Genomic DNA, 55,766 nt, shown 5'->3' with positions numbered 1-55,766 from the left:
CCTCGGTGGCCACGACGTGGTGCTGCGCGGTCCGCGAGCCCTGCAGGAACAGGGTCGGGGTCGTGACCGAGGCGTACCCCGTGACGTCCGGCCCGTGACCGTCGATGACGCGCAGTTCGCGCACCCAGGTGGGTGCCAGTTCGGCCATCCGGGACCAGATCGGGGTTCCGCGTAGCCGATCGACCCCCGCGGCGGGGACGCGGAGGATGTCGATCATGGCGATGGTGAGCGCGCGGTCGAGGTCCCCGGCGTCCACTGCTGCCGCATACGGTGCGAGGGCGGCTCCGGCGAGCGGCCCGGCGACCGGCACCGGCGGTTCGTAGAGGACGAGTCCGGGCACGTCGACTCCCGAGGCGACCGCCGCGAGGGCGCACAGTGCGCCGTAGGAGTGCCCGACGAGCGAGGCGTCCGGTCCGGCGGCGTCGAGAACCGCGGCGATGTCGGCGATCTCGGTGTCGATCGAGTACGCGTCGGCGTCGCCGCTGAGCCCGCGCCCGCGCCGGTCCACGAGATGGACGGTGAAGCGGTCCGCCAGGACGGAGGCCACGCGCGACCATTCGTCCCCGGTCGCGATGCTGCCGTGCACGACGACGAGACCCGGTCCCTGCCCGAGCCTGCGGAATCCGATCGTCGTTCCGTCCCGGGACTCGATGTGGACGACCATGTCACCTGCCTTTCGTCGGGGTCTGCCGGACCGTCCGAGCCTACGACCCGAGCCGACCGACATGGCGACTTGAACGGTGTTCAAGTATGGTCACCGCTCATGACCGCACATCCCGCCCTGGCGTGGCTCGACGACACCGCGGCGGCGCGACGCGCAGCGGGTCTGCACCGCGACCCCGTCGTCCGCACCCCCGGCTCGACCGTCGTCGACCTCGCCTCCAACGACTATCTCGGCCTGACCCGCCATCCCGAGGTCCTCGCGGGAGCCACCGCTGCCCTGCGGCGATGGGGAGCCGGCGCCACCGGATCGCGGCTGGTCACCGGCACCACCGCCGAACACGAACTCCTCGAACGCGAACTCGCCGACTTCGTCGGGGCCGACAGCGGCCTGGTGTTCTCGAGCGGATACGCCGCGAACCTCGGTGCCGTCGCCGCCCTGGGTGGCAAGGACGCACTGCTCGTCTCGGACGCCGGCGGTCACGCCTCGCTCGTCGATGCGTGCCGGCTGTCCCGCTCGAGGATCGTCGTCACCCCGCACAACGACGTCGACGCGGTCGCGCACGCCCTCGCGACCCGCACCGAGGCCCGAGCGCTCGTCCTGACCGACTCGGTGTTCAGCACCGACGGCGACCTCGCGCCGCTGCGGGAACTGCATCGCGTCTGCCGAGCGCACGGCGCGTTGCTCCTCGTCGACGAGGCCCACGGCGTGGGAGTCCGCGGCGCGGGGGGCCGCGGACTCGTCCACGAAGTGGGCCTCGCCGGCGAGCCCGATGTGGTCGTCACCGCGACGCTGTCGAAATCCCTTGCCTCCCAGGGTGGAGCCGTCCTCGCCGACGGGCGTGTGCGGGAACATCTCGTGGACACCGCCCGCACCTTCATCTTCGACACCGGACTCGCCCCGGCCGCCGTCGGTGCCGCCCGGGGTGCGCTGAAGGTGCTGCGCGCCGAACCCGCCCGTGCCGCTGCCGTGCTCGAGCAGGCCGCGCACCTCGCCCGTCTCACGGGCGTCGAGGTGCCGCCGTCCGCCGTGGTGTCGGTGATCCTCGGCGACCCGCACGTCGCCGCCGACGCCGCGGCGAAGTGCCGCGACCGCGGCGTGCACGTCGGCTGCTTCCGGCCGCCCTCGGTTCCGGCCGGCACCTCGCGGCTGCGCCTGACGGCACGCGCGAACCTCACCGTCGACGAACGCGCCCTTGTCGACGAGGTGCTCACCGACGTCCTCGCGGGAGCCCGGGCGTGAGCATCCTCGTCGTCACCGGCACGTCGACCGATGTGGGCAAGACCGTCGCGACCGCGGCACTCGCCGCGAACGCCGTGGCCGCGGGACTTCGGGTCGCGGTGTGCAAACCCGCCCAGACGGGCGTGACGGACGACGGGACGGGCGACCTGCAGGAGATCCGGCGATTGGCCGGGGACCGTGTCCGGCTCGTCGAACTCGCGCGGTATCCCGATCCGCTCGCACCCGACACCGCCGCGCGGCGCAGCGGACGCCCGATGCTCACCCTCGACGAAATCGTCGACACCGTCCGGATGCTCGACGCCGAGTACGACCTCACCCTCGTCGAAGGTGCTGGAGGCCTGCTCGTCCGGCTCGGTGCGGGCGGCTTCACCCTCGCCGACGTCGCGGCCGCGCTCGGAGCGCCGACGGTGATCGTCGCCGCCGCGGGACTGGGCACGCTCAACCACACCGCGCTCACCGTGGCCGCGCTCCGCTCTTCGGGGGTCGAGTGTCCGGGGGTGATCATCGGATCCTGGCCTGCTGCACCGGGTCTGGCGGAACGGTGCAATCTCGACGACCTCCCCGACGTCACCGGCGTCCCCGTCGTGGGCAGGATCCCGGCCGGCAGCGGCGCCCTCGACGCCCGCGTCTTCGCCACCCGTGCCTCTCGGTGGTCGGATCTGCCGCTCCCGACGAAACGGCGTGCGGGCGGATCTTCCGCTGTACTGTGATGGATGCCACACTGCAACTGGCCTGTTCCCATCGTGTCGGCCGGCGCGACATGCCGATACCCGCTACGGAAGGGACATGTCGACCGCTCGGCCCGGAGGTACGGATGTCCATCAGCGAATTGCAGGAACTTCAGCGCACCGCCGCCCACCTGCGCCAATGCCTCGGATCCCTACGATCGCGTTACGGGGACGCAGCCCCGGTGAAGAGGCTGTCGAACGACGTCGAACGTCTCGACATCGACATACGCGACTTCGCCGAACATCCTCCGCGCGAGGTCGTCAACAGCCTCGGTGAACGCATCCCGATTCCCGATACGCCGTACGACGACTCGTTGTTCCGCGGAACGGATACGGACGACGAAGGTCTCGGCGGGCTGCACGGCTCGCGGTGAGCACCTCCGAGGCGACGCCGGCGGCGCGCGGTGAGCCGGCCACCGGCGTCCGCTCCGAGGGCCGGGCACGGATCACCGCGCGGACGCTGCGGATCGACCGCTGGTGGCAGACGCCCGCACTCACCGTCCTCGGTCTCGGTGTGTTCGTGGTGTACGCGACGATCCGCTCGTTCGTGCGCAGCGCCTACTACGTCGAGGACTACCACTACCTGACGCCGTTCTACTCGCCGTGCGTGAGCGCATCCTGCGTGGACGGCGCCCGCCATTTCGGCACGTGGGTCGGCGAACTCCCGATGTGGATCCCGCTCGCCTTCCTGTCGCTGCCGTTCCTCCTCGGCTTCCGGCTGACCTGCTATTACTACCGCAAGGCCTACTACCGATCGTTCTGGTTGTCGCCGCCGGCGTGCGCGGTCGCCGAACCGCACCGGCGCTACACCGGCGAGACGCGGTTCCCGCTGATCCTGCAGAACTCGCACCGCTACTTCTTCTACGCCGGCTTCGTGGTGTCGCTGATCAACACCTACGACGTCGTCCTGTCCTTCCGCGGTCCGAACGGATTCGGCATCGGACTCGGCAACCTGATCCTGCTGGTCAACGTCGTGCTGCTCTGGGGTTACACGCTGTCGTGCCATTCCTGCCGGCACGTCACCGGTGGAAGGTTGCGGCACTTCTCGAAACACCCCGTGCGCTATCGGATCTGGACGTTCGTCTCGAAACTCAACGCCAGGCACATGCAGTTCGCGTGGATCACGCTGGGAACCCTGATCCTCACGGACTTCTACATCATGCTCGTGGCGAGCGACACCATCGCCGATCTGCGGTTCATCGGCTGACGCGCACGGCACGACACCGGCCGCGCCGGAGGAGGGGGAACACGGATGGTGGATGTCGAACGGCACAAGGTCGACGTCGTGGTGATCGGAGCAGGCGGCGCCGGGCTACGCGCGGTGATCGAGGCGCGGCAACGCGGCTTCTCCGTCGCCGTGGTGTGCAAGTCGCTGTTCGGCAAAGCCCACACCGTGATGGCCGAAGGCGGATGCGCCGCCGCGATGGGCAACGCCAACCCCCGCGACTCCTGGCAGGTGCACTTCCAGGACACGATGCGCGGCGGCAAGTTCCTCAACAACTGGCGGATGGCCGAACTGCACGCTCGCGAGGCCCCCGACCGCGTGTGGGAGCTGGAGACCTACGGAGCACTGTTCGACCGCACCCCCGACGGCCGGATCAGCCAGCGCAACTTCGGCGGCCACACCTATCCGCGACTCGCGCACGTCGGCGATCGCACCGGACTCGAACTCATCCGCACGATGCAGCAGAAGATCGTGTCGCTGCAGCAGGAGGACCACGCCGAGCACGGGGACTACGAGGCCAGGGTGCGGGTCTTCGCCGAATGCACCATCACCGAACTGCTGAAGGACGCGGAGGGACGCATCGCCGGCGCGTTCGGATACTGGCGCGAGACCGGACGATTCGTGTTGTTCGAGGCGCCCGCGGTCGTCATCGCCACCGGCGGTATCGGCAAGTCGTGGAAGGTCACGTCGAACTCGTGGGAGTACACGGGCGACGGTCACGCCCTCGCCCTGCGCGCCGGCGCCACCCTGATCAACATGGAGTTCGTCCAGTTCCACCCGACGGGGATGATCTGGCCGCCGAGTGTGAAGGGCATCCTCGTCACCGAGGGTGTGCGCGGCGACGGCGGAGTGCTGAAGAACTCCGAGGGGGAGCGGTTCATGTTCTCCTACATCCCGCCGGTGTTCAAAGGCCAGTACGCGGAGACCGAGGAGGAGGCCGACCGCTGGTACGAGGACCAGGAGAACAACCGCCGCACGCCCGACCTGCTCCCGCGTGACGAGGTCGCCCGCGCCATCAACTCCGAGGTCAAGGAGGGCCGGGGCACCCCGCACGGCGGAGTCTTCCTCGACATCGCCTCGCGGATGCCGGCCTCCGAGATCATGCGCCGCCTTCCGTCGATGCACCACCAGTTCAAGGAACTCGCCGACGTCGACATCACCGCCGAGGCCATGGAGGTCGGCCCGACCTGCCACTACGTGATGGGCGGCATCGAAGTCGATCCCGACACCGGCGCCGCCGCGGTCCCTGGGTTGTTCGCCGCCGGGGAATGTTCCGGCGGGATGCACGGATCGAACCGGCTGGGCGGGAACTCGCTGTCCGATCTGCTGGTCTTCGGTCGCCGGGCCGGTCTCGGCGCCGCCGACTACGTGCAGGGCCTCACCTCGCGCCCGATCGTCGCCGAGACCGACATCGACACCGCTGCCCGTGCGGCACTCTCGCCGTTCGACCCGGCCGATGCCGGCCGCGCCGAGAACCCGTACACCCTGCACACCGACCTGCAGCAGGTCATGCAGGATCTCGTGGGCATCATCCGCCGCGCGGACGAGATCGAACGCGCCCTGCACGAACTCGACACGCTGCGCACACGGATCCGCAACGTCGCGGTGGAGGGACACCGCCAGTTCAACCCGGGCTGGCATCTCGCCCTGGACCTGCGGAACATGCTCCTCGTGTGCGAGTGCGTCGCGCGGGCGGCGTTGCAGCGCACCGAGAGCCGCGGGGGACACACCCGCGACGACCATCCGTCGATGGACCCCGAATGGCGTCGCACCCTGCTCGCCTGTCGCCTGGACGGCGGCGACCCGTTCGTTCCCGACGTGACGGTCACCGCCGAACGGCAGCAACCGATGCGTCCCGACCTGCTGGAGCTGTTCGACATCGACGAACTCGGGAAGTACTACACCGACGAGGAACTCGCGGACCATCCCGGACGGAGGGGTTGAGATGGGTTACCAGGCGGCGTTCAGGATCTGGCGCGGCGACGCCGACGGCGGGGAACTGCGGGACTACACCGTCGAGGTCAACGAGGGCGAGGTCGTCCTCGACATCCTGCACCGCCTGCAGGCCACTCAGGCACCGGATCTCGCAGTGCGCTGGAACTGCAAGGCGGGCAAGTGCGGATCGTGTTCGGCGGAGGTCGACGGCCGCCCGCGCCTGACGTGCATGACCCGCATGTCGCTGTTCGATCCCGACGCGACGATCACCGTGACCCCGATGCGCACCTTCCCGATCATCCGCGATCTCGTCACCGACGTCTCGTTCAACTACCGGAAGGCACGCGAGATACCGGCCTTCGCGCCACCTCCCGATCTGGCGCCGGGGGAGTACCGGATGCAGCAGGCCGACGTGCAGCGCTCCCAGGAGTTCCGCAAGTGCATCGAATGCTATCTGTGCCAGAACGTCTGCCACGTGGTGCGCGACCACGAGGAGAACAAGGAGGCCTTCGCCGGTCCCCGCTATCTCATGCGCATCGCGGAACTCGAGATGCACCCGCTCGACGTCGCCGACCGGCGCGACGTCGCGCAGGACGAGCACGGCCTGGGCATGTGCAACATCACCAAGTGCTGCACCGAGGTGTGCCCGGAGAACATCCACATCACCGACAACGCGCTGATCCCGATGAAGGAACGCGTCGCCGGCCGCCGCTACGATCCGATCGTGTGGCTCGGCAACAAGCTGTTCCGGCGCTGAGCAGGAAGCAGGGACCGGGCGGACGCAGGGACCGGCTCAGTTCACGCGTTCGGCGACCAGCGGAACCAGCTCGTCGAGCGCGAACGGAACCGACAGCACCGAGTTCGTCGAGAACGCCGCAGAGATGTCGGAATCGCTGTCGAGCACGAGGAACCGGCCGTCGCGCACCGCCGGGATCTGCTGGAAGACCGGGTTGTCGGTTACCTCGGCGGCCGGCACGTAGATCGGCAGCACGATCAGCAGGTCGGCGTCGAGCATGTTCAGGTTCTCGTCGGAGACGGTGATGAAGAAGTCGTCCGTCGCCGCGGCCTGCACCTGCGGATTGTTCACGAAGCCGAGCTCGGTCATGAAGTCGACGCGCGAGTCGCCGACGACGTAGGCGCCCCATCCCTCCGACGTGTAGGAGGCGACGGTGACGGTCTTGCCCGCGAACTCGGGATTGTCGGCCGCGGCCTGCTCGAAGTCCGCATCGATCTGCGACAGCAGCTCGGCGCCCTTGTCCGGGACACCGAGAGCCGCTGCCACCGTGGTCACCTGGTCGTCGAGCGAGGTGAGATAGGCGTCGCTGCCTTCCGGGCCGGCGACGGTCGGGGCGATCCCCGACAGCGTCTCGTAGCGGGCCTGCTCACCGGAACTCTTGGTGTCGAGGATCAGATCGGGCTCCTGCGCCGCGAGCATCTCGAAGGACGGCTCGATCGTGCCGATGAGCTCGGGCGGCGAGTCGTACAGCCCCTGCGCCCACGGCCCCACGCCGTCGCCGCCGAAGGCGAGCCAGTCGCTCGCCGCCACCGGCTGAACGCCGAGTGCCAGTGCGGTTTCGGCGTCGCCCCAGCCCAGAGCCGCGACGCGTTCGGGGGCGGATTCGATGGTGACCTCCCCGAACTTCGTGTCGACGGTGACGGGGAAGGCGCCGTCGGCCGGTGCCGAACCGGAGTCGGACTCCGTGTCGGACGATCCGCACGCGGTCAGCGCGATCGCGGTGGCCGTGAACAGAGCGGCGGAACGGAGCAACGCAGCGGATCGGCGTGTCATGAGGGGCCTCGAGTCTGTCGAACAACAAGTGAGGCGATCCTAACCCGATGGGGTGACCGAAGGTGAAAACCCGCCGGAAACCGCGCAGGGCAGCCGCTCGAGCGCGCACTATGTGTCCGTGACCCCACCTGACGACGGTCGGCCGGCACGGGCGAAGCCGGTGCTGGCCTCGTTGATCCTCGTCGCCGCAGTGGCGAACCTGAACCTCGCCGTCGCGAACGTGGCACTGCCCGAGATCGGGAAGGCGTTCGACGCGAGCCAGACCCAGCTCAACCTCGTCGCAGTCGGCTATTCCGTCGGTCTCGCCGCGTCCGTGCTCTACCTCGGTGCCGTCGGCGACCGTTACGGACGCAAGACGATGCTGCTGCTCGGCATGGCATTGTCGGTTCCCGCGTCGGCGGTCGCCGGGTTCGCGCCGAGCACCGAGGTGCTGTTCGCGGCGCGGGTGCTCGGCGGTGTCTCCGCCGGTCTGGCGTTCCCCACCACTCTCGCCCTGATCACCGCGCTGTGGTCGGGCGCAGCCCGCACGCGCGCGATCGCGTTGTGGTCGTCGATCGGCGGCGGCCTCACCGCGCTCGGCCCGCTCGTCGCCGGCACCCTGCTCGAACAGTTCTTCTGGGGTTCGGTCTTCCTGGTGACGATCCCGCTCGCGCTGATCGCTTTCGCCCTGACCTGGATGTTCGTGCCCAGCCACGTCAACGAGTCGACCGATCCGGTCGATCATCTCGGCGGCGTGGTCTCGATCGTGCTGGTCGGCTCGCTCGTCCTCGGCATCAACTTCGTGCCCGTCGACGGGATGGAGACCATCGCGGTGTCCGCTCTCGTGATCGCTCTCGTCGCGGTGATCCTCTTCGTCATGCGCCAGCTGCGCGCGGCGAACCCCCTGTTCGACCTGCGGGTCGCCCGGCGTCGCGTGTTCTGGGTCGCGGCCGTCGCGGGCATCATCGTGTTCGGCACCCTGATGGGCACGATGTACATCAGTCAGCAGTACCTGCAGAACGTGCTCGGCTACTCGACTCTCGCGGCCGGATCGGCGGCGCTGCCCGCCGCTTTCGTGATGGTGCTGGTGGCGCCGCAGTCGGCGAAGCTCGTCGGGTCGCACGGCTCCCGCTTCACGCTGCTGTCCGGTTACGTGGCGATCGTGGCCGGGCTCGTCGTCGCACTGACGCTGTGGGACGAGGACGCGCACTACTGGGTGGTCGCCCTGAGCTTCGTGTGCCTCGGAGCCGGTGTCGGTCTCGCCGGTACCCCGGCCTCGCATTCGCTCACCGGCTCGGTGCCGGTCGCCCGTGCCGGGATGGCCTCCGGCACGGCCGATCTGCAACGCGATCTCGGTGGCGCGATCGTCCAGTCGATCCTCGGCGCACTTCTCACGGCCGGGTACTCGGCCTCGCTCGCCGCGACGATCGCGGCGAGTCCGCAGGCCGCGGCGGTCGACGAGCAGACCGAGACCGCACTGGAGAAGTCGTTCGCCGGTGCGGTCGGGATCGCCGAACACTATCCGCAGTACGCACCGCAGATCATCGAGGCCGCCCGGTCGGCCTTCCTCGACGGCGACACCCGCGCCTACACGGCCGCGATTGCGATCGTGCTGGTCGGAGCGGCCCTGATGGCCTTCGTGTTCCCGTCCCACGCCACCGAGATCGCGCTGCTCGAGCGGTACGCCGAGGAGGACGGCGACGTCACGGTCGGCTCCCCTGGGGAACCGGCCCACTGAACCCCGGATCGCCGCACCGTCATCGCCACCCCGTACGGGTCTCCGGCGTTCACCCGGACTGCGACCAGCGTCCGACGTCACCCCGCTCGAGCGCGACGGCGAGCAGTTCCGGGAACCGGTCGGGCGTGCACGCGAAGGCGGGAACCCCGAGTTCGGCGAGCGCCGCAGCGTTGTCGCGGTCGAAGGACGGCGCCCCGTCGTCGGACAGCGCCAGCAACACCACGACCTGCACACCCGCGGCGAGCATCTCCCGGATGCGCGAGAGCATCTCGGCGCGGATGCCGCCCTCGTACAGATCCGAGATGAGCACGAACAGCGAATCGGCCGGGCGCGTGATGAGCGACCTGCTGTAGGCGATCGCCCGATTGATGTCGGTGCCGCCGCCGAGCTGGGTGCCGAACAGCACGTCCACCGGATCGGCGAGCTTGTCGGTCAGATCCACCACCGCGGTGTCGAAGACGACCAGCGAGGTCCGCAGTGCCCGCATCGACGCCAGGACCGCCGCGAACACCGACGCGTAGACCACGCTCGACGCCATCGACCCGGACTGGTCCACCGCGAGCACCACGTCGCGCTTCACCGCCTGGGAGCGGCGCCCGTAGCCCACCAGCTTCTCGGGCACCACCGTGCGATGCTCCGGCAGGTAGTGGGCCAGGTTCGCGCGGATCGTGCGATCCCAATCGATGTCGCGCAGTTTCGGATTCGACGTCCGCGACGACCGGTCGAGCGCACCCGTGACGGCGGTGCGGGTGTGCTGCGCGATGCGAGCCTCGATCTCGCGCACGACCTTCTCGACGACCGTCCGTGCCGTCGCCTTGGTGGTCTCCGGCATCACGCGGTTCAGGCTCAGCAACGTGCCCACGAGGTGCACGTCCGGTTCGACGGCCTCGAGCATCTCGGGTTCGAGGAGCAGCCGGGTCAACCCGAGCCGATCCACGGCGTCGCGCTGCATCACCTGGACGACGGATGTCGGGAAGTAGGTGCGGATGTCGCCGAGCCAGCGCGCCACCCGGGGTGCGGATGCGCCGAGACCTGCGGTGCGCGGTGCCGTGCCGTCGCCGGGCGCGCTGTCGTACAGCGCGGCGAGCGCGGCGTCCATCGCATTGTCGTCGGCCGAGGACAGGGATCCTGTGGAGTCCTCCGCGGCCTCGCCGAGTGCGAGCCGCCAGCGGCGCAGGCGTTCGGTGTCGCCGGATTCGGTTGTCATGCAGACACTCCCAGGATCGACGCGGTGGCGGTCAGGGCGATCCGGCCGCGATCCACGGCCGGCGGTGCCTCCGTGCGGCGGGTGCGTTCGCCTCGCACCGTCTGCCCGAGCAGGCGTCGCTCACCGAAGGCGAACGACCCGAAGGTGCGTCGGAGGACGGGCAGGACGTCGACGAAATCGTCGTCGGTGAGGCCGCTGATCCATTCGTCGACGAGGTCGAACAGTGCGCTGTCGTGGACGAGCAGGAGCCCGCCCCCGCCGAGGAAACCGTCGATCCAGCGCGCCTTCGCGGGTGCGGGTGACCCCACCGACAACGCTCGCGCGACCCGCACGGCCGCGTCGTGTTCGCCGAGTCGGCCGGTGTCGCGCAGCATCCGGGTGGTGCGGCCGACGAGCAGCCCGTCGACGTCGTCGCGCTCACTCACCGACGTCAGTGTGTCGAGCCATCGACCGGTCGCGCTCGGGTCCTCGCGCAGTGCGAGAGCGAGGTGCACATCGTCGATCGCGGTGCGCAGCGCATCGGCGGCGTCGTGGTCGAGGCCGGTGACCGCCGCCGGGAGACCGGCGCACACCCGCGCGAGGAGGGCGTCGCAGACGTGTTCCAGGGAGGACAGATCGGTGCCTCGCACATCGCCGTACCGGACGGTGCGCACGAGGGTCGGCAGTGCGCTCATCAGGTGCAGCACATCGTGATCGAGAGCGGCCGCCGCATCGATCGCCGTCACCAGCGACGGGATCGTGGTCCGCAGGTCGGCGAGCAACGCCCGTTCGAGGAGTTCGGTGAGGTCGGCGAGCGCGATCCCGGAGCGTGCGGCACGGTCGCCCACCGTGGCACCCGCCGCGGATTCCACCGTCGTGCCCCACCGGGACGCCTCGACGATCGCCACCGACAACTCGGGTTCCCACCGCAGCGTCCAGGTCTCGCGGAACGTGCCGGTCGAGCGCACCTCGCTCTCCGCGGGCGTGCCCCAGTCGATCCCGAGCAGCGCCAGGCGGTGCAGCAGTCGCGACCGCGCGACGTCGATCTCGCGGCGCAGGTCCAGATCGAGGTTCTTCGCTTCGGCGGACCGCTTGAGACGCAACGACTTCGCATTCCGATGCAGGTCGGTGTCGAGCGGGACGGTGGGGGTGTCCTCGGAGACCGAACCGAGTGCCTCGCCGACGACGAGCCGCCGTGTGACGAGGTCGAGCAGGACGTCGTCGCCGTCGCACAGCACCGATCGGGTCGCCTCGACGACCTCGTCGAGTCCGGCCACCGCGCGACCGCGCAGTGCCGCGAGCGTGTCGGCGAGGCGCGTCGCCTCGATGACGTGGGCGCTCGAGACGGGCAGATCCTCCTTGCGCAGGACACGGGCCACGCGGGTGAACCAGCGTGCGGTCGTGTCCGTGGGCTGTGTGAACAGGTGGTGGTACCAGCCTGGCGAGGTGATGCCGGCGCCGTAGCCCGACGACAGCGACAACCGGGAGTGGCTCCACGGCACCCACGTGAGAGTGGTCTTGACCTTGGGCATGCCCTTGAGCAGACGCGCGTCGGGGGCGGCCGGTCCGAGTCGGCCGGTCAGTGCGGGCGCGTGCATCGCCCCGCACACCACGGCGATCGCGCGGGCCCCGGCCTTGACCGTTGCGCGCAGCACCTGCCGCATGTGGGCCTCGCGTCGCGCGGTGTGGTCGTCGATCCCGACATCCTCGCGCAGGGCCCGCATCGCGTCGGTGATCTCGTCGAAGGCCTGTGCGGTGCCGTGCTCGACCACCGCGTCCCACCACTGCTCGAAGTCGGCGTAGCCGCCGGCGCGGGCGAGCATGCCGAGCAGATCGTCGGTCGCGCGGTCGCCGACCTCGCGTTCGGCGGCGAGCGACATCGCCGCCGGAAGATCGCAGAACCGCACGTCGGCGTCGTGCAGGTACGCCCAGCGCAGGGCCTGCCACTCGGGCGAGAAGGCCGCGAACGGCCAGAACGCGGCCCGCGCCGGTTCGTCGCGGGCGTAGGCCAGCAATGCGACCGGGGGGACCATGTCGTCGGCCGCGGCGAGCGCGAGCACCGGATCGGCGTCCGACGGACCCTCGATGAGGACGGTGTCGGGTTCGAACTCCGCGAGTGCCTGCAGGACCGCGCGCGCCGAACCCGGCCCGTGGTGCCGGATTCCGAAGACCCGGATCTCCGCGGGCGCAGCCGCGCGGTCGAAGAGAGCGTCGGTCACCCGGTGATCTCCCGGCACGCCCGGTAGAAATCGGTCCAGTCGCCGCGTTCCCGGACGACGGCCTCGAGATATTCGTTCCAGACCACGCGATCGGAGACGGGGTCCTTGACCACCGATCCGAGGATTCCGGCCGCGACGTCGGCGGGCCGCAGCACCCCGTCGCCGAAGTGCGCCGACAGGGCCAGACCACCCGTGACCACCGAGATCGCCTCGGCGGTGGACAGCGTGCCCGACGGGGACTTCAGCTTGGTCCGGCCATCGGTCGTGACACCGCTGCGCAGTTCCCGGAACACCGTGACGACGCGGCGGATCTCCTCCGCGGCCGCGGGCACGGCGGGCAGTTCGAGTGCGGCGCCGAGTTGTTCGACGCGGCGGGTGACGATCGAGACCTCGTCCTCCTCGCTCGCCGGCAACGGCAACACGACGGTGTTGAACCGTCGACGCAGCGCGGACGACAGGTCGTTGACCCCGCGGTCGCGGTCGTTGGCGGTGGCGATGACGTTGAACCCCTTCGTCGCCTGCACCTCGATGCCGAGTTCGGGGACGGGAAGCGTCTTCTCCGACAGGATGGTGATCAGCGCGTCCTGCACGTCGGCGGGGATGCGGGTGAGTTCCTCGATACGGGCCACGGCGCCGTCGCGCATCGCGGTCATGACCGGGGAGGCGACCAGCGCGGCGGCGCTCGGCCCTTCGGCGAGCAGCCGCGCGTAGTTCCAGCCGTACCGCACCGACTCTTCGGTCGTGCCCGCCGTTCCCTGTACGAGCCGGGTCGACGAACCGCTGATCGCGGCGGCGAGATGCTCCGACACCCAGGTCTTCGCGGTACCCGGCACACCGAGCAGCAGCAGTGCCCGGTCGGTTGCCAGGGTCGCGACGGCGACCTCCATCAATCGGCGCGGGCCGACGTACTTCGGGGTGATGACGGTGCCGTCGGACAGTTCGCCGCCGAGCAGGTAGGTCACCACGGCCCACGGCGACAGCTGCCACGACGGCGGGCGCGGCCGGTCGTCGAGTCGCGCAAGTGCTGCGAGTTCGTCCGCGTACTGCTGTTCGGCGTGCGGGCGCAGCAGGTCGGTGCCGGACCCGGCAGTGTCGGATACGTCCGGCCCGGCAGTGTCGGATACGTCCGGCCCGGCAGTGTCGGATACGTCCGGCCCGGCAGTGTCGGATACGTCGGGCCCGGCGGTGTCGGATGCGCCGGATTCGTCGGGCCCGCCGGTCTCGAACGTGCCGGTATCGGACGCCTCGGCCTCATCGGTGCCGACAACTGCGGGGGTCGACTCGAAGTCGGTCAACTCAGCTCCTCGTGGATCGTCTTGCGGAGGGTCAGGGTGTCGGCTGCGCTCGCGAACAGGTGCAGGCGACCGAGATCGTCGGTGCGGTTCGCGGCGTCGGCCAGCAGGTCGGCCAACTCGAAGGGTGCCCGGTGGGCGAGCAACGTCAGCACGTCGCGCACCACGCGGGTGGTCGTCAGCTTCGTGTACAGCGCGGTGAGCACCTTCTCGGCGACATCGCGCGGCCACGGCGCCGGGAGCGCGGCGAGCAGCGTGTCGTCGAGAACCGCGGACGGCGACACATCGCGCAGGTGCGTGAGCAGGATGTCGCGGGGCACGACCTGCGCGACCGCCGCGTCGACGGTGCCGTCGCGTCGTAGCAACGCCGCAGCCCAGTCGCCGTCGCGCTGCCGGACCGCCGCGCGGCCCCACCCCTCCGTCAGTGCCGTGCGGACGGTGTCGTCGACGTCGAACTCCGGTAGCACCGTGTCTCCGGCGTGCTCGCGCCACATCGACAGCGGAGCCGCCGCGACCGCCGCCACCAGCAGATCGCGGGCCGGATCGTCGACGAGACCGTCGCGGAGTGCGCCCTCGTCCGGCCGGTCGGGAACAGCGAGCGTGACGGTCGAGCCGTCGACGAGCAACCACTGCCGCACCCGCTCGGCCATGCGCCGCGCGAACGTGGAGTTCGGCAGGCGGGGGAGAAGGTCGAGTGCCACGGCACGGACCTTGCGGCTGCGGTCGTCGAGGGCGCGTTCGAGCAGGTCTTCGTCGTGCGGACCGAGACCGACCGCGAGCAGGGCGACGAGCTCGGCCCGCTGGGCCGCGGTCTGCGCACCCCACGACGCCGCGAGTGTCGCCGTCGCCGCGGCCGGGTCGTGCGCGCGCAGCGCCTCGAACCATCGGCGTAGCCGGGCGGGCGGACCGGCGTGCCAGGGCGTGTCGTCGAGCGGGTCGGGCGGCAGCAGATCGGCCCATTCCGGGTTGCGCGCTGCCACCCAGCGTCCGCGGGAACCGGTGAGCGCGACCAGCCGGTCGCGGTGCACCGCGTCGGTGGTCGCGACCGTCAGCAGGTCGACCACGATGTCGTGCGACGCGCGGAATCGGGCCGCCACCTCGAACCACTCGTCGAGCAGCGGGGAGCGGACGGCGAGCAGCGCGCGCAGGCGTTCGGCAGCCGCGCCGGGGAGGACGGGACGGTCGTCGTCCGGGGCCGGCGACGGCAGTTCGCGGACCACGGGCACGGTCGCGGCGGTGAGGAAGGTCGTCTCCAGTGCGGCGGCGGCGAGCAGCGTCGCGGCGGGGTCTCCGGCGAGTTCGCCCGCAGCGTCGGCCGTGTGCAGCGCGTCGAACTCCGGCGCGGAGCGTGCCGTGCCGAGAAGTGCTGCGGTCGTAAGCGATTCGGGCAGGGCGGTCACCAGGTCATCACCTGTCCGTCGGTGAACAGTGAGACGGGAGCGAGAGCGGTTCCGTCCCAGTCGCCGCAGACCGTGACGGGACGACCTCCCGCGACGGCGTGCAGCCGCCAGCGGCTGTCGTCGTCACCGGCCAGCGGCAGTGCCCGTCCGGACGGGTCGACGACGTACCAGCCGTCCTCGCTGTCGGTGGGGGTGACCGCGTCGAGCAGGACGGGCCAGGTGCGCAACCACGGATCTGCTCCGCGCATGCGGGCGTATTCGTCCAGCGCAGCGTCGAGTCCGGTGGCGGGCAGGGTCGTGAACGGCTCCGTCTCCCCGTGCTGTCGGCCGAGCACGGCTCGCAGTGGGGCCGCGCCGGGGTAGAAGTGCAGATCGGCGTCGACCAGCGAACCGGGGAAGGGGAGCGGCGTGGTGAAACGTGCTGTGCCGTGAGCGAAGTCGAGCAGGATCGCCCAGCGTCCGCTCGACCGCCCCCGAAGCCACGTCTTGCGGGTGAACATCCGGCTCTCCTCGGTGACGCGCACGGCGAGGACCTGCCAGCGGTCGCGCACAGCCGGTTCGGCGCGGACCTCCTCGCTACGGGTGCTGAAACCGAGATGGGTCTGCAGCGAACGCAGGAGCGGCCTCGGCAGATCGTCGCGCTGTCGGTACGCCACGGTCATCAGGTGCAGGCGCGCGTACTCGGCGAGCAGCCTGGCAGGCCAATCGGTTTCGTCGTTCACGACGGTGGCCAGGGTGCGCAGTGCCGACGCCGCGCCGGGAGCCTGGGCGTCGACCATGCGGGCGGCGATCGTCTCGTAGGTGTCGTAGCCGTGATCCACCGCCCCGAGGCCGTGCCGGATGCGGTCGGTCAGCCAGCGGTCGAGGTCGTCGAGTCCTGCCGCGACCCGCTCAGCGCGGCGCTGGGCGGTCGCCGGATCGGGCGCCTTGACCGGCTCGTCCACCGGGGCGGGAAGTGTGGTGGACGCGACGCGGGCGGCGAGCCATCCGGTGACGAAGTCGGGTGCCTGCGCGGCCGGCACGGCACCCTCGGACCAGCGCACGAGCAGTGACAGGGCGTGCTTGCAGGGCAGTTTCCGGCTCGGGCACGTGCACGTGTAGGCGGGAGCGCTCGGGTCGATCGCCGTGCGGTACGGCGTGGTGCCGCGTCCGCGGCACAGTCCCCACAGGGCGGTGGTGTCGTGACCGGTCTCGAGCCATGCGGAGGCGACGCCGCGCGCAGCCGTCATCGAGGACGGATCGGGCGCGACGGCGTTGATCTGCTGGAGGGTCCAGGGGGCGGTCACGAGCGTCGAAGGTACGAGGCGGGTCCGACAGGAACGGTGGGATCAGGATGTCGCACTGGTCTCCAGACGTGCGCGGATGCCGTCGACGAACAATCGCAGACCGAATTCGAACCGGACGGCGGGGTCGCCGTCGAGCAGGTCGTCGTCGGCCTCGGCCGGCTGCTCGGTCGCGACCTCGGGGGACAGCGGTGCGCGCGTGAGCGCGCCGAGTTCCTCGAGCTGCGCGCGGGACTGCTCGTCGACGGTGTGGCCGAGCACGTAGTGCAACAGCGCGTAGCCGGTGAGTTCGGCGTACGCCCGCGACAGACCCGCGCGTTCCGCGGTGCCGACGAAGGCATCGCGGGCCCGCGAGGTGGTCAGCCGGGAGGCGTAGCTCGAGGCGACGAGTTCGGCGCCGTCGCGGTGGGCGAGCAGTGCGGCGCGGAAACGGTGCGCGAGCTCTGAAAGGGCATCGTCCCAGGCGTCGCTCGCGGGCGGTTCGTCGACACCGTCGAGGATGCGGTCGGCCATGGCGCCGAGCAGGGTCTGCTTGTTCGGGAAGTGCCAGTACAACGCGCCGGGCTGGACGCCGAGCGACGACGCGAGCTTGCGCATCGTCAGGTCGCCGAGCCCGTACTCGTCGAGGATCGCCATGGCGCCGTCGAGGACGTCGCCGCGTCGCAACTGCACTGCTTCTTCGCTCCCGCTTCTCCTGCTGCCCGCGGCGGTACCACGCCACGGGGGATCCGAACCGAAGGATTCGTGCCTTTGACACTATCGGACGCTTCGCCCTAACCTGAACGCTGTTCAATTGAACGATGTTCAAGTTCTCGCCACCTCAGGAGACGGCAGTGACCCAGGCGCCCGCCCGCACCGACATCCTCGAAATCGCTCGCGACCAGGTGCTCGGTCGCGGAATCGGCTTCGACCGTGACCAGACCCTCGAGGTCCTGCAGCTGCCGGACGACCGCATCGACGACCTGCTGGCGGTCGCCCACGACGTGCGCATGGCATGGTGCGGACCGGAGGTCGAGGTCGAGGGGATCATCAGCCTCAAGACCGGCGGCTGCCCCGAAGACTGCCACTTCTGCTCGCAGTCCGGCCTGTTCGCCTCCCCGGTGCGTGCCGCCCGGCTCGACATCCCGTCGCTCGTCGAGGCCGCGAAGCAGACCGCCAAGACCGGAGCCACCGAGTTCTGCATCGTCGCGGCCGTACGCGGACCCGACGAGCGCCTCCTCTCGCAGGTCGCGGCCGGTATCGAGGCGATCCGCAATGAGGTCGACATCCAGATCGCGTGCTCGCTCGGCATGCTCACCCAGGACCAGGTCGACCGGCTCGTCGCGATGGGCGTGCACCGCTACAACCACAACCTCGAGACCGCCCGCTCGCACTTCCCGAAGGTCGTCACCACCCACACCTGGGAGGAGCGCTTCGAGACGCTGCGCATGGTCCGCGAGGCAGGTATGGAGGTGTGCTGCGGAGGCATCCTCGGGATGGGTGAAACCGTCGAGCAGCGAGCCGAATTCGCAGCCGACCTCGCGGCGCTCGAGCCCGACGAGGTGCCGCTCAACTTCCTCAACCCGCGCCCCGGCACCCCTTTCGGTGACCTCGAGGTGCTGCCCGCCACCGAGGCGCTCAAGGCCGTGGCGGCCTTCCGATTGGCGTTGCCGCGCACCATCCTCCGGTTCGCCGGCGGCCGCGAGATCACGCTCGGCGATCTCGGCGCACAAAAGGGGATCCTCGGCGGGATCAACGCCGTCATCGTCGGCAACTACCTCACCACGCTCGGCCGACCGGCGGAGACCGACCTCGATCTGCTCGGCGAACTGAAGATGCCGATCAAGGCCCTCGGCGAGACGATCTGATGTTCGATCCGTTCACCGGCGAAGCGATCGTCGACGGGACGGTCCGGACCCATTCCGCAGCAGTGCAACTCGGACTCGAACCGCCACGGTTCTGCGCTCGGTGCGGTCGGCGGATGATCGTCCAGATCGCGCCGGACGGGTGGTGGGCACGGTGTTCGCGCCACGGGACCGTCGATTCGGTGATGAGCGAACAGCGCTGAGCACCGACCCGATTCGACGGCCGACGGGTTCTACCCATCGTCGTCGGGACCGCCCGGATAGGTCACGACCCCGTCGGAACCCACCGACGGCGTCGCGCCCCACTGTCCCAGCTCGTGCTGTCGCGGCTTCGCATTGTTGACGAGATGCACGACGGTCCATCCCCGTGCGGCGAGGATGTTCGCGATCAACAGTCGGTGACAGCGCCACGGCATCGGCTCACCGCACATGATCGCGACGTGCCGGTGCTCGGCCAGTTCGGTGAGGCGCTCCAATCCGGCCTCGAAGTCGTCGGTGAGGGTGTAATCGGCGTAGTTCTTGAAACTCGCGTTCTTCCAGCCCGCGTTGAGGGCCGGATCGATACCCTTCTGTTTCGGCCGCCTGCCACCGAGTTCGGTGAGGTGCAGATAGCCGATCCCGGCACTGTCGAGCCAGGACGGCATCTCGTCGGCGTCGAACTGCGGGCTGCGGCGCGAACCGGGCATCTTCCGTACGTCGACGACGAGTTCGATGTCGGCCGAGGTCAGCGTGTCGAGCAGGACGGACTGCGGACACGTCCAGTGACCGATGGTCCACAGGACGCGGGAGTCGGCACTCATGGCACCCATCGTCCCATCACGCGGGCGCCACCCGTCGGCGTAGTTCCTCGGCGCCGTCGCCCTCCAACCGGGACAACCCCGCACGACGGCCGGCGAGCAGCAACAGGATCGCGGAGATCGGTCCCCGCACCTCGGGTCCGGAACCGGAGGACCACTCGGTATCGGTTGCACTGAAACGGAATCCGTCGAGCGGGACGTCGGCGAAGACCCGGGCCTTGCCGGTGCCGCGGGTGGACCACATCCGAGTGGCGCCGGCCGCGGCGGCATCCGGTGGCATCGGCAGGTCGCGCTGCAGCGGTACCGCGATGTCCTGGCCGTGGACGAGCAGATCGATCATGGCCTCGAGCGGGGTGATGCCCACGTTGTGCCGCCGGGAGCCGATCATTCCCCGAAGGTCCGCGATCAACTCCTGTGTCGGTCGCCGGGCACGGTCGCGAGAGGACTCGCGGATGATCGTGTTCACCCCGCCGCGATGACGCACGACCATGCGGACGAAATCGACCACGGTGAGCTGCTGCAGCGTGAGGTGCGCGGCGACGTCGCGCACGGTCCAGCCCTCGCACAGCGACGGCCGGCGCCACTCGTCGTCGGTCAGTTGTTCCAGCAGGTCGGCGGTTCGTGCGCGCTGCTCGTCGATTGTGTTCCAGATGTCGTCGACGTTCATGGGATCACCTGACCTGGGTCCGCCGGACACGCGATCCGCCCATTCTAGATCGCGGATCGCTCCCCACCGACGGATTCCGGCGCCGGTACGGCATCCTCCGCGGCACGGCTCACCGACTCCCACTCGAGCCAGATGTCGATCTTCTTCCGGGTGGCGGCGACGGCCGCATCCAGCACGGCGTTGCCCAGGACGATGCGTCGCGGCGGTCGGTCGGCATCGACGACCTCGAGGAGTGCCCGCGCGGCCAGGGTGGGGTGGCTGTCGATGCTCGTGGACGCGCTCTGCTCCTCGATCTCGGCTCGCAGCGAGTCGTAGTCCGATTGCGGAGTGCTCACCGTCATGGTGGTGTAGAGATCGGTCCAGTAGCCGCCCGGCTCGACGATCGTGACGTCGATGCCGAAATGCGCGGCCTCGACGGCCAGTGCTTCACTGAGTCCTTCGAGGGCGAACTTGCTCGCGCTGTACAGCCCTGTGCCGGCCCCGCTCAGTACGCCCCCGATGCTCGAGATCTGCACGAGATGCCCGCGTCCTCGGCTCCGGAAGGCCGCCATGGCGGCCTGGCTGACCCACATCGCTCCGAAGAAGTTCGTCTCGAACTGTGCACGCGCCTGCTCCTCGGTGAACTCCTCGACGAATCCGTAGGTCATGGTGCCCGCGTTGTCGACGACGATGTCGAGGTCTCCGAAATGTTCGCGTGCCCTGTCGAAAGCGGCGAACACCGCCGTGCGGTCGGTGACGTCGGCCGGGAGTCGGAGGAGACGCTCCGGATCCCGGGGGAGATCGGCCGATTCGATCGATCGTGAGACGGCCACGACGTTGTCACCTCTCGACAGCGCGGCACGGACGAACTCCCTGCCCAGGCCGCGGCTCGCGCCGGTGATCAACCAGGTGCGGGGACGCACGCCGGGGGTGACGGAGGATGGGATTGTCGGTTGGGTCTTCAATGGACACCTCCTGGATGAGACGAGACGGTCCGTCTCGTTCATTCGAGAATGATTCACGGAGGACTGTCTGTCAAGACGCAACGTCTCGTCTCGGTGCGGTATCGTCGTCTCATGCCCGCACGCCCCGAAACCGGACACTCCCGGCGGAACCCTGCCTCGCGGAAAGCGATCCTCGATGCCGCTTTCGAACTGGTCGCCGAGGTCGGCTACTCGAAACTCGGTATCGAGGCGATCGCCGCCCGGGCCGGCGTGGGGAAGCAGACGATCTATCGCTGGTGGCCGTCGAAGGGAGCTGTGCTCCTCGATGCGTACCTGGCGCGCACGCAGGGCGACGCCGGGGACGAGGCCGCACTACCCGACAGCGGCGACCTGCGCGCGGACCTCATCGCGGTGCTGCAGGCCACCGTGGCGGAGCTGCGTGATCCGACGTTCGCCGTCCCGCTGCGCGCGTTGACCGTGGCGGTACTCGAAGACCCCGAACTCGCAGCGGAATACGAACACCGGCTCGACACACCGATGCGGGAGATGAAGAAGGCCCGACTCCGGGCCGCGCAGAATGCGGGGCAACTGCCGGACGACCTCGATCTCGATGTCGCCGTGGACTTGCTGTTCGCACCGGTCGCCCAGAAGTGGTCGGCCACGGGCGAACCCCCGTCGGACGACTACGTCCGCACGCTGGTCGAGACCGTCCTCGACGGCCTGACGCGCTCGGCCGAGGGCGTTCGGTCCGCGAGCATGTAACGCGCGACTCCTCGTGTCCGACACACACATCGGAATCGCATGACGATCTGTGCACGACGAACGGGGAGGGGCGGCATGGGTTCGGTCGACATTCTGGAATGGATCAGCGAGGGCTATCTGGCAGGCGATCCGCTGCGCTCGGCGCTGTTCGTCGGGTCGGCCTTCCTGACGATGCCGCTGCAGTTGCTCGCGGTCATCATGGGTCGGCCCTTCTGACCTCCTCGGGGGGGTTCACACCGGCGGTCGCAGGGCGGCGAATTCGTCCGTCACGCGCAGCCGGGAATCGGTGAAGCGGTAGAGCGCCGGGGGTCGGCCTCCCGCTTTTCCGGACGGTGCGGTGTTGCCGGTGCGGGTGAGTACGTTCCGGCGCGCCAGCACTCTTTGAAGATTGGTAGCGTCCACCTCGTATCCCAGTGCAGCGCAATAGATGTCGCGCAGAGTCGACATGGAGAACTCCGCCGGCGCGAGGCCGAACGCGATGTTCGTGTACGACAGCTTCGCGGCCAGGCGTGCATGGGCGTTCGCCACCATGACCCCGTGGTCGAAGGACATCTCGGGAAGGTCCGAGACCGGATGCCAGGCCGTATCGGCCGGCAGCTGGGGATCCGAGGTCAGGGGGATCAGGCCGAGATAGGTCGCCGCGATCGTGCGTGGACCCGGCACCCGATCCGGGTCGGAGAAGACCGACAGCTGTTCGAGATGTGCGACCTTGCGGACGTCGACCTTCTCCGCGAGTTGCCGCCTCGCCGACGTCGTGAGGTCCTCGTCGTTGCGTAGTTGCCCGCCGGGGAGCGACCACGTGCCGACCTGCGGATCGAGGGCCCGTTGCCACAGCAGCACCCCGAGTTCGGGTTCTTCGCGGAGGGTTCCCGAGGTGTCCGGAAAGCGGCGAACCTGGAACACGGCGATGAGCACTTCGTGACGGGTGTTACCATGTGGCATGTTTTCGATCCTAAGTCGAAAACCTCGAACACGGCAATTCCGGTACAACCCGCCGGGATGACACCCTCGAAGGAGCTAGGCCATGACCACGACCGAGTGGGCGGGAGCCGCCACCATCGTCGACGGCCCCGGCGGATACACGGGCGTCGAGGCGACGCCGGAATGGGCCGAGGAGGTCCGTCGGCTGGCCCGTGAGCGCAACGCCACGCTGCTCGCGCACAACTACCAGCTTCCCGCGATCCAGGACGTCGCCGACCACGTCGGCGACTCGCTCGCGCTCTCGCGTATCGCCGCCGAGGCCGAGGAGGACACCATCGTCTTCTGCGGCGTGCACTTCATGGCCGAGACCGCGAAGATCCTCAGCCCGAACAAGACGGTGCTCATCCCCGACGAGCGCGCCGGCTGCTCGCTCGCCGATTCGATCACCGCCGACCAGCTGCGCGAGTGGAAGGCCGACCACCCCGACGCCGTGGTCGTCTCGTACGTCAACACGACCGCCGAGGTCAAAGGCCTGACCGACATCTGCTGCACCTCGTCGAACGCCGTCGACGTCGTCGCGTCCATCGACCCCGACCGTGAGGTGCTGTTCCTGCCCGACCAGTTCCTCGGCGCCCACGTCAAGCGCGTGACCGGCCGCGAGAACATGCACATCTGGGCGGGGGAGTGCCACGTGCACGCCGGTATCAACGGCGACGAGCTCGCCGCGCAGGCCAAGGCGCACCCCGACGCCGACCTGTTCGTCCACCCCGAGTGCGGCTGCGCCACCTCGGCGCTCTACCTCGCCGGGGAGGGCTTCGTGCCCGACGACAAGGTCAGGATCCTGTCCACCGGCGGCATGATCGACGCCGCGCGGGAGACCGGCGCGAAGCAGGTCCTCGTCGCCACCGAGGTCGGCATGCTGCACCAGCTCCGCAAGGCTGCGCCCGGCATCGACTTCCAGGCGGTCAACGACCGCGCATCGTGCCCCTACATGAAGATGATCACCCCCGCCGCCCTGCTCCGCTGCCTGCAGGAGGGGCGCGACGAGGTCCACGTCGCAGCCGACGTCGCCGAGCGGGCCCGCCTGTCGGTGCAGCGCATGATCGCCATCGGCAACCCGGGTAGCGGCGAGTGACGACGCCGTCCGTCCAGGTCGTGTGGGAGGACCACGCCGACCTGGTGGTCGTCGGGGGTGGCGTCGCCGGTCTCACGGCCGCGCGCGCCGCCTCCCGGCGCGGTGCGCGTGTGCTCACGGTGAGCAAGGGTGGCCCCACCGACACGGCCACCCAGTACGCCCAGGGCGGTATCGCCGTGGTGGCACCGGTGGGCGACAGCGTCGACGCCCACGTCGCCGACACGCTCGCCGCGGGTGGCGGGCTGTGCGACGGGGATGCGGTGCGCTCGATCGTCACCGCCGGCCCCGATGCCGTCACCGCCCTGCGCGATCTCGGCGCGGTCTTCGACACCGGTGGTGACGGCGACATCGCCCGCACCCGCGAGGGTGGGCACAGCACCCGCCGCATCATCCACGCCGGTGGCGACGCGACCGGTGCCGAGGTGCAGCGCGCACTGGGCGCGGCGGGCCTGCCCGTCCTGTTCGGTGCGGCCGCCGCCCGCGTCCTCACCGACGCGCGGGGCGTCACCGGACTGCTGGTCCTCGACGGACGCGGGTTCGGGATCGTCCACACACCGGCCGTGCTGCTCGCGACCGGTGGTCTCGGGCAGCTGTACGCGTGCAGCACGAATCCGCCCGGCGCCACGGCCGACGGCATCGCGCTGGCCCTGGCCGCCGGCGCCGGCGTCGCCGACCTCGAATTCGTCCAGTTCCACCCGACCGTGCTGTTCGCGGAAGGGGGCACCGGACGTCGGCCGCTCATCAGCGAAGCGGTGCGCGGTGAGGGAGCGCGACTGGTCGACTCCCGCGGCCGATCGATCACCGACGGTGTGCACCCGCTCGGCGACCTTGCGCCCCGCGACGTCGTCTCGCGGGCCATCGCCGAGCGACTCACCGCGCTCGGCGAGGACCACGTCTACCTCGACGCCCGTCACCTCGATGGCTTCGCCACGCGTTTTCCGACGATCACGGCGATGTGTGCCGAGGCCGGTCTCGACCCGGCCCGGGATCTGCTGCCGGTCGCTCCCGCCGCCCACTATTCGTGCGGCGGTGTCGTCACCGACGTGCACGGCCGCACCCGCATCCCCGGTCTGTACGCGGCCGGTGAGGTGGCACGCACCGGCCTGCACGGCGCGAACCGGCTCGCCTCCAACAGCCTTCTCGAAGGGCTCGTCCTCGGCGAGCGCGCCGGGGTGGCAGCGGCGATCGAACGGACCGGAATGCGTGTCGAGACCGACGGCATTCCCGTCGTCGCCGCGACCGTCTGCGATCGTGCGGTGCTGCAACAACTCATGACCCGGCACGCGCTGGTCGTGCGCGACGCCGACGGATTATCCGCTGCCGCAGTCGAACTCGACGACGCGAGCGTTGCCACGCCGTGTGCCGACGCGGATCGGCTCGAGGACGCGGCGCTCACCGTCACCGCGCGGGCCCTGCTGCTCGCGGCGCAGCGCCGCACCGAATCGCGGGGATGCCACACCCGCAGCGACCATCCGGACACCGACCCGGCGCAGGCACACAGCTTGGAACTGCGCCTCGACGACGGCGAGTTGTCCTTCACCACACCGGAACTGACAGGAGTCAACTGAGATGACCACCGCGCTGCCCGACGGACTCGACCTCGCCGAGACCTGCGAGCTGGTCCGGAAGGCGCTCGACGAGGACCTGCGCTACGGACCGGACGTCACCACCGACGCCACCGTGTCCGCCGACGCCGTCGCCACCGCCTCGGTGGTCGCGCGGCAGGCCGGCACCCTCGCCGGTCTCGACGTCGGGCTGCTCGTCCTTGGCGAGGTCATCGGGGCCGATCACTACCGCGTGCTCGACCGCAGGTCCGACGGGGAGCGTGTGCTGCCCGGCGATTCGGTCCTGACCGTCGAGGCGCCGACCCGCGGCCTGCTCACCGCCGAGCGCACGATGCTCAATCTCCTCTGCCATCTGTCGGGCATCGCGACGGCGACCTCGCACTGGGTCGATGCGGTGACGGGCACCGAGGCGAAGATCCGCGACAGCCGCAAGACGCTGCCGGGAATGCGCGCGCTGCAGAAGTACGCGGTGCGGATGGGTGGCGGCGTCAACCACCGCATGGGGCTCGGCGACGAGGCGCTGATCAAGGACAACCACGTCGCGGCGGCCGGTTCGGTGGTCGCCGCATTGCGAGCCGTCCGCGAGCACGCCCCCGACATCGCGTGCGAGGTGGAGGTCGACACCCTCGAGCAGTTCGACGAGGTGCTCGCCGAGAACGTCGAGTTGATCCTGCTCGACAACTTCCCGCTGTGGCAGACGCAGATCGCGGTGCAGCGGCGCAACACCCACGCGCCGCGGACGCGACTCGAATCCTCCGGCGGCCTGTCCCTCGACGTCGCCGCCGACTACGCGCGCACGGGCGTCGACTACCTCGCGGTGGGTGCGCTCACCCACTCCGTCACGGTGCTCGACTTCGGCCTGGACATGTAGGGCGTAGGTCGCACGTCACCGACCGGACGAATCGGACGCGTCACCGGAAGATTCATCGGTGAGACGGTCCCCGCACTCGCGCCTTCTGGGGTAGAACTGACAGCACATCGACGTGCCGGGACCGGTCACGTGGGGGCGGGCTCCGGTGGTGGCCGGTGCCTTGTGGGGGAGGAAGACAGGACGCGATGCGGTTACCGATGGCACCGACCGACTCGATGTTCCTGCTCGGCGAGTCCCGCGATCATCCGATGCATGTCGGCGGTCTTCTGCTGTTCCAGCCGCCGGAAGGCAAGGACGCGAGCGACCTGCGGTCGATGTTCGCCGAGGCGCTCGCCCATGAGGAACCCGCCGGGCCGCTGTGGTGCAAGCGGCCCACCCGTTCGCTGTTCACCCTCGGTCAGTGGGCATGGGAGGACGATCCGCGCTTCTCCATCGACTACCACGTGCGGTTCAACGCGTTGCCGTCCCCGGGCACGATGGACGATCTGTGGGAGCTCGTCTCCCGTCTGCACGCCTCCCTGCTCGACCGCACGCGTCCGCTGTGGGAGATGCACCTGATCGAGGGCCTGGCCGACGGTCGTTACGCCCTGTACGTGAAGATCCACCACGCGCTCGCCGACGGGGTGGGGGCGATGCGCCTGCTCCGCCGCGCGCTCAGCACCGACCCGGCACGCACCGGCATGCCGGCCCCGTGGGCGGTCGGCGATGCCCGGTCGACGAGCCGCTCGGCCGTGGGTACCGCGATCGGGTTCCCCGGTGCCGTCGTCCGTGCGGCGACCGGCGTGGTGAACGACGCAGTGAACGTGGTGTCCGAGGCGGTGGCCCTGGTCCCGGCGATCGTCGGCACCGTCGACCGGGCACTGCACAATCGCGGGGGTTCGCTGTCGCTGGGTGCTCCGAACACCATCCTCAACCGTCAGATCTCGGGATCGCGCAGATTCGCGGCCCGGTCCTGGCCGATCGAACGACTGCGCATGGCGGCCAAGGCCGCCGACGCGACACTCAACGACGTCGTCCTCGAACTGTCGGGTGGGGCTCTGCGGACGTTCCTCATCGAACACGATGCGCTGCCGGATGATTCGCTGGTCGCCATGGTTCCGGTGTCGTTGCGTCGGAGCACGGACTCGTCGGGCAACGAGATCGGCATCCTCATGTGCACCCTCGGAACGCAGTGCGCCGACCCGGTGGAACGACTTGTGCGCGTGCGCAGTTCGATGATCGAGGGTAAGCATGCGATGAATTCGATGTCGAAACTCGGTCGCCTCGCGACGAGCGCGGTGGGCGTTGCACCCCTCGCGGTGGGGGTACTCACCGGCAACCGGGCGCTCCCGTGGCCGCCGTTCAACGTGATCGTCTCGAACGTGCCGGGTCCGGATGCGCCGCTGTACTGGAACGGTGCGCGTGTCGACGCGTTGTATCCGCTGTCGGTGCCCGTCGACGGGCAGGCGCTGAACATCACGTGCACGAGCACCGACGACGAGATCGCCTTCGGGTTGACCGCGTGCGGCCGCACGGTGCCGGATCTCGTCAGATTGCTCGATCACTTCGACACCGAACTCGAGGCGTTGGAATCCGCTCTCGGGGTCCGCGTGCAGGTCGACGACGACGAGATGCGCGGGGAGAGCGGCACCGGACACGACTGAGCGGCATCGAGAGGATCATCGATGTTCGTCGCTACCGTCAGCGGCTCTCAGCGGTGCATCCGACGAATGTGTCGGTAGCGAGGTGTTTCCGGCTCGATATTGGCTGTCGAGGAATCGACGGCGATGTTCGTCGAGGACTGCCGCGTCCCGCAGGTCGCGGTCGTGTTGTTTCCGGGCGTGGGCGTCGCGATCGGCGGTGTGGCGCCGCTCGGTCCGGTTGGCGGCACGGCCGGCCGCCCCGTCGCTCAGGACGTGCGCCGCCGTGCGGTCGCACGTGATCAGTACTCGTCGGCAGACCGAACGAACGACGGAATCCTGCTCGGGATGACGCGGTAGGTGCTGCTCGAGGACCGCCAGCGGGGTTCGTAGGAGGCGGTAGTGGGTCCGTAATACTGCCTCGATCGTGGAGGGCAGGGGCATTCTCAAGCGCCTTTCGTGCACATCGTGGTCTCCGGACGCCACAGAAGCCCCGGGTGAGTCCGTCTACGTCCGGATATCGATGGTGCTCAGATTTGTTCCGGATTCGGTGCGACGGTCTTCTGCATGCTCTCGTACGCTTGGCGGGCGTCGAGCACGGGCTCGATGATCGACAACCGAAGGCAGGTTTCGCGCCGGCCGAAAACGTACATCAGGTTGCTCGGTTGATCCGGTGCCGGTCCGACGAGTTCGATACCGTCCGGGGGATCGATACCTCGCTGCGACAGGCTCAGGACATTCCAGTCGAACGCGATTCGTTCGGTTCTCCCCAAGCGGGAGGTCAGTGCGGAGACCAGATCGTGGAGTTCGGTAGTGAGATTGTCGCCCCGCGGCCACCAGGCCCCGTCCACGCCGGTGGAGTGGTCATCGGGATCGCGGAGAAGCAGCCGCACCGTGCGGGTCGGCACATCGAAGGGCTGTCCACCGCCGGCAGCGGCTCGGAAACGTCTCAGGTCCCGGTTGGTGAATGCGCGTCGCGGATGTTCCGTCATGTCACACACCCGCGCCGGGTACGGATCGAGGCCGGTGCAGGCAGCCGATGTCCGTTTCGTCGGCCGCCCACGAGGCCTGCCCCCAGGTGCATGGATGCGGGTGATCATCGGCCCGGGGTCGCGGATGTCCGGCGGGGTAACGAGAGAAGGATCGATCGGAGCGGATCCGGGCGTTGTGCAGCGTCATTGCGACGCTCCTGACTGGGCCGTAGGGCGGCCTGCTCGTTCGACGAGGACGACGGGATCGGACATGATCACGTACTGCAGCCTCGGCACCTTCAGCCTACCGTTCCGGTATCGAGGTGGGAGGAGCTCACGTGTGCGAAGTGTTCACGGGCGACCTCGGGGTGAGCGCCGACGTGTACGCGTGCGTGGCCGTGCGGTCGTGTGCCGGTGCGGCCGGTCGTGGCCGTGCACCAGCGAGCACGGTAGCTCGTCGTCGCAGTGCACGCCGCATTCCGGCAGCGGGCACCCATGATCGGGCAGGTGGAGGAGACAGAAGTAGTCGCCGCACCCCGCCTCGTCGTCCCCCTTGTGCCCGAGGGGGTTGTCCCCGCACAGATACCCGCGTCCCCGGTCGATCCGCAGGTGGCACTGCGGATCGTCGCATTCGGCCTCGACTCCGTACCCGGCTTCGCGGCCGTCCGGAAGGATGTAGTACACGAAACCCATGGCTTCTCCTCGTCGGTGAAACGCGTCGGATCCGGAGGGACTTCGGTGGAGGGTCTCCGACTCCGAAGGTGTTCGTCCTCGCTCCGCGAGGAGATCGATGCGAGGGGTGGTGTGAAGACGGCATCGTCGGCTGTCGACGGAACCGGCGATGCCTCCGAGCTGAGCTGTCCGGATGGACAGGCCCGGGTGCGGACGGTGTGCCCTCCCGTCGCAAATCGGAAACGTACGTGCTCGACGGTCATCGAGCGAATGTGCCGATGGTGGGCCGGATCGGCTGCGCAGCCCCCTGCAGGGCGCATCCGGTCCGGCTGGTCCAGCCTCCCATCATCGTGTGACCAGCGATAGGTGGGTGTTCACATCGGCGGCGGGACCGGGATCCTCGGTACGCCGCCGCAACTTTCCGGATGGAACCCTCGACATCGAGGCTAGACGTCGACCGGTTCGAGCGTCGAACGATCCTCGAGGCGACGCACCAGCGGTGCCGGCACGATCGCGACGAGGGCGATGCACCCGCCGACGACGAAGGCCGTCTGCACGCCGGAGACCGACGCCGTCATGAGCGGGGTCATCAGCACGGCCATGCCGATACAGAACACGACGTGCATCGCGACGACGACACCGAGCGTGGTGTCGGTGCCCAGCTGCGTCAGCCACCACTGCCCACCGGCGAGCAACAGTGCACCCGGAACTGCAGGCACTGGCCGCAGCCCAGGAGAAGTCACTCGTCGACCGGTTGCGCGAACGGATCACGGAGCAGGCGGAGAATACGGATCCGACGACGGTCCGCCTGCTCGCAGAACTGGCCGTGGTGGTGTGGCGCACGAGCTGGGACAGGTGGGACGAACTCGCGCTCGCCGGCGACGACCGCGATCCGGTCGACGTGGATCGCGAGTGCCGGGAATTGTTGCGCCGCATCGTCGAATGAAGGGATCGCGGTCGCGACCGGGACCGACAACCCCGTCGTCCGCCCCTGTTGGTTACGCTGAGCGCCCGTGACCGACTTCGACAGCCAGGTGGTGGCGGCTGTGACCGCCCACATGAACGACGACCACGCAGCCGACAGCCTGCTCATCGTGCGTGCTTTCGCCGAGCCCGGTGCGATCGAGGCGCGGATGACCGGCGTCGACCGCGAGGCGGGGGAGTGGGTCGTCGTCATCGACGGGCGCGATCACACCGTGCGCATCCCGTGGCTCGAGCCGGTGACCGATCGGGCAGGACTCCGCACGGCCGTCGTCGATCTCTACAAGGCCGCGTGTACGCGGCTCGGGGTCGACACCACGTCCTGATCGCTGTCCCGGCCGCGCTGCGGCCGGGACAGCGCGGTCAGTTCGATGCCGCGACGCGACGGGCGTGCGGTGTCCACACCTCCGTGAGGGCGCGGCGGCCGATGAACAGCCCGATGTGCCCGGCATCGGCGACGGTCGTGGTGATCTTCTCCGGCGGGGTCGAGACGTACTCCGCGAGCGCGGTGACCTGCCGGGGAGTCGCGATCAGGTCGGCTGAGCCGGCGATCAGGTGAACCGGGCAGTCGACGGCCGCGAGGTCGACGACGCGTCCCTCGGCCCTGAGCGTGCCGGCGACGAGTTCGTTGCCCACGAACAGGTGTCGCATGATCCACTCGCGGAAGGCCGAGGGGATCTCCTGCTTCCAGGTGAACCAGTGCCGTTCGGCTTCCCACCGCGCGACCTCGTCGGAATCGTCGAGCAGTCCGAGCAGCGTCATCGCACGTTCGACCTCACCGATCGGATCGGTGGTCGGCACCCCGACGGCCCGCGCCGCCCCGTACCAGAAGTCGATCGTCGTGGCCGCGGCCCCGCGAGGCGCGTGGGCCAGCACCGACAGCGCCGGTTGGTCGACGTGGAAGTCGATGGGAGCTCCCGCCACGGTCAGCGAGTACACGCTCTCGGGATGCAACGCCGCGTAGACGGTGCCGAGCCACCCACCCTGGCTGTCGCCGATCAGGTTCACCCGACCACCGAGATGGTCGACGGCCTCGGCGACGACCGCCAGGTGCTCGTCGATCGAGCAGCCGTCCGTCGCGGGAGTCGCGGGTGCCCAGTCGAGACAATGCAGGCGGGTCAGGCCACCGGCGCGGAGGGCTTCGACCTGACTGCGGTCGACGGAATGGTCGACGATGCACGAGTGGGTGCCGGCCTGCGGCGGCAACAGCAGCGTCGGGATCTCGTCGCGTGCGGGGTCGGAGGTGCTGCAATCACGCAGACCTCCGAGGGACCACCGGCGCACGACCGGCCAGTCCGTGGACCAGCGCGGCGGCGTGGCCGAGGTCAGGGCGCGGCTGTACCGGTTCGCGTCGGAGACCAACGTGCACGGTGTGGCGCCGCGTCGTACGAGGCCGGCGAGATAGGCGCTCCAACCGGCGATCGCCGCGGTCCCGAGACGAAACGGGGCCGCGGCGATCCGGGCGGGTGTCAGTGACAGCATGCACTGCACCGGAGAACGTCCGCTGATGCGGTGTTCGGTATCGACTGCATCGAGGAGTCGACGATTACTTCAGCAGGTCGCGAGCGGTGCTCGTGACGGTGGTGGTGAGCTCGCGAGCGAAGGAGACCTGCGCCTTGGCGAGATCGGCGACCCACTCGACGGGGGTGGCGTCGGCGACCTTCTCCTGCAGATCCAGGATGCTCGAGACGGCCTTCTCGTAGGTGTCGACGCCGAGGTTTCCGCTCTGCTTCGCGGCGTCGATGAACTTCGCGTTGAACTCCTGGAAGCGCTCGGTGGCCTCGTCGACGGTCTTGGTGAACTCGGTGGCGGCCTTGTCGGCGACCGCAGCGGCCGTCGAGGTGAGCTTCTCGGCCGACTGCTGGGCCGTTGCGGTGGCCTCGGTGGCGGCCTTCGTGGCGGCTTCCGTCGCCTTGGCAGCGGCATCGGTGGCCTTGGCGTTGGCGGCGGTGGTCTTGGTCGGTGCGGTCATGATGTGTACCTTCCGTGGGCGCTCGTGACAGGAGCGGGGCTTCCCCTGTGGGGGTGCGCTCGGATCAGCGCTGTTAGCAGGTTAGCAAAATGATAGCTAACGCGCAATGTCACTCGAAGACATAGGTTCCCGGGGCATCGCACAGCGGCGGATGCTGCGCGCTGCCCATCGCCGGGGGAGCGACCAGCTCACCGGCGCGCTTCGTCGACCATGCGGTCCAGTCCTCCCACCACGACCCCGCGGTGCGAGTGGCCTTCTCCGACCATGCCTTCGGGTCCTCGGGCAGCTTCGGCAGCTTCTCGCCGTCGGGCGCGCCGACGGCCTCGAACCAGGCCTTCGGATTGGGGGGATTGACCGCGCCGGCCACGTGGCCCCCGCTGGTCAGGACGTACCGGACCGACCCGCCGAGCAGGCCCGTCGCCTTGTACGACGACGTCCACGGCACGATGTGATCGTTGATCGCGCCCACCACATAGGTGTCGCACGTGATGTCCGACAGGTCGAGGACCTCGCCGTCGAGCTCGTACACACCGCGCGCGAGCTCGTTGCGGCCGTACAGCGACCGCAGGTAGTGCGAGTGCATCTTCGCAGGCATGCGGGTGCTGTCCTCGTTCCACGCCAGGATGTCGAAGGCGGCCGGCTTCTCACCCTTCATCCACCGCGACACCCAGTAGTTGAAGATCAGATCGCGCGCGCGGATCATGTCGAAGCTGCCGGCCATCTCGTTGCCCGAGAGGAAGCCCTGCTTGCTCATCCGGAATTCGACACGGTCGAGCGTCGCCGGGTCGGTCAGCAGCGCCAGCTCGCCGACCTCGCTGTAGTCGAGGAGCGTGTTGAGCATCGTGAACGCGCTGATCCGCTTGTCGTCGAGCTTGCCCATGCGGGCCGCGGCCATCGCCGCCATCGCGCCGCCCAGGCAGATCGACAGCACCTCGATACGTGAGGATCCGGTGACCTCCTCGACGACGTCGAGCGCCGCCGCGACACCCTGCCGGAAGTAGTCGTCCATCGTGATCTCGTGCATCGACTCGTCCGGGTTGCGATACGAGATCGCGAACACGGTGCGGTTGTGCTGCACGGCCCACTCGATGAGGCTGCGCTGCGGCGCGAGATCGAGGATGTAGTACTTGTTGATCCACGGCGGCGCCGCCAGGATCGGGATCTCGTGCACCTCGCCGGTCTGCGGGGCGTACTGGATGACCTCGATGAGGTCGTTGCGGAAGACGACCTTGCCGGGGGTTGCGGCCATGTTCTCGCCGAGGGTGAACGCCTCGCGATCGACCTTGAGCGGCAGGCCCTTCCGGTGCACGACGTCCTCGATGGCGTACTTCGCGCCGCGGAACAGGCTCGCGCCACCGGTGTCGAGCGCGCGCACGAGCACACCCGGGTTGATGAGGAAGTTCGACGGGGCGAGCGCGTCGAACATCAGGTTCGCGAACTGGCGGGCCTTGCCGTCCTGCACGGGGTCGCCCGAGCCGGCGTCGGCGAGGTCCTCGACGTACTCGCGGGTGGCGAGATAGCTCTGCAGCAGCGAGAAGTAGGCAGGGTTCTCCTTCCAGGCGGCATCGGAGAACCGGCGGTCCTTCGGATCCAGCGGCACCGGGGGCTGCGGATCGGCGGCGTTCCACACGCGCGTCGCCGCCGCCGGAATGTTCGCCAGGCGGGTCGCGTACTCCGTGGTCGCGCCGGCCACGGCCCGCGGATTCTTCACTGCACGGCCGGCGACGGATGCGACGGCCGGTCCCCACCCGATCGGGTCGAGGGAGGAGGTGAGCTTCTTCTGCAGATGGTTGAGCACCGAGCAACTCCAGAACTGGGTGAATGGTCCGGAGCCGATGGTGACGTCGTCGACGGAGGCGCGCACCTTACCCCCAGGTACGTGCTACCTGCATGTTCGTCGACGGGGCGACGAAACCGGGTTGACCTCGAATGCTGCGTGACGCACGAACCCGTCCGGTGACGATTGTGAGAATGCTCACTCCTCGTCGGGTTCGCGTCCTCCACCACGCCGACGACGCGCCACGGTGACCTCCCGGAACGCCTCGTACATCTCCTCGAGCGAACGCCGCTGGGTATTGGTCAGGTCGGGATCCTCGCGAATCGCCCGCAGGACGGCGGACTCCGCTCCGTCGTCGGCCTGCGCGTGGGCCGCGAGGGTGTCCGCGGACAGATGCAACTGCTCGGCGATCGCTTGCAGCACACGCTCGCTCGGCGCCCGCAGGTTCCGTTCGATCTGCGACAGGTACGGATTCGAGATGCCCACCATCGCCGCGAGTTGACGCATGGGCAGTTCTGCGAGCTCACGCTGGCGGCGGATCAACTCGCCCAATGTGCTCGGGCGCGACTCGTCCTCGTCCATGCCGACAGCATAAGCACGGTGATCCGTGCCGAGAGCATCCTCACGCGGGCGCGACTTCGATCGTCGTCGGGGGATGCGGGATAGTAGAGGGTGATCCCTGTTCGACGAGAGAGGACACCTCATGCTTGCCCGCACCGACCTGCGCGGTCGTACTCCCACCACTGCGGAGCTCAGGGGCGCACTGCCCCGCGGCGGAGTGGACGTGGATGCGGTGCTCCATCAGGTCCGTCCCGTTGTCGACGACATCCGCGACCGCGGCGCCGAGGCCGCACTCGACTACTGCGAGAAGTTCGACGGCGTCCGCCCCGCCTCCGTGCGTGTCCCCGCCGCGGAGCTCGACCGTGCGCTCGCCGAACTCGAACCGGCCGTCCGTGCCGCCCTCGAGGAGGCCATCGAGCGCACGCGCGTCGTGCACGCGGCCCAGCGGCGCACCGACGTCACCACCGAGGTCGTCCCCGGCGGCACCGTTACCGAACGCTGGGTGCCGGTCGAGCGCGTCGGCCTCTATGTGCCCGGCGGCAACGCGGTCTACCCGTCGTCGGTCGTGATGAACGTCGTCCCGGCGCAGGCCGCCGGTGTCGAATCGCTCGTCATCGCCTCGCCGCCGCAGAAGAACTTCGGCGGACTGCCGCACCCGACGATCCTCGCCGCCGCGGCGCTGCTCGGCGTCGAGGAGGTGTGGGCCGTCGGCGGCGCGCAGGGTGTCGCACTGTTGTCCTACGGCGGCACCGACACCGACGGCGCCGAACTCGCCCCGGTCGACATGATCACCGGCCCCGGCAACATCTACGTCACCGCCGCCAAGCGGTTGTGCCGCGCGGTCGTCGGCATCGACGCCGAGGCCGGCCCCACCGAGATCGCGATCCTCGCCGATCACACCGCCGACGCGATGCACGTCGCCGCCGACCTGATCAGCCAGGCCGAGCACGACGTCATGGCCGCCTCGGTGCTCGTCACCACCAGCACCGAACTCGCCGACGCCGTCGACACCGCCCTCGCCGCGCAGCTCGAGCTCACCAAGCACCGCGAGCGCGTCACCACCGCGCTGTCCGGTAGCCAGTCCGGCATCGTCCTCGTCGACGACATCGACCAGGGCCTGAAGGTCGTCAACGCCTACGCCGCCGAGCACCTGGAGATCCAGACCGAGAACGCCTCCGAGGTCGCCGCGCGCGTCCGCTCGGCCGGCGCGATCTTCGTCGGGCCGTGGGCACCGGTCTCCCTCGGCGACTACTGCGCCGGGTCGAACCACGTGCTGCCCACCGCCGGCTGCGCCCGGCACTCGTCGGGCCTGAGCGTGCAGACCTTCCTGCGTGGCATCCACGTCGTCGAGTACACCGAGGCGGCCCTGAAGGACGTCTCCGGTCACGTCATCACCCTCGCGAACGCCGAGGACCTGCCCGCCCACGGCGAAGCCGTCCGTCTGCGATTCGAGGCGCTGAAGTGACCCAGATCCCCGGCTCCCGCATCACCCTCGCCGATCTGCCGCTGCGCGAGAACCTGCGGGGCAAGTCGCCCTACGGTGCGCCGCAGCTGACGGTGCCCGTCCAGCTCAACACCAACGAGAACCCGCACCCGCCCACGCAGGCGCTCGTCGACGACGTCGCCGAGGCCGTGCGTGAGGCGGCGACGCAGCTGCACCGCTATCCCGACCGCGACGCGGTGGCGCTGCGCACCGACCTCGCCACCTATCTCACGAACGCGTCAGGCGTTCCTCTGGGTGTCGAGAACGTCTGGGCCGCAAACGGTTCCAACGAGATCCTGCAGCAGCTCCTGCAGGCCTTCGGTGGTCCCGGGCGCACGTCGATGGGCTTCGTACCGTCGTACTCGATGCACCCGATCATCGCCGACGGCACCCAGACCGAGTGGCTGTCCACCTACCGGCGCGACGACTTCACCCTCGACGTCGAGGCGTCCGCCGCGGCCGTGCGGGAGCGGCGGCCCGACGTCGTCTTCGTCACCAGCCCCAACAACCCGACGGGACACAGCATCCCGCTCGACCAGTTGCGGGTGATCCTCGACGCCGCCCCCGGCATCGTGATCGTCGACGAGGCGTACGTCGAGTTCTCCTCGCAGCCGAGCGCTCTGTCGCTGATCGACGAGTACCCGACGAAGATCGTCGTCTCGCGGACGATGAGCAAGGCGTTCGCCTTCGCCGGCGGACGGCTCGGTTATCTCGCCGCCGCCCCCGCGGTGATCGAGGCGCTGCTGCTCGTGCGCCTGCCCTACCACCTGTCGGTCGTCACCCAGGCCGCCGCGCGTGCGGCCCTGCGGCACGCCGACGAAACTCTCGCGTCGGTTGCGGAACTGGCCGCCCAGCGCGACCGCGTCGCCGCCGAACTCGCCCGGTTCGGCTACGACGTGATTCCCTCCGACGCCAACTTCATCCTCTTCGGCCGCTTCGCGGACGCCCCTGCCACCTGGCAGCGGTATCTCGACGAGGGTGTGCTCATCCGCGACGTCGGGATCCCCGGCTACCTGCGCACCACGATCGGCCTGACCCACGAGAACGACGAGTTGCTGCGAGTGAGCGAGAAGCTCGCGGCCACGGAAATCGAGGAAACCCGATGAGCGACCGCATCGCGCGCGTCGAACGCACCACCAAGGAATCGAGCATCACCGTCGAGATCGACCTCGACGGCACCGGTCGCACCGAGATCTCCACGGGGATCCCGTTCTACGACCACATGCTCACCGCGCTCGGCCAGCACGGTTCGTTCGACCTCACCGTGCAGGCGCAGGGCGACATCGAGATCGAGGCCCACCACACCGTCGAGGACACCGCCATCGTCCTCGGCCAGGCCTTCGGTCAGGCCCTCGGCGACAAGCGTGGCATCCGGCGCTTCGGCGACTGCTTCATCCCGATGGACGAGACCCTCGCGCACGCCTCGGTCGACGTCTCCGGCCGTCCCTACTGCGTGTTCACCGGTGAGCCCGACTACATGGTGCACTCGGTGATCGGGGGATATCCGGGCGTGCCCTACTCGACGGTGATCAACCGGCACGTGTTCGAGTCGTTCGCCTTCCACGCCCGCATCGCACTGCACGTGCGGGTGCTCTACGGCCGCGACCCGCACCACATCACCGAGGCCGAGTTCAAAGCGGTCGCCCGCGCGCTGCGTGAGGCCGTCGAACCCGACCCGCGGGTGACCGGCATCCCGTCGACGAAGGGCAGTCTCTGACATATGGATGTCGTCCTCACCTACCTGTGCTTCATCGTGGCCGGATTCGCCGCGGGCGGAACGTGGTCGATGTGGAAGGCGCGCAACACGTTGTTCGCGGGTGTGCTGCTGGCTCTGACCGTGCTGGCAGTCGCCGCGGGCGTCTTCCGGCTGCTCTGACGTGACGGAACAACAAGGACTGTTCACCGTTCGTGGTCTGATCCCGGCGTGGTCGACGTCCGCGGCGGCCTTCGGCGGCTTCTCGTTGCTGCTGCCGGTCGTGCCATGGGCGATCGCCGAGGCCGGCGGCAGCGACACGCTCGCCGGGTCGGTGACGGCGGTGTTCATGTTCACCACCGTCCTCACCCAGCTCGCGATGCCGCGACTGCTGCGCGCGTTCGGTCACCGCGCGACGCTCGCGGCCGGCTGCCTGTTCCTCGGGCCGCCGTCGCTGCTGTTCCTCGTATCGATGGCTCCGGCGGCGGTGCTCGGCATCTCCGCGCTGCGCGGTATCGGTTTCGGCATGATCACCGTGGCGGCGGCCGCCCTCGTCGGCGAACTCGCGCCGCCGCGATTGCTCGGCCGGGCCACCGGCATGCTCGGCATCGCCATCGCCGCGTCCCAGACGATCGGCCTGCCCGCCGGCCTGGCGATCGCCGAGCGGTTCTCCACCACGCCGGTGTTCGTGCTCGGCGCGATCATCTCGTCCGCCGGTCTGCTGGCCGCGATCCGTCTGCCGCGGCTGACCGCGAAACAATCCCGGACGGCGCGGCGGGTGCCTCCGGTCGTGCTGTTGTTCCCGCTGGTCGCGGTGGGCGCGGGTGCGATCGCCTACGGCGGTCTCACCTCGCTGTTGCGCATCGCGGTCGCCGGCCTGCCCGTCGCGGCGGCATTGGCCGTGCTCAGCGCGTCCTCGCTGATCGGGCGGTACGCGGCCGGTTCCGTCGCGGACCGGATCGGCGCCGGCAAATTGCTGCCGGTCGGTCTCGGGCTCGCGGGCCTGGCGATGATTCCCTTCGCGCTCGTCGCCGACGACCGAGGGGGAGCGGTGCTGCTGATCGTCGCCGCGATCGCCTTCGGCTTCGGCTTCGGTGTCGTGCAGAACGAGGCGCTGCTCGTCGCGTTCCGTCGCGCCGGCGCGGGCAACACCGGGTCGGCGAGCGCCGCCTGGAACATCGGCTTCGACGCCGGCACCGGCGCCGGTTCGTTCGCCCTCGGCGCGGTGGCCGCCGCGGCCGGATACCCGGCGGCCTTCGCCGCCGCCGCGGTCCTGGTCCCGGCGCTGCCGTTGCTGGCCCGACTGGCCGGGCCGTCGGAACGTCCCCGTCCCACCACATAGAATCGACATCATGAGCGCAACCACGGTCGCCGTCCTCGACTACGGCTCGGGCAATCTCCACTCCGCCACGCGGGCAGTCGCCCGTACCGGCGTGCATGTGGAGGTCACTGCCGACCCGAAGATCGCGCTCGCCGCCGACGGACTCGTCGTCCCCGGCGTCGGTGCCTTCGATGCGTGCATGAAGGGCCTGCGCAGCGTCGGCGGAGACAAGATCATCGGCACCCGCCTCGCAGGCGGTCGTCCGGTGCTCGGCATCTGCGTCGGCATGCAGATCCTGTTCGAACGCGGCGTCGAACACGGCATCGAGACCGAGGGCTGCGGCGAGTGGCCGGGCACGGTCGAGCGTCTGGACGCGCCGGTGCTGCCGCACATGGGCTGGAACACCGTCGAGGCCCCCGCCGATTCGGTGCTCTTCGGCGGCATGGACGCCGACACCCGCTTCTACTTCGTCCACACCTACGCCGCCCGCCAGTGGGAACTCGACGCTCCCGAGCGTCTCGCGCCGCCGAAGGTGACCTGGGCCGAGCACGGCAGCCGCTTCGTCGCTGCCGTCGAGAACGGTCCGCTCTCGGCCACCCAGTTCCACCCGGAGAAGTCCGGCGACGCCGGCGCACAGTTGCTGCAGAACTGGGTCAACTCGTTGTGACCGGGCCGCGGCGCGGACGGCCGAGCGGAGAGTTCTCCTTCGGCCGTCACGCGCTGCTGTCCGTCGGTACGGCGACCGTCGTCCTGCTCGTCACCGCCATCATCGTGGTGGCGGTCCGGCCCACGCCCGTCGTCGGGCTCGTCATCGCGTTGGTCGGCATCGTGGCGGCCGTCGTGGCCATGGGTGTCGTATCGACGCGGTCGGCCCGCCGGGCCTTCGGTCCCGCCGAGGACGACCGTCCCGGAAGCTGACGCGCCGAACCGGGCTTCGCCCGGCGTGTTGCGGTAGCGAACCCCAGTCGGGCGCGCGAGGAGCTTCGTAACGCAGCCGCTACGAAATCGGACAAATCGGTTACCTGTAGTTAATCTACGCAACAATATTCGTCATCGACGTGCCCAACGATGAACGAGTGACCCAAGCCGGCCCCACCTCCGCATCCGTCGTCGACTCCCCGGTCCTCCTCGACGGATACATCCCCCGGATCGACCTGTCGCTCGCCCTCACCGGAGACCCCGACGCCCGCGCCGCGGTCGGCCGTGCCCTCGACAAGGCCTGCCGCACATCGGGATTCTTCGTTCTCTCCGGCCATGGCATCGACCGCGGCCTCATCGGCCGGGTCCTCGACGCCACCCGCCGCTTCTTCCACGTGCCCCTCGAGCAGCGACGTCATCTCGTCGCACCCCCCGGCGACGTGACCCTGCGCGGCCTGCGCCTGTTCCACGAGGGCCGCGTCAGCACGAAGGGGCGCGACGGCGCCAGCGCCGACGGTCTCGCGACCGGCCTCGACTCGCCGCCGGACCTGTGCGAGCTGTTCACGATGAATCGGGCGGGGGAGCCGGGCGTGCCCGACACCGCCGAACTCGCCGAGGGTGCCGAGGTGTGGACGCGGCCCAACCGCTGGCCCGACCTCGCCGGCCTCGAGGACTTCCGCCCGGCCTGGCTCGAGTACTACGGCGAACTCGAACACCTCGCCCTCGAGGTCATGCGCTTCTTCGCGCTCGGCCTCGAACTCGACGAGCACTACTTCGACGGACTGTTCGACAACCACCTCACCAACCTGTGCGCCAACTACTACCCGCCCATCACCACGCCCCCGGTGGAAGGACAGTTCCGCAAGTTCCCGCACACTGATTCCGGCACCCTCACGATCCTGTACCAGGACGAGGAGGGAGGCCTGCAGGTCGTCGACCGGTCCACCGGCGAGTGGGTGGACGTGCCGTTCATCGAGAACTCGTTCGTCGTGAACATCGGTGACCTCATGGCGATCTGGACCAACAACCGCTGGGTCTCCACCCACCACCGGATCCTGCCCCCGCCGCCGGAGAAGTGGGACCGCGAACGCATCTCGATGCCGTTCTTCCATACCCCCAACTGGTCCGCGGTCATCGAGTGCCTGCCCTCGTGCACCGACGCCACCACCCCGCCCGCCCACGAACCGGTGCACTCCGGTGAATATCTCGAGTACAAGGTCGTCGGTCTCACCGCCTGAGCTGTCCTCGCCCCACCCCCGTCCTATCGCCGGTCCCCCCGCCGGCGGTTCTCCCCAGGAGTCCATCCCGTGACGACCATGCCCCGACGTGCGTTCCTTGCCCGCTCCCTCGGCGGACTGATCCTGCTCGGCGCCGGATCCACGCTGCTCACCGCCTGCTCCGGCGACAGCGACAGCGCTACCGGCAGCGAGGGATCCGTCGCGTTCCGGCTGTCCTACACCCACTCGGTGTCCTTCGCCGGCACCTACCTCGCGATCGCCGACGGTTTCTACGCCGCCCAGGGCATCGAGACGGTGGAGCTGCTCGAAGGCGGCCCGACCGCGACCCCCACACCCCTCGACGTCGGGGTCGGCAAGGCACTGCTCGGCGTGGCCTCGACCCCGGACCAGGTCGCCACCGCCCGGCTCGAGGGGGGAGCGGCGGTGAAGATCGTCGGCGCGCTCTACCAGAAGAACCCGTACGCCGTGACGTCCCTGGGGAGCGCACCGATCCGGACTCCGCAGGATCTCGTCGGCCGCACCATCGGCGTGCAGGCTGTCAACGAGACGGTGTGGACGGCCTTCCTCGAAGGAGCCGGCATCGACCCGGCATCGGTGACCACCGTGCCCGTCCAGTTCGACCCCTCGCCGTTGACCCAGGGGGAGGTCGACGGCTGGTTCTCCTTCGTCACCAACGAACCCGTCACCCTCGCCGCCGCCGGCTACGACGTCGAGACGCTGCTCCTCGCCGACAACGGCTACCCGCTCGTCGCGCAGGTGTACGTCGCCGACGAGTCGACACTGTCGGGGGAGCGTCGCACCGACCTCGTCAAGTGCCTCACCGCCGAGATCGAGGGATGGATCGCCGCGATCACCGATCCCGAACGCGCCGCATCGATCACGATCGACTCCTACGCGCCCGATCTCGGTCTCGACCTCGCCGTCCAGACGGAGATCGCCCGCATCCAGAACGGCCTGATCGTCACCGACGACACCCGCAGCTCCGGCCTGATGACCGTCACCGACGATCTCGTCGCCCAGAACCTCGCGACCCTCGCCACCTCCGGCCTCGACATCTCAGCCGACGAGCTGTTCGACCTGTCGGTGCTGGCCGAGGTCTACGACGCGCGACCCGACCTCGCGACGGCGCTCGCCGACGTCGCGATCGACGAATGAGCACCGTCGTCGCCGGTCCGGTGACACCGGCGCGCATGCCGAGCGCGCCACCCGTCCGGCGAGGCACCCGCTTCCGGCCCGACCGCCGGCTCGTGTCCGGCGCGCTCGGCTTCGCGGGACTGCTGCTCGTGTGGACCCTGCTCGCCGTGGCCCGTCCGGCCCTGATCCCGACCCCGGCGGCCGTACTCGGCGCCTTCGTCGACAACGGTGATCTCATCGTGGCCAACACCCTGTCGACCACACGCGTCGCCGCGCTCGGCTGGCTCGCCGGCAACGCGGTCGCGGTGGCACTCGGGGTGTTCGTGCTCGTCGTGCCGCGACTCGAGGCGTCCGTCCTGCGACTGGCCGCCGTCGTGTCGTTCCTGCCCGCCCTCGCGATCGGGCCCGTGCTGTACGTGCTCCTCGACGGCGACACCCCGAAGATCGTCATCTCAGCGCTCGGCGTCGTCCTCACCACCGTCGTGGGCACGGTCGTCGGTCTGCGCGCGGTGAGCCCGACCGTGCTCGACGTCGTCCGCGCGACCGGCGGTGGGCTCGGCGCCGAACTGCGCTTCGCCCGAATCCGCGCCGGCCTGCCGAGCCTGCTCGCGAGCCTGCGCATCGCCGGTCCCGCGGCGGTGCTCGGCGCGATCATCGGCGAATATCTCGGCGGCTCGGAAGGTCTCGGCCCCGCTATGATGACCGCCCAGCAGCAGCTGAACGTGCCGCTGACCTGGGCGCTGGCGCTCGCCGCGACCGCCGTGGCCGGCATCGCCTACGCCGTCCCCGCATTGGTGAACCGGTGGACCTCACCGTGGGCCGCGACCGTCTCCACCGCCTCGGTCACCTTCGGCCCGGACACTCGGACCGTGACGGGACGGCGACGATTCCTCGGAGTGATCGGGGGACTCGTCGCCGCCGTGACGGTGACCCTCGCGGTGTGGTGGGCGGCCGTCGAACTGCTGCAGCCGAGCCCGATGGTGGCCAAGACACCCGCGGACGTCGCACAGTTCCTCTTCGCCGGCGACCGCGCCGCGGACCATCGCGCGGTGGTGTTCGACGCCCTCGGACAGACCCTGTCGTTCGCGGCGGTCGGTTACCTCGCCGGCACCGTCGCGGCGCTGCTGCTGGTCGCGGTGCTGGTGCGCGTCCCGGCCCTCGAATACGTGGCGATGCCTCCGGCGATCGTGCTGCAGTCGGTGCCCCTCGGAGTCTTCACCCCGATGTTCATGATCGTCTTCGGTCGAGGGCTGTTCACGGCCGCGGCGATCTGCGGCGCGGTCACCTTCTTCCCGACGCTCGTCATGACGCTGGCCGCTGTGCGGGCGGTGCCGAGCAGCGTCACCGACGTGTTCGCCGCGAGCGGCGCGAGCGCGACCCGCACCTTCCTGTGCGCCCAGGTCCCCGCCGCCCTGCCCGCGCTGCTCGCCGCCGCGCGGATCGCGGTTCCGGCCGCGGTCGTCGGTGCCCTGCTCGTCGAATGGCTCGCCACCGGAACCGGTCTCGGTTACCTGATGCTGCGCTCGACCACCACCTTCGCGTACGACCAGCTGTGGGCGGCGGTCGTGGTGTGCACCCTGACGATGATCGCCGCCTACACGATCGTGACCGCCCTGGAGTCCTGGGTGTTGGCACGGATGGGAGATTGACATGCAGAGCACCCCGGGCATCTCCGTCTCGGCGGTCCACAAGTTCTTCGACGGCCGTACCGGTCCCGTCGAGGCGCTCACCGACGTCTCGTTCGACGCCCCGCCTGGTTCGTTCACCGCGATCGTCGGCCCGTCCGGCTGCGGCAAGTCCACCCTGCTGCGCATGCTCGCCGGCCTCGACACTTCCACCACCGGGAGCGTGAAGGTCGCGGGGGAGGACCCCGACGTCGTGCGCCGCCGTCACGGCGTGGGCATCGCCTTCCAGGACCCGGCGCTGCTGCCGTGGCGGTCGGTCGCCGCGAACGTTGCCCTGCCGCTCGCAGCGGCCGGCCGTTCGGACCCCGAGCTCGTCGCCGAACTCGTGCGGCTCGTCGGGCTCGGCGACTTCGCCGATGCCCGCCCCGCCCACCTGTCGGGCGGGATGCGACAGCGCGCCTCCATCGCGCGGGCACTCGTCTCGGAGCCGGACATCCTGCTGCTCGACGAGCCGTTCGGCGCGCTCGACGACATGACCCGGCAGAACCTCAACGGTCTGCTGCAGGAGATCTGGACCCGCCGCGCGACGACCACCCTGCTCATCACGCATTCCATCGAGGAGGCGGTCTTCCTCGCCGATCGGGTGCTGCTGATGTCGGCGCGGCCGGGCCGCATCCGCGCGGACTTCGAGATCGACCTGCCACGCCCGCGCCTGCCGGAAATCAAGCGCACCCCGGCGTTCCATCGCCTGTGCGACGAGATCTCGGACGCGTTGTTCTCGTCCGACGATCTTCTCGCTCCGGCCGCGCCCTGATTCACCTCGCGCGCTCCTCGGAGGGGACGACGACGTCCTGCGCCGCCGCGCGCAGACGATCGGCGAACACCGCGCAGGCCCGGACGATCTCCGGGTCCGCGCGCATCCGGACGTCGGCGTCGAGGGTGGCGAGCGCGAGGACGAGCCACTGCCACGACTCGACCGCGAGGTGCACCTCGGTCCGGTCGTCACCCGTCGGCCGGATCTCGGCGTCCTGGTACTTCAGCGCGTCGGCGACGTGCGTGGCCGAGGCCGCCACGTCCAGGTGCACCGGTGTCCGCCCCTGCCGGAGCCCTTGCCGCAGGTATTCCGTGGCGGACCCGGCGGGAAGTCGGCGGGGTGCGAACCGTCGGCCGGTGCGGAGCAGGTCGCGCACACGATCGAGGCGGAAGACCCGCCAGTCCTCGCGATCGACGTCCCATCCGAGGAGGTACCACCGCAGCAGGTGGTGGACCTGCCGGTACGGCTCGACCCTGCGCGAGGTCGGCGAGCCCTGCGCGTCGACGTAGTCGAAGGTGAGCGTGTCGCACCGCGCGATCGCCTCCGCCACGGAGCCGAGCAGCTCCGCCGACACGCTGGGCGCCTGCAGCGCACTCGTCTCCACCGCGCTGCGGACGGCCGCGACCCGCGGGCGCAGCCGCGCGGGCAGGAACTGGTCGAGCTTGCCGTAGGCGCGGGTGGCAGCGTCGTCCAGTCCGCCTTCGGCCGGCCCGGTCGCGGCGAGAGCGCCGAGCCCCAGCAGCACCGCGACGGCCTCGTCGTCGTCGAGCACCAGCGGCGGCATCGAACGTCCCGACGCGAGACGGTAGAAACCGCCGGGCCCGGAGCGGGTTTCGACGGGATATCCGTAGCCGCGCAGCCGGTCGACGTCGCGGCGGAGCGTCCGGCGGCTCACCTGCAGCCGCCGGGCCAGCTCGTCCCCGCCGATCGCGCGTCCGGTCTGCAGGATCGACAACAACGCGAGCATCCGCTCGGTGACGTCCGCCATGCCGTCATCCTCCCACCGGTTGCGGTCAGGATCCGGCCGCAACCGGTCGTAGCGTCGAATCCATGACCACCACCGTCACGACCACCGAGGCGGCAGTGCGAGGCCGCGCCATCACGATCCGTCGCGCCCGCACCCACAACCTGGCCGACGTCGATCTGACCGTTCCGCGCAACCGGCTCGTGGTGATCGTCGGGGTGTCCGGCTCCGGGAAGTCGTCGCTCGTCTTCGACACGATCGCCGCGGAGGCCGGCTACCAGCTCAACGAGACGTACCCGCCGTTCACGCGCAATCGGTTGCCGAAGTGGACACGACCCGACGTCGACCACATCGACGGTCTGACGCCGGTGATCGTCGTCGACCAGCGCCGCCTCGGCGGCAACGCCCGCTCGACGGTCGGCACCATCACCGACACCTGGACCTATCTGCGGCTGCTGTATTCCCGGGTGGGCACACCCGTCCTCGGGGAGTCGAACCGCTTCTCGTTCAACGACCCCACCGGGATGTGCCCGACCTGCTCCGGGCTCGGCGAGATCGTCGTCAGTGCCGTCCAGCGGTTCCTCGATCTCGACAGGTCCCTCGCCGAGGGCGCGATCCTGGTGCCCGGCTTCGGCAACGGTGGGTACTGGTACTCCCAGTACGCCGACATCGGTTCCTTCGACGCGGACACACCCCTGCGCGAGTGGAAGCCCGCCGAGCGGGAGGCACTGCTCTACGGCGGCGAGGCCGCAGCGGCGCTGGGCCACAAACCGCCGGACGGATACGAGGGCGTCGTCGAGAGGTTCGAGCGCATCCACCTGCACACCTCCGACAACCTCTCCGAACGCAAACAGGACGTCATCCGACGTTTCACCCGCGCCGAGACGTGCCCGGACTGCGCCGGAGAACGGCTGAACGCGGCCGCGCGGGCGGTCACCCTTCGCGGCCGCACGATCGGGGAGCTGTCCCGCCTCGAGATCATCGAGCTGCTCGAATTCGTGCGCACGATCGACGACTCGCGCGCCGCACCTGTGGTGTCCGCACTGGTGGGCCGTCTCGAGGCGATGGTGACGATCGGCCTCGGCTATCTCGCGCTCGCCCGGGCGACCACCACGCTCTCGGGCGGCGAATCGCAACGGATCAAGTTGGTCCGGCACCTCGGGTCGAGCCTGACGGAGATGACCTATGTCGTCGACGAACCGACGGTCGGTCTGCATCCCGCCGACGTGGAGACGATGATCGACCTCCTCGAACGGCTCCGTGACAGCGGCAACACCGTCCTCGTCGTCGAACACGACCCGAGCGTGATGGCCCGTGCCGACCAGGTGATCGAGATCGGTCCCGGTGCGGGCTCGTCCGGTGGTCGCCTCGTCTTCCAGGGCACTTTCGACCGGCTCCGAACGGCCGACACTCCCACCGGCCGATCGCTGCGGCGCGACATCGGCCGCGGTCACCCCGCCCGCGAGGCGACCGGCCGTCTCACGATCGCCGGTGCGTGTCGCAACAACCTCCGCGACCTGACGGTGCGGATCCCCACCGGCGTGCTCACCGTGTTCACCGGCGTCGCTGGGTCGGGAAAGTCCAGTCTCGCAGGCGAACTCGTCGATCAGTACGACGCTACGGTGATCGACCAGCGGCCGGTGAGCACCAATCGCCGCTCCACCCCGATCACCTACACCGGCATCGCACCCACCCTGCGGCGGATGTTCGCCGAACACAACGGTGTGCCGGCGAGCCTGTTCAGCGCGAACTCGGCGGGTGCGTGCCCGACCTGCACGGGGGCCGGTGTCGTGTACATCGACCTCGCCTTCATGGACGGACGCGAGGTCGTCTGCGACACCTGCCACGGCCGCCGGTTCACCGCCGAGGTGCTCGGGCACACCGTGAACGGCCTGTCGATCGCCGATGTCGACGACCTCACCGTCGGTCGCGCCATCGAGGAACTGCCGCACCCGGAGATCGCACGTCGACTGAGTGCGCTCGCCGGGGTGGGCCTCGACTACCTCCGCCTCGGACAGTCGCTCGACACGCTCTCCGGTGGCGAGTGTCAACGGGTGAAGATCGCCAAGGAACTCGGACGAGTGAAGACGCCGACCCTCTACGTCCTCGACGAGCCGACCACCGGCCTGCACGCCGAGGACGTCGGCACCCTCCTGTGCGTCTTCGACGACCTCGTCGACCGAGGGCACACCGTCGTCGTCATCGAACACCACCTCGACGTGATCCGGCACGCCGACCACATCGTCGACCTCGGACCGGGACCGGGACGGCACGGCGGAACCGTGCTGTACGAGGGTCCCGTCGACGAGTACGCCGGCCGTCCGACCCCGACCTGCCGGGCCCTCGACGCGGCACGGTCGGCGTGACGCACGGCGCTTTCCTGACGCCCCGGCCACGCGTTTGGTGATGTCACAGGTACAGGCACTAATGTGTACGCAGTGAGCCTGGTCCTTTTGCCCGCAGTCGACGTCGTCAACGGTGAAGCAGTTCGCCTCGTTCAGGGAGAGGCGGGCAGCGAGACCGGCTACGGTTCGCCCCGTGACGCCGCCCTCGAATGGCAGAACGCCGGCGCCGAATGGGTGCACATGGTCGATCTCGACGCGGCGTTCGGCCGCGGCGACAACCGTGCGCTTCTCGCCGACGTCGTCGGCGAACTCGACGTGAAGGTCGAGCTGTCGGGCGGAATCCGCGACGACGAGACCCTCGCCGCGGCCCTCGCGACCGGCTGTGCCCGCGTCAACCTCGGCACCGCCGCGATCGAGAATCCCGAGTGGTGCTCGCGCGTCATCGGCGAGTTCGGCGACCGGATCGCCGTGGGGCTCGACGTCAAGTTTCTCGACGGCCAGTGGCGGCTGCGCGGCCGCGGCTGGGTCTCCGACGGCGGCGATCTGTGGGAGGTGCTCGAGCGTCTCGAACGCGACGGCTGCTCGCGCTACGTCGTCACCGACGTCACCAAGGACGGCACCCTCTCCGGCCCCAACCTCGACCTGCTCCGCGAGGTGTGCGCGGCCACCGACTCTCCGGTCGTCGCCTCCGGCGGCGTCTCGACCGTCGACGACCTGCGTGCCATCGCGACGCTCACCGATGAGGGCGTCGAAGGCGCCATCATCGGAAAGGCGCTCTACGCGGGCCGATTCACGCTGACCGAGGCGCTCGACGCCGTCTCGCGCTGACCCATGGCCGATCCCGCAGACCTGAACCGGCTGCTCGCCGTCGCGAGCGGTGTACTCGACGAGGTCGCGGAACGGTTCGTCGCCGGGCACGGTGCGCCGCGCTCCGTCGACAAGGGACCGAACGATTTCGCGACCGATCTCGATCTCGAACTCGAACGGCGGATCTCCGGTGCCCTCGCCGAGCGCACCGGTATCCCCGTGCACGGTGAGGAGTTCGGCGGCCCGTCCGCGGGGGAGGGCACCGTCTGGTTGCTCGACCCGATCGACGGCACCATCAACTACTCCGCCGGGCTGCCGATGGCCGGGATCCTCCTCGCTCTCGTCGAGGACGGCGAACCGGTCCTCGGCCTCACGTGGCTGCCGCTGACGAATCAGCGCTTCGCGGGAATCGCCGACGGGCCGCTGCTCGTGAACGGCGAACCCACCGCACCGCTGCGGCCGGCGCGGCTCGAGGACGTGATGATCGCGGTCGGCAGTTTCGACATCGACAGTCGCGGTCGGGTGCCCGGCACCCGGCGTCTCGCCGTCATCACCGAGCTGAGCCGGCGCGTCGCCCGGTTGCGGATGCACGGCTCCACCGGCGCCGACCTCGCGTTCACCGCGGGAGGCGCGATCGGCGGTGCCGTCGTGTTCGGCCACCATCCCTGGGACAACGCCGCCGGTGTCGCACTCGTGCGGGCCGCCGGGGGCATCGCCACCGACTTCGCGGGCCGGCCCTGGCGGATCGGGTCCGGATCGGTGGTCGCTGCAGCGCCCGGAGTGCACGGCGAGATACTGGAGATTGTGCAGTCGGCGACGGAACAGTCCGTGGCCGAGCAGTTGGGTTCCGAAGGAGATCGAACATGACGCTGGCCGTGCGGGTCATCCCGTGCCTCGACGTGGATGCGGGGCGGGTGGTCAAGGGTGTCAACTTCGAGAACCTGCGCGATGCGGGTGATCCGGTCGAGCTCGCCGCCCTCTACAACGAACAGGGCGCCGACGAACTGACCTTCCTCGATGTCACGGCGTCGAGCGGCGACCGCGGCACCATGCTCGACGTCGTCACGCGCACCGCCGAGCAGGTGTTCATCCCGCTCACGGTCGGAGGCGGCGTCCGCACCGTCGAGGACGTCGATCGTCTGCTGCGCGCCGGCGCCGACAAGGTTTCGGTGAACACCGCGGCCATCGCCCGGCCCGAGGTGCTGCGCGAGATGTCCGAGCGGTTCGGGTCGCAGTGCATCGTGCTGTCGGTCGACGCGCGCACCGTGCCCGCAGGACAGGAACCCACGCCGAGCGGCTGGGAGGTCACCACGCACGGTGGTCGTCGCGGGACGGGCATCGACGCGGTCGAGTGGGCCCGGCGCGGCGAGGAACTCGGCGTCGGCGAGATCCTGCTCAACTCGATGGACGCCGACGGCACCAAGAACGGTTTCGACCTGAAGATGATCGAGGCCGTGCGCAAGGATGTGCACGTGCCCGTCATCGCCTCCGGTGGTGCCGGTGCCGTCGAGCACTTCGCACCCGCCGTGCAGGCCGGCGCCGACGCGGTGCTCGCCGCGAGCGTCTTCCACTTCCGGGAGCTGACCATCGGTCAGGTCAAGGACGCGATGCGCGTGGAAGGGATCACGGTCCGATGAGCGGCATCCTGAATCCGGCGATCGCCGCCCGGCTCAAGCGCAACGACGACGGCCTGTTCGCCGCCGTCGTGCAGGAGCGGGCCACCGGCGCCGTGCTGATGATGGCGTGGATGGACGACGAGGCGCTCGCCCGCACCCTCGCGACTCGCAAGGCCACCTACTACTCGCGGTCGCGGCAGCAGTACTGGGTCAAGGGCGAGACGTCCGGGCACACCCAGTACGTGCACGAGGTGCGCCTCGACTGCGACGGCGACACGGTGCTGCTCGTCGTCGACCAGGTCGGCGCCGCCTGCCACACCGGCACGCACACCTGCTTCGACACCGACATCCTGCTCGAGGCACCGCAGATCGCCGAGTAACCCGAGGTCGTCCGTTCGCACGACATCTCGTGGGGCGGACGGCAGGACCGATCGGCGGGCCGTGCGACGGGCTGCGAGAATGCCCGCATGCCTCTCATCCAGATCAGTCAGACGCCGGGCCTGTCCGACGAGCAGAAGGCCGAGGTGATCGCCGCGGTCACCCGCGCGTACGCCGAGGCATCGGGCAAGAATCCGTCGTCGGTGTGGGTGACGATCACCGAGGTGCCCCGCGAGAATTGGGGTGTGGGCGGAACTCCGCTCGGCTGAACCGACTCGGTCCACCCGAGGCCGTCCTCGCGTACCCCTTTCGCATCGGATGAGAATAGTGTTCTCTGTATCGAGAGCGCTATGTTCTGACGACGGGTGAAGGGGCACGCATGTTGTTGGATCCGAATCCGGATCAGGGGTTCTTCCGCGACACCACGGCACGGTTCCTCGCAGAGAAGGTGCCGCCGGACGGGATCCGCCGCCTCCGCGACGATCCGGACGGCTTCGCAGCCGACTACTGGCGCGCCGGAGCCGAACTCGGATGGACCGGTCTGCTCGTCGACGAGGACCACGGCGGAGGATCGCTGAGCGGTCTCGGTCTCGTCGATCTCACGCTGGTCGCGCATGAGTTCGGGCGTCACGCCGCCCCCGGCCCGCTGTGTCCGACGAACGTCGCCGCGGAGATGCTCGGCCGATACGGGAACGACCACGAGGAAGCGCTGGTGGCGCTGCTCGCCGGCAGCGCCACCGCAGCCTGGTGCCTGGACGAACCGCGCGCCGGCAGCCGGACCGCCACCGCGCCCGTCGAGATCCGGATCGACGGCGACGAGGTGGTCGTCACCGGCACCAAACGCCCCGTCGAAGCCGGTGCCACCGCCGAGCTCCTGCTCGTGACCGGTCGGACCGGTCAGGACGTGACGAACGTGCTCGTGCCCCGCCACACGGACGGAGTGACGGTCACACCACTGCAGTCGATCGACGTCACGCGGCGCTACGCCGCGGTCCACTTCGACGAGGTGCGCGTGCCGCTGAGCTCCGTCGTCGGCGAACCCGGCAGGGGAGCGGACGACGCCGCCCGCGCCCGGCGGGCCGCGCTCGTCATCTCCGCCGCCGAATCCGTCGGAGCGCTGCAAGCGGTCTTCGACCTCACCGTCGCGTGGGCGTTCGACCGCTATGCCTTCGGTCGCCCGCTCGCGTCCTATCAGGAACTCAAGCACCGGTTCGCCGACATGAAGACCTGGCTCGAGGCGAGTCATGCCATCGCCGACCGGGCGGCCGGAGCGGTCGCGACATCGAGCCCCGATGCGGACGAACTCCTCTGCGCCGCAAAGGCCTACATAGGGCAGTACGGCAGCGAGCTGGTACAGGACTGCATCCAGATCCACGGCGGGATCGGCGTGACCTACGAACACGATCTGCACCTCTATGCGCGACGCGCGGCCGCGAACCGCTCCGGCTTCGGCACCCCGGCCGAACATCGTGCCCGTCTCGCCGACATCGTCGAACTCCGGGAGGCATCCTGATGACCCTCGACACCTCGGACAGGACCGACGTGACCGAGACGCTCGACGAGTTCCGGGCGCGGGCACGGGCGTGGATCGACGCCAACCTGGACCGCTCCGACTCCGCGGCCTACATCGGGGTGCTCCGCCCCGAAGCGTCCGACGAGGAGGAACTGGCCCTCGTCCGGCGTGAGCGCGACATCCAGCGGGCAATGTTCGACGCGGGCTTCGCCGGCATCTGCTTTCCCCGCGAGTACGGCGGGCAGGGGTTGCCGCGCGCCTACCAGCAGGTGTTCGACGAGGAACTCGCCGGCTACGAATATCCGTCCCGCCTGCAGGTACCCACCTTCGTGCCGTGCGCCGCGGTGCTGCTCGAATTCGGGACCGAGGAACAGAAGCGCCGCCACATCCCCGCCATCCTGAAGGGCGAGGAACTGTGGATGCAGATGCTCTCCGAACCCAGCGGCGGATCCGACGTCGCCGCCGCCGTCACCACTGCGGTCCGCGACGGTGAGGACTGGATCCTCAACGGATCGAAGATCTGGACCACCGGTGCATGGTGGTCGGACTGGGCGCTGTGCCTGGCCCGCACCAACTGGGACGTCCCGAAGAACCGGGGTCTGACCGTCTTCATGGTGCCGCTGAAACAACCGTCGGTCGAGGTGCATCGCATCGAGATGCTCAGCGGCTCGAAGGAGTTCTGCCAGGAATTCCTGACCGACGTGCGTGTCCCCGACAGTGACCGGCTCGGCGAGGTCGACGACGGCTGGACCGTGGGCACCCGCTGGATGTTCCACGAACGCATGTACCGGAACTCGCCGTACACGACGATCCCGGCGGGGGTCTCGCGCGGCGCCTCGCGGATGCCCGAGCTGTTCGCCGTGGCCCGCGACGCCGGCCGGCTCGACGACCCGCTCGCCCGCGACCTGCTCGGGGAGGCGCGGATGCTCGAACTGGTCAAGCAGTCCCTCGAACAGCGGGTGTCCACGGGCGTGGCCACGCGGACCATGTCGGACCAGGCCGCGAGCATCGCCCGCCTGATGTCCGGTGTCGTGGAGAGCCGGCTCGTCACCATCGGCTACGAGTTCACCGATGCCAACGGTGCCGCCTGGGACGAGGCCGACGGAGCGGTCGCGCAACGTGGCGTCGACCATCTGATGCGGCAGGTGTGGTGCATCGCGGGCGGGACGACGGAGATGGCGCGCAACGCCATCAGCGAACGCGTGCTCGGCATGCCGCGTGAGCGCAGCCACGACCCGAACATCCCGTTCCGGGACGTGCCACGGAGCCGCCCCGCCACGTGACGGGCGCGGGAGGGCCGTGGGCCGGGTGAGGCGGCGGCTCACGCCTTGCCGATACCGCCGGCGATCCCCTCGTCGATCTGCTCGACCAGGGCGGAGCCCAGGCGCGCGAGCGCGCGCACCTGGTCGTCGTCGAGGCCGTCGAACACGAGCCTGCGCACCGCCTCGACGTGGCTCGGTGCCGCCTCGACGACGGTGTCGTAACCGGCATCGGTGAGCACGGCGTACGAACCGCGACTGCCCGGAACCGGTTCGCGTCGAACCCAGCCGCGCTTCTCGAGGCGCGTGACGACGTGCGAGAGCCGCGACAGCGACGCGTTGGCCTCGGCGGCGAGGGCGTTGAGACGCAGTCGGCGCTCGGGGTTCTCGGAGAGCAGTGCGAGGACGAAGTACTCGAAGTGCGTCATGTCGGAGTCGCGTTGCATCTGGGTGTCGAGCGCGGCCGGCAGTCGCGTGACGACGGAGACGAGCGCCCGCCAGGCGTTCTGCTGCGTCGGATCGAGCCACCGCGGGTCCTCGTTGCTCATGCCTGCTCCTCGCTCGTTCGGTCTCGCTGTCGCACCCGGCCGGGGAATGAACATGGCCGCGCGACGGGTTCTCCTCTATGATACTTGAAGCTTCAACTTGAGGGGATGTCATGACCATCGATTCCGCGACCACGCCCGCCCTGTACCTCAGTCACGGCGCCCCGCCGCTCGTCGACAGCGAACTGTGGGTGTCACAGCTGCAGCGCTGGGCAGCCGACCTGCCGCGACCCACAGCGATCCTCGTGGTCTCGGCGCACTGGGAATCCGCTCCACTGACCATCGGTTCGACGACCACCGGCACCCCGCTCGTGTACGACTTCGGGGGATTCCCGCGCCGTTTCTACGAGGTGACCTACACCAGCCCCGGCGCGCCCGGACTGGCCCGGCAGGTCGCGGCACTGATGCCCGACGACGAACCGGTCGTGCAGCAACCCCACCGCGGACTCGACCACGGTGCCTACGTGCCGCTGACCGTCATGTACCCGGATGCCGACATCCCGGTGCTGCAGATCTCCTTACCCACACTGGATCCGGAACGCCTGCTGCACCTGGGCACACGACTGCGGCCGCTGCGCGAGCAGGGTGTGCTCATCATCGGTTCCGGATTCACCACGCACGGTCTGCCCTTCCTGCGCGACCCGCGCCCCGAGGCGCCCGCACCGGGCTGGTCCGCGGAGTTCGACCACTGGACCGCCGAGCAGCTCGCGCGCGGCGACGTCGACGCGCTGCTCGACTTCCGGCACCGCGCACCGGGCATGCCCTACGCGCATCCGACGGTCGAGCACTTCGCCCCACTGTTCGTCACCCTCGGTGCCTCCGACGCTCCTGGCCACGGCATCGACCAGGTCGTCGACGGCTTCTGGATGGGCCTGGCCAAGCGCTCGTTCCAGGTCGCCTGACGGCGGCTGCAGAGCCGGACGAGGTCCCTGGGATGATGGGGCCCATGTCCGGCGAGCCCACCACCATTCCCGCAGCCACCACCGACTCCTCGGGTGGCGGCCGTTCCGATTCGACGACCACCCGCGAGCAGTTCCGCCAGCTGGCCGCCGAGCACCGCGTGGTCCCGGTGACCCGCAAGGTGCTCGCGGACGCGGAGACCCCGCTGTCGGCCTACCGCAAGCTCGCGGCCGACCGCCCCGGGACCTTCCTGCTCGAGTCGGCGGAGAACGGCCGGTCGTGGTCGCGGTGGTCGTTCATCGGCGCCGGGAGCCCGGCAGCGCTGACCGTCGTCGACGGCGACGCCGCCTGGTACGGCAACGTCCCGGCCGGCGCGCCCACGGGTGGCAACCCCGTCGACGTCCTCGGGGAGACCCTCCAGTTGCTCCACACCGATCGCATCCACGGACTGCCGCCCCTCACCAGCGGCATGGTCGGTTATCTCGGCTACGACGTCGT

General features: G+C 69.7%; 60 protein-coding genes (2 of these 60 only partly in view). 39 read left to right on the top strand and 21 right to left on the bottom strand.

Going from position 1 to position 55,766, the window contains the following annotated elements:
* Positions 1-664, bottom strand: the 5' portion of a protein-coding gene (locus ACWPOC_RS15720) for an alpha/beta fold hydrolase (RefSeq protein WP_159418067.1). The gene continues 125 nt to the left of window position 1, outside the view; the window shows 664 of its 789 coding nt (coding positions 1-664); the start codon lies at positions 662-664; its stop codon lies beyond the left edge, outside the window.
* A 99-nt stretch (positions 665-763) separates the two neighbouring features.
* Between ACWPOC_RS15720 and ACWPOC_RS15715 the strand changes: the two genes are divergently transcribed.
* From ACWPOC_RS15715 to ACWPOC_RS15690, 6 genes are all read left to right on the top strand, one after another.
* Positions 764-1,903: an 8-amino-7-oxononanoate synthase gene (locus ACWPOC_RS15715; protein ID WP_455408953.1), complete on the top strand. Its 1,140-nt coding sequence runs from the start codon at positions 764-766 to the stop codon at positions 1,901-1,903.
* Positions 1,900-2,613 (top strand): dethiobiotin synthase, encoded by a 714-nt coding sequence (bioD, locus tag ACWPOC_RS15710; protein ID WP_455408952.1) that lies wholly within the window; start codon positions 1,900-1,902, stop codon positions 2,611-2,613. Before ACWPOC_RS15715 ends, bioD begins: the two co-directional genes overlap by 4 nt.
* 104 nt (positions 2,614-2,717) lie before the next feature.
* Positions 2,718-3,005 carry a hypothetical protein gene (locus ACWPOC_RS15705; RefSeq protein ID WP_016694393.1) on the top strand — a complete coding sequence of 96 codons (288 nt, stop codon included), beginning with the start codon at positions 2,718-2,720 and terminating at the stop codon, positions 3,003-3,005.
* Positions 3,002-3,838, top strand: a complete 837-nt coding sequence (locus ACWPOC_RS15700) for a hypothetical protein (RefSeq protein ID WP_120283174.1) — start codon at positions 3,002-3,004, stop codon at positions 3,836-3,838. The genes ACWPOC_RS15705 and ACWPOC_RS15700 overlap by 4 nt, the downstream gene beginning before the upstream one ends.
* 45 nt (positions 3,839-3,883) lie before the next feature.
* The gene (locus ACWPOC_RS15695) at positions 3,884-5,800 is read left to right on the top strand and encodes a fumarate reductase/succinate dehydrogenase flavoprotein subunit (RefSeq protein ID WP_455408951.1); all 1,917 of its coding nucleotides are present in this window, start codon (positions 3,884-3,886) and stop codon (positions 5,798-5,800) included.
* A gap of 1 nt (position 5,801) precedes the next feature.
* Complete coding sequence (locus ACWPOC_RS15690; RefSeq protein ID WP_455408950.1) at positions 5,802-6,548, top strand: succinate dehydrogenase/fumarate reductase iron-sulfur subunit; 747 nt, start codon at positions 5,802-5,804, stop codon at positions 6,546-6,548.
* Positions 6,549-6,584: 36 nt separating this feature from the next.
* Here ACWPOC_RS15690 and ACWPOC_RS15685 read toward each other — a convergent pair whose 3' ends face one another.
* Entirely contained in the window at positions 6,585-7,580 is a 996-nt protein-coding gene (locus ACWPOC_RS15685) for an iron-siderophore ABC transporter substrate-binding protein (protein WP_120283168.1), read from the bottom strand.
* 112 nt (positions 7,581-7,692) lie between these two features.
* Here ACWPOC_RS15685 and ACWPOC_RS15680 point away from each other — a divergent pair, with 112 nt between their 5' ends.
* Positions 7,693-9,297 carry an MFS transporter gene (locus ACWPOC_RS15680; protein WP_455409027.1) on the top strand — a complete coding sequence of 535 codons (1,605 nt, stop codon included), beginning with the start codon at positions 7,693-7,695 and terminating at the stop codon, positions 9,295-9,297.
* Between the two features lie 49 nt (positions 9,298-9,346).
* Here ACWPOC_RS15680 and ACWPOC_RS15675 read toward each other — a convergent pair whose 3' ends face one another.
* The 6 genes from ACWPOC_RS15675 to ACWPOC_RS15650 form a co-directional block, all read right to left on the bottom strand.
* Positions 9,347-10,504: a VWA domain-containing protein gene (locus ACWPOC_RS15675; RefSeq protein ID WP_455408949.1), complete on the bottom strand. Its 1,158-nt coding sequence runs from the start codon at positions 10,502-10,504 to the stop codon at positions 9,347-9,349.
* A complete protein-coding gene (locus ACWPOC_RS15670) occupies positions 10,501-12,702 on the bottom strand; it encodes a DUF5682 family protein (RefSeq protein WP_455408948.1) in 2,202 nt (733 codons plus the stop codon). The genes ACWPOC_RS15675 and ACWPOC_RS15670 overlap by 4 nt, the downstream gene beginning before the upstream one ends.
* Positions 12,699-13,772 (bottom strand): ATP-binding protein, encoded by a 1,074-nt coding sequence (locus tag ACWPOC_RS15665; RefSeq protein WP_026061628.1) that lies wholly within the window; start codon positions 13,770-13,772, stop codon positions 12,699-12,701. Before ACWPOC_RS15665 ends, ACWPOC_RS15670 begins: the two co-directional genes overlap by 4 nt.
* A gap of 221 nt (positions 13,773-13,993) precedes the next feature.
* Positions 13,994-15,394 (bottom strand): DUF5691 domain-containing protein, encoded by a 1,401-nt coding sequence (locus ACWPOC_RS15660; RefSeq protein ID WP_120283160.1) that lies wholly within the window; start codon positions 15,392-15,394, stop codon positions 13,994-13,996.
* On the bottom strand, positions 15,391-16,680 hold the full coding sequence (locus tag ACWPOC_RS15655; protein WP_455408947.1) for an SWIM zinc finger family protein: 1,290 nt from the start codon (positions 16,678-16,680) through the stop codon (positions 15,391-15,393). Before ACWPOC_RS15655 ends, ACWPOC_RS15660 begins: the two co-directional genes overlap by 4 nt.
* Before the next feature lie 42 nt (positions 16,681-16,722).
* A complete protein-coding gene (locus ACWPOC_RS15650; RefSeq protein WP_120283156.1) occupies positions 16,723-17,349 on the bottom strand; it encodes a TetR/AcrR family transcriptional regulator C-terminal domain-containing protein in 627 nt (208 codons plus the stop codon).
* 161 nt (positions 17,350-17,510) lie between these two features.
* Between ACWPOC_RS15650 and bioB the strand changes: the two genes are divergently transcribed.
* Positions 17,511-18,524, top strand: a complete 1,014-nt coding sequence (gene bioB, locus ACWPOC_RS15645) for a biotin synthase BioB (RefSeq protein WP_088898478.1) — start codon at positions 17,511-17,513, stop codon at positions 18,522-18,524.
* The gene (bsaP, locus tag ACWPOC_RS15640; RefSeq protein WP_120283154.1) at positions 18,524-18,724 is read left to right on the top strand and encodes a biotin synthase auxiliary protein BsaP; all 201 of its coding nucleotides are present in this window, start codon (positions 18,524-18,526) and stop codon (positions 18,722-18,724) included. Before bioB ends, bsaP begins: the two co-directional genes overlap by 1 nt.
* A 30-nt stretch (positions 18,725-18,754) precedes the next feature.
* Here bsaP and ACWPOC_RS15635 read toward each other — a convergent pair whose 3' ends face one another.
* The 3 genes from ACWPOC_RS15635 to ACWPOC_RS15625 are packed head-to-tail and all read right to left on the bottom strand — an operon-like array spanning position 18,755 to position 20,887.
* A complete protein-coding gene (locus ACWPOC_RS15635) occupies positions 18,755-19,321 on the bottom strand; it encodes a DUF488 domain-containing protein (protein ID WP_120283152.1) in 567 nt (188 codons plus the stop codon).
* A gap of 16 nt (positions 19,322-19,337) precedes the next feature.
* Entirely contained in the window at positions 19,338-19,985 is a 648-nt protein-coding gene (locus ACWPOC_RS15630) for a maleylpyruvate isomerase family mycothiol-dependent enzyme (RefSeq protein ID WP_088898437.1), read from the bottom strand.
* Positions 19,986-20,029: 44 nt separating this feature from the next.
* Complete coding sequence (locus tag ACWPOC_RS15625; protein ID WP_120283150.1) at positions 20,030-20,887, bottom strand: SDR family NAD(P)-dependent oxidoreductase; 858 nt, start codon at positions 20,885-20,887, stop codon at positions 20,030-20,032.
* A 153-nt stretch (positions 20,888-21,040) separates the two neighbouring features.
* On the opposite strand from ACWPOC_RS15625, the gene ACWPOC_RS15620 reads away from it, so the two are divergent.
* Both ACWPOC_RS15620 and ACWPOC_RS15615 read left to right on the top strand, forming a co-directional pair.
* Entirely contained in the window at positions 21,041-21,670 is a 630-nt protein-coding gene (locus tag ACWPOC_RS15620; RefSeq protein WP_088898477.1) for a TetR/AcrR family transcriptional regulator, read from the top strand.
* 75 nt (positions 21,671-21,745) lie between these two features.
* Positions 21,746-21,886, top strand: coding sequence for a hypothetical protein (locus tag ACWPOC_RS15615; protein ID WP_183070720.1), 141 nt, complete (start codon positions 21,746-21,748; stop codon positions 21,884-21,886).
* A gap of 15 nt (positions 21,887-21,901) precedes the next feature.
* Here the strand turns inward: ACWPOC_RS15615 and ACWPOC_RS15610 are convergent, their stop codons facing one another.
* Complete coding sequence (locus ACWPOC_RS15610; protein ID WP_088898435.1) at positions 21,902-22,612, bottom strand: NUDIX hydrolase; 711 nt, start codon at positions 22,610-22,612, stop codon at positions 21,902-21,904.
* Between the two features lie 82 nt (positions 22,613-22,694).
* Between ACWPOC_RS15610 and nadA the strand changes: the two genes are divergently transcribed.
* The 5 genes from nadA (at position 22,695) to ACWPOC_RS15585 (ending at position 28,141) form a co-directional block, all read left to right on the top strand.
* Positions 22,695-23,726: a quinolinate synthase NadA gene (nadA, locus tag ACWPOC_RS15605; protein WP_019289717.1), complete on the top strand. Its 1,032-nt coding sequence runs from the start codon at positions 22,695-22,697 to the stop codon at positions 23,724-23,726.
* Complete coding sequence (locus tag ACWPOC_RS15600) at positions 23,723-25,294, top strand: L-aspartate oxidase (RefSeq protein WP_455408946.1); 1,572 nt, start codon at positions 23,723-23,725, stop codon at positions 25,292-25,294. Before nadA ends, ACWPOC_RS15600 begins: the two co-directional genes overlap by 4 nt.
* A gap of 1 nt (position 25,295) precedes the next feature.
* The gene (gene nadC / locus ACWPOC_RS15595) at positions 25,296-26,162 is read left to right on the top strand and encodes a carboxylating nicotinate-nucleotide diphosphorylase (RefSeq protein WP_455408945.1); all 867 of its coding nucleotides are present in this window, start codon (positions 25,296-25,298) and stop codon (positions 26,160-26,162) included.
* Between the two features lie 197 nt (positions 26,163-26,359).
* Entirely contained in the window at positions 26,360-27,805 is a 1,446-nt protein-coding gene (locus ACWPOC_RS15590) for a WS/DGAT/MGAT family O-acyltransferase (protein ID WP_455408944.1), read from the top strand.
* A 99-nt stretch (positions 27,806-27,904) separates the two neighbouring features.
* Positions 27,905-28,141: a hypothetical protein gene (locus ACWPOC_RS15585; RefSeq protein WP_455408943.1), complete on the top strand. Its 237-nt coding sequence runs from the start codon at positions 27,905-27,907 to the stop codon at positions 28,139-28,141.
* A 170-nt stretch (positions 28,142-28,311) separates the two neighbouring features.
* On the opposite strand, the gene ACWPOC_RS15580 is transcribed toward ACWPOC_RS15585, so the two are convergent.
* From ACWPOC_RS15580 to ACWPOC_RS15570, 3 genes are all read right to left on the bottom strand, one after another.
* Positions 28,312-28,773, bottom strand: a complete 462-nt coding sequence (locus ACWPOC_RS15580; RefSeq protein ID WP_455408942.1) for a DUF5994 family protein — start codon at positions 28,771-28,773, stop codon at positions 28,312-28,314.
* A gap of 330 nt (positions 28,774-29,103) precedes the next feature.
* Entirely contained in the window at positions 29,104-29,445 is a 342-nt protein-coding gene (locus ACWPOC_RS15575; RefSeq protein ID WP_455408941.1) for a hypothetical protein, read from the bottom strand.
* A 425-nt stretch (positions 29,446-29,870) separates the two neighbouring features.
* Positions 29,871-30,143 carry a hypothetical protein gene (locus tag ACWPOC_RS15570; protein WP_455408940.1) on the bottom strand — a complete coding sequence of 91 codons (273 nt, stop codon included), beginning with the start codon at positions 30,141-30,143 and terminating at the stop codon, positions 29,871-29,873.
* Here ACWPOC_RS15570 and ACWPOC_RS15565 point away from each other — a divergent pair.
* Positions 30,122-30,370, top strand: a complete 249-nt coding sequence (locus ACWPOC_RS15565; RefSeq protein WP_455408939.1) for a hypothetical protein — start codon at positions 30,122-30,124, stop codon at positions 30,368-30,370. The genes ACWPOC_RS15570 and ACWPOC_RS15565 overlap by 22 nt on opposite strands.
* Positions 30,371-30,437: 67 nt before the next feature.
* Positions 30,438-30,731 carry a DUF2470 domain-containing protein gene (locus ACWPOC_RS15560; protein WP_455408938.1) on the top strand — a complete coding sequence of 98 codons (294 nt, stop codon included), beginning with the start codon at positions 30,438-30,440 and terminating at the stop codon, positions 30,729-30,731.
* 37 nt (positions 30,732-30,768) lie between these two features.
* On the opposite strand, the gene ACWPOC_RS15555 is transcribed toward ACWPOC_RS15560, so the two are convergent.
* From ACWPOC_RS15555 to ACWPOC_RS15540, 4 genes are all read right to left on the bottom strand, one after another.
* Positions 30,769-31,887: an alpha/beta fold hydrolase gene (locus ACWPOC_RS15555; RefSeq protein ID WP_455408937.1), complete on the bottom strand. Its 1,119-nt coding sequence runs from the start codon at positions 31,885-31,887 to the stop codon at positions 30,769-30,771.
* 64 nt (positions 31,888-31,951) lie between these two features.
* Complete coding sequence (locus ACWPOC_RS15550; RefSeq protein ID WP_120283137.1) at positions 31,952-32,377, bottom strand: hypothetical protein; 426 nt, start codon at positions 32,375-32,377, stop codon at positions 31,952-31,954.
* A 109-nt stretch (positions 32,378-32,486) separates the two neighbouring features.
* On the bottom strand, positions 32,487-34,241 hold the full coding sequence (locus ACWPOC_RS15545; protein WP_455408936.1) for a PHA/PHB synthase family protein: 1,755 nt from the start codon (positions 34,239-34,241) through the stop codon (positions 32,487-32,489).
* A gap of 111 nt (positions 34,242-34,352) precedes the next feature.
* Positions 34,353-34,736: a helix-turn-helix domain-containing protein gene (locus tag ACWPOC_RS15540; RefSeq protein WP_455408935.1), complete on the bottom strand. Its 384-nt coding sequence runs from the start codon at positions 34,734-34,736 to the stop codon at positions 34,353-34,355.
* A 121-nt stretch (positions 34,737-34,857) separates the two neighbouring features.
* Between ACWPOC_RS15540 and hisD the strand changes: the two genes are divergently transcribed.
* The 11 genes from hisD (at position 34,858) to ACWPOC_RS15485 (ending at position 44,941) form a co-directional block, all read left to right on the top strand.
* Positions 34,858-36,180 (top strand): histidinol dehydrogenase, encoded by a 1,323-nt coding sequence (hisD, locus tag ACWPOC_RS15535; protein ID WP_230791335.1) that lies wholly within the window; start codon positions 34,858-34,860, stop codon positions 36,178-36,180.
* The gene (locus tag ACWPOC_RS15530; protein ID WP_088898430.1) at positions 36,177-37,304 is read left to right on the top strand and encodes a histidinol-phosphate transaminase; all 1,128 of its coding nucleotides are present in this window, start codon (positions 36,177-36,179) and stop codon (positions 37,302-37,304) included. The genes hisD and ACWPOC_RS15530 overlap by 4 nt, the downstream gene beginning before the upstream one ends.
* Positions 37,301-37,915 carry an imidazoleglycerol-phosphate dehydratase HisB gene (gene hisB / locus ACWPOC_RS15525; RefSeq protein WP_006554074.1) on the top strand — a complete coding sequence of 205 codons (615 nt, stop codon included), beginning with the start codon at positions 37,301-37,303 and terminating at the stop codon, positions 37,913-37,915. Before ACWPOC_RS15530 ends, hisB begins: the two co-directional genes overlap by 4 nt.
* Positions 37,916-37,918: 3 nt before the next feature.
* Positions 37,919-38,074 carry a hypothetical protein gene (locus ACWPOC_RS15520; protein WP_169823833.1) on the top strand — a complete coding sequence of 52 codons (156 nt, stop codon included), beginning with the start codon at positions 37,919-37,921 and terminating at the stop codon, positions 38,072-38,074.
* Position 38,075: 1 nt separating this feature from the next.
* Positions 38,076-39,233, top strand: a complete 1,158-nt coding sequence (locus ACWPOC_RS15515) for an MFS transporter (protein ID WP_120283135.1) — start codon at positions 38,076-38,078, stop codon at positions 39,231-39,233.
* Positions 39,234-39,243: 10 nt separating this feature from the next.
* Positions 39,244-39,879, top strand: a complete 636-nt coding sequence (hisH, locus tag ACWPOC_RS15510; RefSeq protein WP_120283134.1) for an imidazole glycerol phosphate synthase subunit HisH — start codon at positions 39,244-39,246, stop codon at positions 39,877-39,879.
* Positions 39,876-40,130 (top strand): hypothetical protein, encoded by a 255-nt coding sequence (locus tag ACWPOC_RS15505; protein WP_120283133.1) that lies wholly within the window; start codon positions 39,876-39,878, stop codon positions 40,128-40,130. Before hisH ends, ACWPOC_RS15505 begins: the two co-directional genes overlap by 4 nt.
* A gap of 158 nt (positions 40,131-40,288) precedes the next feature.
* Positions 40,289-41,368, top strand: a complete 1,080-nt coding sequence (locus tag ACWPOC_RS15500) for a 2OG-Fe(II) oxygenase family protein (RefSeq protein WP_120283132.1) — start codon at positions 40,289-40,291, stop codon at positions 41,366-41,368.
* A gap of 78 nt (positions 41,369-41,446) precedes the next feature.
* Positions 41,447-42,523: an ABC transporter substrate-binding protein gene (locus tag ACWPOC_RS15495; RefSeq protein WP_120284361.1), complete on the top strand. Its 1,077-nt coding sequence runs from the start codon at positions 41,447-41,449 to the stop codon at positions 42,521-42,523.
* Entirely contained in the window at positions 42,520-44,151 is a 1,632-nt protein-coding gene (locus tag ACWPOC_RS15490; protein ID WP_120283131.1) for an ABC transporter permease subunit, read from the top strand. Before ACWPOC_RS15495 ends, ACWPOC_RS15490 begins: the two co-directional genes overlap by 4 nt.
* A 1-nt stretch (position 44,152) precedes the next feature.
* Positions 44,153-44,941 (top strand): ABC transporter ATP-binding protein, encoded by a 789-nt coding sequence (locus ACWPOC_RS15485; RefSeq protein ID WP_120283130.1) that lies wholly within the window; start codon positions 44,153-44,155, stop codon positions 44,939-44,941.
* A 1-nt stretch (position 44,942) separates the two neighbouring features.
* Here the strand turns inward: ACWPOC_RS15485 and ACWPOC_RS15480 are convergent, their stop codons facing one another.
* Positions 44,943-45,929: a helix-turn-helix transcriptional regulator gene (locus tag ACWPOC_RS15480; RefSeq protein ID WP_120283129.1), complete on the bottom strand. Its 987-nt coding sequence runs from the start codon at positions 45,927-45,929 to the stop codon at positions 44,943-44,945.
* Between the two features lie 62 nt (positions 45,930-45,991).
* Here ACWPOC_RS15480 and ACWPOC_RS15475 point away from each other — a divergent pair, with 62 nt between their 5' ends.
* From ACWPOC_RS15475 to ACWPOC_RS15440, 8 genes are all read left to right on the top strand, one after another.
* Positions 45,992-48,271, top strand: coding sequence for an excinuclease ABC subunit UvrA (locus tag ACWPOC_RS15475; protein WP_120283128.1), 2,280 nt, complete (start codon positions 45,992-45,994; stop codon positions 48,269-48,271).
* Positions 48,272-48,343: 72 nt separating this feature from the next.
* Positions 48,344-49,078, top strand: a complete 735-nt coding sequence (priA, locus tag ACWPOC_RS15470; RefSeq protein ID WP_088898475.1) for a bifunctional 1-(5-phosphoribosyl)-5-((5-phosphoribosylamino)methylideneamino)imidazole-4-carboxamide isomerase/phosphoribosylanthranilate isomerase PriA — start codon at positions 48,344-48,346, stop codon at positions 49,076-49,078.
* 3 nt (positions 49,079-49,081) lie between these two features.
* Positions 49,082-49,924 carry an inositol monophosphatase family protein gene (locus ACWPOC_RS15465; RefSeq protein WP_455408934.1) on the top strand — a complete coding sequence of 281 codons (843 nt, stop codon included), beginning with the start codon at positions 49,082-49,084 and terminating at the stop codon, positions 49,922-49,924.
* Positions 49,921-50,694: an imidazole glycerol phosphate synthase subunit HisF gene (gene hisF, locus ACWPOC_RS15460; protein ID WP_024101213.1), complete on the top strand. Its 774-nt coding sequence runs from the start codon at positions 49,921-49,923 to the stop codon at positions 50,692-50,694. Before ACWPOC_RS15465 ends, hisF begins: the two co-directional genes overlap by 4 nt.
* Positions 50,691-51,053: a phosphoribosyl-AMP cyclohydrolase gene (gene hisI, locus ACWPOC_RS15455; RefSeq protein ID WP_088898423.1), complete on the top strand. Its 363-nt coding sequence runs from the start codon at positions 50,691-50,693 to the stop codon at positions 51,051-51,053. The genes hisF and hisI overlap by 4 nt, the downstream gene beginning before the upstream one ends.
* Before the next feature lie 87 nt (positions 51,054-51,140).
* On the top strand, positions 51,141-51,320 hold the full coding sequence (locus ACWPOC_RS15450; RefSeq protein WP_060652983.1) for a tautomerase family protein: 180 nt from the start codon (positions 51,141-51,143) through the stop codon (positions 51,318-51,320).
* Positions 51,321-51,430: 110 nt separating this feature from the next.
* Complete coding sequence (locus ACWPOC_RS15445; RefSeq protein ID WP_120283127.1) at positions 51,431-52,564, top strand: acyl-CoA dehydrogenase; 1,134 nt, start codon at positions 51,431-51,433, stop codon at positions 52,562-52,564.
* On the top strand, positions 52,564-53,847 hold the full coding sequence (locus tag ACWPOC_RS15440; RefSeq protein ID WP_120283126.1) for an acyl-CoA dehydrogenase family protein: 1,284 nt from the start codon (positions 52,564-52,566) through the stop codon (positions 53,845-53,847). Before ACWPOC_RS15445 ends, ACWPOC_RS15440 begins: the two co-directional genes overlap by 1 nt.
* 38 nt (positions 53,848-53,885) lie before the next feature.
* Here ACWPOC_RS15440 and ACWPOC_RS15435 read toward each other — a convergent pair whose 3' ends face one another.
* A complete protein-coding gene (locus ACWPOC_RS15435; RefSeq protein ID WP_120283125.1) occupies positions 53,886-54,371 on the bottom strand; it encodes a MarR family winged helix-turn-helix transcriptional regulator in 486 nt (161 codons plus the stop codon).
* 110 nt (positions 54,372-54,481) lie between these two features.
* Here ACWPOC_RS15435 and ACWPOC_RS15430 point away from each other — a divergent pair, with 110 nt between their 5' ends.
* Together ACWPOC_RS15430 and ACWPOC_RS15425 are read left to right on the top strand one after the other, a co-directional pair.
* Complete coding sequence (locus ACWPOC_RS15430; protein WP_120283124.1) at positions 54,482-55,270, top strand: DODA-type extradiol aromatic ring-opening family dioxygenase; 789 nt, start codon at positions 54,482-54,484, stop codon at positions 55,268-55,270.
* Between the two features lie 44 nt (positions 55,271-55,314).
* A protein-coding gene (locus ACWPOC_RS15425) for an anthranilate synthase component I (protein ID WP_024101208.1) crosses the window boundary here: on the top strand, positions 55,315-55,766 show its beginning. Its footprint extends 1,132 nt past the window's final position; 452 of the gene's 1,584 nt are visible here — the first part of the coding sequence; its start codon is at positions 55,315-55,317; the stop codon falls past the right edge of the window.

The organism is Rhodococcus sp. 5G237 (assembly GCF_053764735.1).
The sequence above is the reverse complement of the archived record's forward strand: the minus strand, read 5'-3'. Positions and strand labels throughout refer to the sequence as shown.

What these genes read in the sequence shown, in the direction of transcription:
- ACWPOC_RS15715 (WP_455408953.1), top strand. Translation starts at nt 764, where the DNA reads ATGACCGCACATCCCGCCCTGGCGTGGCTCGACGACACCGCGGCGGCG.
- ACWPOC_RS15705 (WP_016694393.1), top strand. Translation starts at nt 2,718, where the DNA reads ATGTCCATCAGCGAATTGCAGGAACTTCAGCGCACCGCCGCCCACCTG.
- ACWPOC_RS15695 (WP_455408951.1), top strand. Translation starts at nt 3,884, where the DNA reads ATGGTGGATGTCGAACGGCACAAGGTCGACGTCGTGGTGATCGGAGCA.
- ACWPOC_RS15690 (WP_455408950.1), top strand. Translation starts at nt 5,802, where the DNA reads ATGGGTTACCAGGCGGCGTTCAGGATCTGGCGCGGCGACGCCGACGGC.
- ACWPOC_RS15685 (WP_120283168.1), bottom strand. Translation starts at nt 7,580, where the DNA reads ATGACACGCCGATCCGCTGCGTTGCTCCGTTCCGCCGCTCTGTTCACG.
- ACWPOC_RS15675 (WP_455408949.1), bottom strand. Translation starts at nt 10,504, where the DNA reads ATGACAACCGAATCCGGCGACACCGAACGCCTGCGCCGCTGGCGGCTC.
- bsaP (WP_120283154.1), top strand. Translation starts at nt 18,524, where the DNA reads ATGTTCGATCCGTTCACCGGCGAAGCGATCGTCGACGGGACGGTCCGG.
- ACWPOC_RS15635 (WP_120283152.1), bottom strand. Translation starts at nt 19,321, where the DNA reads ATGAGTGCCGACTCCCGCGTCCTGTGGACCATCGGTCACTGGACGTGT.
- ACWPOC_RS15630 (WP_088898437.1), bottom strand. Translation starts at nt 19,985, where the DNA reads ATGAACGTCGACGACATCTGGAACACAATCGACGAGCAGCGCGCACGA.
- ACWPOC_RS15620 (WP_088898477.1), top strand. Translation starts at nt 21,041, where the DNA reads ATGCCCGCACGCCCCGAAACCGGACACTCCCGGCGGAACCCTGCCTCG.
- ACWPOC_RS15615 (WP_183070720.1), top strand. Translation starts at nt 21,746, where the DNA reads ATGGGTTCGGTCGACATTCTGGAATGGATCAGCGAGGGCTATCTGGCA.
- ACWPOC_RS15610 (WP_088898435.1), bottom strand. Translation starts at nt 22,612, where the DNA reads ATGCCACATGGTAACACCCGTCACGAAGTGCTCATCGCCGTGTTCCAG.
- nadA (WP_019289717.1), top strand. Translation starts at nt 22,695, where the DNA reads ATGACCACGACCGAGTGGGCGGGAGCCGCCACCATCGTCGACGGCCCC.
- nadC (WP_455408945.1), top strand. Translation starts at nt 25,296, where the DNA reads ATGACCACCGCGCTGCCCGACGGACTCGACCTCGCCGAGACCTGCGAG.
- ACWPOC_RS15590 (WP_455408944.1), top strand. Translation starts at nt 26,360, where the DNA reads ATGGCACCGACCGACTCGATGTTCCTGCTCGGCGAGTCCCGCGATCAT.
- ACWPOC_RS15580 (WP_455408942.1), bottom strand. Translation starts at nt 28,773, where the DNA reads ATGACGGAACATCCGCGACGCGCATTCACCAACCGGGACCTGAGACGT.
- ACWPOC_RS15575 (WP_455408941.1), bottom strand. Translation starts at nt 29,445, where the DNA reads ATGGGTTTCGTGTACTACATCCTTCCGGACGGCCGCGAAGCCGGGTAC.
- ACWPOC_RS15555 (WP_455408937.1), bottom strand. Translation starts at nt 31,887, where the DNA reads ATGCTGTCACTGACACCCGCCCGGATCGCCGCGGCCCCGTTTCGTCTC.
- ACWPOC_RS15550 (WP_120283137.1), bottom strand. Translation starts at nt 32,377, where the DNA reads ATGACCGCACCGACCAAGACCACCGCCGCCAACGCCAAGGCCACCGAT.
- ACWPOC_RS15540 (WP_455408935.1), bottom strand. Translation starts at nt 34,736, where the DNA reads ATGGACGAGGACGAGTCGCGCCCGAGCACATTGGGCGAGTTGATCCGC.
- hisD (WP_230791335.1), top strand. Translation starts at nt 34,858, where the DNA reads ATGCTTGCCCGCACCGACCTGCGCGGTCGTACTCCCACCACTGCGGAG.
- hisB (WP_006554074.1), top strand. Translation starts at nt 37,301, where the DNA reads ATGAGCGACCGCATCGCGCGCGTCGAACGCACCACCAAGGAATCGAGC.
- ACWPOC_RS15520 (WP_169823833.1), top strand. Translation starts at nt 37,919, where the DNA reads ATGGATGTCGTCCTCACCTACCTGTGCTTCATCGTGGCCGGATTCGCC.
- hisH (WP_120283134.1), top strand. Translation starts at nt 39,244, where the DNA reads ATGAGCGCAACCACGGTCGCCGTCCTCGACTACGGCTCGGGCAATCTC.
- ACWPOC_RS15495 (WP_120284361.1), top strand. Translation starts at nt 41,447, where the DNA reads ATGCCCCGACGTGCGTTCCTTGCCCGCTCCCTCGGCGGACTGATCCTG.
- ACWPOC_RS15490 (WP_120283131.1), top strand. Translation starts at nt 42,520, where the DNA reads ATGAGCACCGTCGTCGCCGGTCCGGTGACACCGGCGCGCATGCCGAGC.
- ACWPOC_RS15485 (WP_120283130.1), top strand. Translation starts at nt 44,153, where the DNA reads ATGCAGAGCACCCCGGGCATCTCCGTCTCGGCGGTCCACAAGTTCTTC.
- ACWPOC_RS15480 (WP_120283129.1), bottom strand. Translation starts at nt 45,929, where the DNA reads ATGGCGGACGTCACCGAGCGGATGCTCGCGTTGTTGTCGATCCTGCAG.
- ACWPOC_RS15475 (WP_120283128.1), top strand. Translation starts at nt 45,992, where the DNA reads ATGACCACCACCGTCACGACCACCGAGGCGGCAGTGCGAGGCCGCGCC.
- ACWPOC_RS15465 (WP_455408934.1), top strand. Translation starts at nt 49,082, where the DNA reads ATGGCCGATCCCGCAGACCTGAACCGGCTGCTCGCCGTCGCGAGCGGT.
- hisF (WP_024101213.1), top strand. Translation starts at nt 49,921, where the DNA reads ATGACGCTGGCCGTGCGGGTCATCCCGTGCCTCGACGTGGATGCGGGG.
- hisI (WP_088898423.1), top strand. Translation starts at nt 50,691, where the DNA reads ATGAGCGGCATCCTGAATCCGGCGATCGCCGCCCGGCTCAAGCGCAAC.
- ACWPOC_RS15450 (WP_060652983.1), top strand. Translation starts at nt 51,141, where the DNA reads ATGCCTCTCATCCAGATCAGTCAGACGCCGGGCCTGTCCGACGAGCAG.
- ACWPOC_RS15445 (WP_120283127.1), top strand. Translation starts at nt 51,431, where the DNA reads ATGTTGTTGGATCCGAATCCGGATCAGGGGTTCTTCCGCGACACCACG.
- ACWPOC_RS15440 (WP_120283126.1), top strand. Translation starts at nt 52,564, where the DNA reads ATGACCCTCGACACCTCGGACAGGACCGACGTGACCGAGACGCTCGAC.
- ACWPOC_RS15435 (WP_120283125.1), bottom strand. Translation starts at nt 54,371, where the DNA reads ATGAGCAACGAGGACCCGCGGTGGCTCGATCCGACGCAGCAGAACGCC.
- ACWPOC_RS15430 (WP_120283124.1), top strand. Translation starts at nt 54,482, where the DNA reads ATGACCATCGATTCCGCGACCACGCCCGCCCTGTACCTCAGTCACGGC.